The sequence below is a fragment of the Actinomadura soli genome, from assembly GCF_005889715.1.
Lineage (GTDB): Bacteria > Actinomycetota > Actinomycetes > Streptosporangiales > Streptosporangiaceae > Spirillospora > Spirillospora soli.
In genome coordinates, this window is record NZ_VCKW01000011.1 from 1 (window position 1) to 57,671 (window position 57,671).

A 57,671-nucleotide genomic window follows, 5' to 3' on the forward strand; every position below is an offset into this window, starting at 1 on the left:
GCGTTCGACCGCGGCGAAGAACTCGCCCGCCGTGCGCCTGGCGACGCTGCCCAGCATCCGCTGGCCGACGCCGCCGACCATCCCGCCGACGACCGCGTCCGCGTCGTAGTCGATCCGGGTCGAGCCGTCGCCGTCGGTGAGCCGGACGCGGACGGTCGCGTCCACCGTGCCCGGCGCCCCCTGGCCGCGCGCCCGCAGGACGAACGAGCGCGGCGGGTCGGGCTCGGCGAGCTCGACCCGCCCCACGTAGGTGCCCTGGATCGAGGCGACGCCCGCCGTGACGGTCATGCGGTAGGTGTCCGGGCCCGTCTCCTCCAGGGACCGGCATCCGGGGATCGTCCTCGCCAGGACCGCCGGATCCTGGAGCGCGTCCCACACGCGGGCGAGCGGCGCGGCGACGGTGGCACTGCCGTTGAGCTGCATGGACCCGACTTTAGGGAATGGCGCCGCCGGGCCGAACGGCAACATCTGCCGAGTACACGCCGAGGATTGGGCAGATGCGCCCGCGCGAACGTGGGAAATGGTCAGATATGTCCGGCAGGTTCCGCCGGGGTGCGAACTCCCCTCGCCACCGGCGCGTCAACCGATGCGGAAACCCCCGAAGACCGAACGGAGTACGCGGCCGATGCGAGGTACGACGCCCGTGATCACCATGGTTGCCGCAGGCGTGGTCGGTGTGGCCGCGGGCGGCTGGCCCGTCCTGACCGCGCAGGCCGGCGACTCGGGGCCGTCGATGCGGACGCAGCTCGCCGCCGTCCTCGGCGACCAGAAGTGGGCGACGCCGAAGCCCGGCTCCTGGACGCCGCCGCAGCCGTCCCAGGACGGGCTGCCCCCGGTCGTCAGCCGCATCGAGACGCAGGAGCGCGTCGTCTTCCTCACCATCGACGACGGCTACGAGTACGACTCCGAGTTCGTGAACCTCGTCCGCACGCGGAAGGTTCCCATCATGACGTTCCTGACCTCCACCTACATCAAGGGCCAGGGACAGTACTTCTGGGCCATGCGCAACGCCGGATCGCGCATGGAGAACCACACCATCAGCCACCCCAACATGGCGACGCTCCCCGCCGAGGCGCAGAAGAAGCAGATCTGCGGCGCGTCCGACGAGATCCAGAAGCAGTACGGCCGCCGTCCGGAGATCTTCCGCCCGCCGTTCGGGAGCTTCAACGAGACCACCCGGCAGGTCGCCGGGCAGTGCGGCGTCAAGTCGGTGCTGCTGTGGTCGGCGGAGTTCTACAACGGCACCACCGGGCCGGGCGTCGGGTTCAACGGCTTCGCGCGCGGCGACGGCGGCAAGGGGTTCAAGCCCGGCGACATCGTCCTCATGCACTACCGCAAGGGGCTCGCCAAGGACCTCCTGACGATCCTCGGCTGGATCCAGCAGGCCGGGTTCCGGCCCGCCGCCGTCCAGAACTACCTGCCGAAGTCGCTCGGCGGCAACGCCCCCGACAAGCCCGCCCCCGCGGGCGGGTGAAAGCCGACCTTCCCGGAGGAATCCCGGTTACGCCGAGAGCCCGCACCCTCGTTCACTAGGGTCAACACGCTGGCGGGGTTGAGGTCCCCCGCACCCGAGCCGACCCCGCCAGCACTACAAACTCCTGGCGCCTTCCCGGACGCGCAACGACGGGTCGTGCGCCGCCCGTTCGCGCAGCTCGTAGAGGCCGTCCGGGGAGAGCGGCATCGCGTCCACGCGGACGCCCTCCGCGTCCTCCACCGCCGAGGCGATCACCGCCGACACCGGGATGACGCCCGCCTCCCCCGCGCCCTTGATGCCCAGCGGGTTCAGCGGCGACGGCGTCTCCAGATGGCCGGTCTCGATCCGCGGGATCTCCGTCGCGTACGGCATGAGGAAGTCCATGAACGAGGCGTTCAGCAGCTGGCCCGACTCGTCGTACACCATCCGCTCGTACAGCGCGCCGCCGATGCCCTGCGCGACGCCGCCGTGGATCTGCCCCTCCACCACCATCGGGTTGATGAGCCGCCCGCAGTCGTGGACGACCGCGTACCGCAGGATCGCGATCTCCGCCGTGTCCGGGTCGACCTCCACGATCGCGGCGTGCGCCCCGGCGGCGAACGTGGACCGGACGGGCGAGTAGTAGTCGCGCCCCTCCAGGCCCGGCTCGTCCCCGGCCGCGACGGGCGGCTCGGTGACGGGCCGGGCGGCCGCGAACTGCGTCGCCGCCGCGGCCTCCTCGTCGAACGCGTACCGCAGCGGATTCGACAGCACCGCGACCGTCCGCAGCGGCACGCACGCCGACGGGTCGCCCCTGACGTGCACGACCCCGCCCGTGATCTCCAGGTCGCGCGGGTCGGCCTCCAGCGCCTCGCCCGCGATCCGCAGCGCCTTGCCGCGGACCTTCCGGCAGGCCAGCGCGATCGCGTTGCCGCTCATCACGGCAGCGCGGGACGCGAACGTCCCGACCGCGTACCCGAACCGGCGGGTGTCGCCCGTCGTGACGTGCACGTCGCCGATCGGGACGCCCAGCTCCGACGCGGCGATCTGCGCGAACACGGTCTCGTGGCCCTGGCCCTGCGATGTCAGCCCGGTCGAGACGTGCACCCGCCCGGCCGTGTCGATCTCGACGTGGCCGCCCTCGTACGGGCCGACGCCCGTCCCCTCGACGTAGACGCCGAGGCCGATGCCGAGGCGGCGGCCCCGGCCCGCGGCGGCGGCGCGCTCGGCGTCGAAGCCGTCCCAGCCGATCAGCTCCCGCGCCTTGCGGAGCAGCTCCGGGTAGTCGCCCGAGTCGTAGATCAGCGGGCGGCCGTCCTGGAAGATGAGGCCCTGGTCGTAGGGGAACTCGTCCGGCTGGATGAGGTTCGCGGCGCGGACGTCGGCGCGGTCGAGGCCGAGGTGGCGGGCGACGCGGTCCATGGTCCGCTCCATGCAGAACACGCCCTGCGGGCGGCCCGCGCCCCGGTAGGGGGTGACGATCAGCGTGTTGGTGTAGAGGCTCGTCACCTCCGCCCGGTAGGCGCCGATCTTGTACGGGCCGAGGAGCTGCGTGGACGTGACGATCGGGATGATGATCCCGTACGGGGTGTAGGCGCCGTGGTCGTGCCGGATCGTCACGTCCAGGCCGAGGACGCGGCCCGCGTCGTCGAACCCGACGCGGACGTCCTGGAGCTGCCCGCGCTCGTGCGCGGCGGACACGAAGTGCTCGCGGCGGTCCTCGGTCCATTTGAGCTCGCGGTCCAGCAGCCGCGCCGCCCACGGGACGAGGACCTCCTCCGGCCACGGGTGGACGATCTTGACACCGAACCCGCCGCCGACGTCCGGGGCGACGACCTCGACCTTGCCGTTCGGCAGCCCGAGCCGCGCGGCGATCGCGGCGCGCACGCTCGTGGACGCCTGCGTGGACGAGTACACGCGCAGCGACCCGTCGTCGGCGTCCCACCGCGCGTAGACGCCGCGTCCCTCCAGCGGCATCGACGCGCTGCGCTCGATCGCGAGGCTGAACTCCAGCACGTGCGGGGCGGCGTCGATCGCGGCGGCGGCGTCCCCGGTCTCCTGGACGAGCACCGCCCCGACGTTGCCGGGCACGTCGTCGTGGACGAGGTGCTCCGCCCGGGTCGCCGCCTCGATGCCGACGACCGGCGGGAGCGGCTCGTACTCGACGCGGATGCGTTCGGCGGCGTCCTCGGCCAGGTACCGGTCGCGGGCGACGACCATCGCGATGGGCTCGCCCACATGCCGGACGACGTCGCGCGCCAGCGGATACCCGGTGCGGCCATGGGTCAGCGCGGGGTGCGGGATGAGGAGCGGCAGCGGCTCCCCGACCCGGCCGGGAAGGTCCTCCCAGGTGTAGACGGCGACGAGGCCGTCGACGTCCAGGGCCCCGGACACGTCGATGTCGGCGATCCTGGCGTGCGCGTGCGGCGAGCGGACGAACGCCGCCGCCAGCGCGTCCCGGCCCAGGTCGTCGAGGTAGCGGCCGCGGCCGGTGAGGAGCCGCGCGTCCTCGCGGCGCTCGACCGGCTCGCCGAATATCCGCGTCCCCATCTACGACTCCTCAGCCAGAATGTCGGCGGCGCGGTGCACCGATTTGACGATGTTCTGGTAGCCGGTGCAGCGGCACAGGTTCCCGGAGATGCCCTCAAGGACCTGGTCCTCGGTCGGGCGGGGCGTCTCGCGCAGCAGCGCCGTCACCGTGCAGAGGAACCCGGGCGTGCAGAAGCCGCACTGCAGGCCGTGGCATTCGCGGAAGGCGCGCTGCACGGGCGACGGCGTCCCGTCCTCGTCCGCGAGGCCCTCGACGGTGGTGACCTCGTGGCCGGCGGCGGTGACGGCGAACATCAGGCACGACCGCACCGGGTCCCCGTCCAGCAGGACGGTGCAGCAGCCGCAGACGCCGTGCTCGCAGCCGACGTGCGTGCCGGTGAGCCCGAGGTCGTGCCGGAGCAGGTCCGACAGCAGGCGGCGCGCCGGGACGCTGGCGGTGCGGTGCGTCCCGTTCACGGTCAGCCCGACCTCGAAGCTCTCCTCCATCACTCCCCCGCCCTGCGCAGCGCCTCGGCCGCCGCGGACTTGAACGCGCGCTCGGTGAGCACGCCGGTCAGGTGCCGCCGGTAGCCGGCGCCCGCATGGATGTCGGTCTCCGGGTCGATCCGCTCGCGGACGTGCGCCGCCGCGGCCCGCCAGTCGCCGTGCGGCCCGGCGGCGCCGGTCAGGTCGAGGACGAGCGGCGTCGCGGCGATCCCGAGGTACCCGGCGCGGGCCGCGGAGACGCGCAGGTCCTCGTCGAGGGTGACGACGGCGGCGACGCCCGCGAGCGCGTAGTCGCCGTGCCGCCGCGCCGTCTCGGTGAACGCGGTGCCGGTGCGGGGCGGCGAGGCCGGGAAGAACGCGGAGACGGCCAGCTCGCCGGGCTCCAGCGCGGGCTCCATCGGCCCGCGGAAGAACTCGGCGGCCCGGATGGTGCGGCGCCCACGCGCCGACGCCGCCTCGACCGTCCCGCCGAGGACGGCCAGCACGGCGGGCAGCTCGGCGGCCGGGTCGGCGTGCGCGAGGCTCCCGACGACCGTCCCCCGGTTGCGGATGACGGGATGCGCGACGTGCCGGAGCGCCTGCCCGAGCAGCGGCTGGACGGCCGCGGCCTCCGCGGAGCGCTCCACCCGCGCGAGCCGGGCGAGCGCGCCGGCCCGGACGCCCTCGTCCCTCACGTGCAGGGTGTCGAGTTCGGCGACGCGGTTGATGTCGACCAGCTCCGCCGGCGCGGCGAGCCGCATGTTCAGCAGCGGGATGAGGCTCTGCCCGCCCGCGAGGACCTTGCCGGACGGCTCCGCGGCCAGCGCGTCCAGCGCCTCGGTGACGGTGGCCGGGGCGCGGTAGCCGAACGGCGGGGGTTTCATCCCGCCGCCCGGTCGGTGGGCGCGATGACGCCGCCGCCCTGGCCGCTCGGCCCGCGGACGGCGTTCAGGACGTGGTAGCCGACCAGCACGGCGATCGTCCCGAGCGCGATGCCCTGCAGCGGGAAGTCGTCGGTGATGTCCAGTGTCACGTTCCCGATCGCGAGGATGATGCCCGCCGCGACCGGGACGAGGTTCACCGGATCGGCGAAGTCCACCCGGCTCTCGATCCAGATCTTCGCGCCGAGCAGCCCGATCATCCCGTACAGCACGACGGTGATGCCGCCGAGGACGCCGCCGGGCGTCGCGGCGACCAGCGCGCCGAACTTGGGGCACAGCCCGAACAGGATCGCGACGGCCGCGGCGACGTAGTAGGCGGCGGTCGAGTAGATCCGGGTGGCGGCCATGACGCCGATGTTCTCGGCGTAGGTGGTGGTCGGGGAGCCGCCGACCGCGGAGGCGAGCGCGGTGCCGACGCCGTCGGCGGCGATGGCCCGGCCGAGGACGGGGTCGAGGTCGTCGCGGGTCATCGCGGCGACGGCCTTGACGTGCCCGGTGTTCTCCGCGATCAGCGCGATGACCGCCGGTAGCGCCAGCAGGATCGCCGAGGTCTTGAAGTCCGGGCCGTGCAGGCTCGGGAACCCGAACCAGTCGGCCGCCTCCACGCTGGTGAAGTCGATCCGGTCGTGCGGGAACGCGGTCGCGACGCAGTAGGTGCCCTCGGCCGTGCACGGCTTGCCCGACGCGTCCAGGAGGTTCTGGCCGGGGAGAACCGACGTGACCTTCCCGGCGGTGTTGTCGAGAAGCCACGACAGGAGGAACCCGAACACCAGCGCCAGCAGCACCGCGATCCGCGCCCAGAACCCGCGCAGCAGCACCGCGCAGAACACCGCGAAGCCCAGCGTCGCCAGCGCGACCCACTGGTCCTGCGGCCAGTAGACGGTGGCGACCACCGGCGCCAGGTTGAACCCGATCAGCATCACGACGGCGCCGGTCACGACCGGCGGGAACACCCGGTGGATGACGTCGCCGCCGACGAAGTGGATCAGCAGGCCGATCACCGTCAGGACGGCGCCCGCGACGAGGATCGCGCCGGTCACCGTCGCGCTGTCGCCGCCCGCCGCGCGGATCGCGGCGACCGCGCCGACGAACGACGCGCTGGTGCCGAGGTAGCTCGGCACCCGGCCGCCCACGATCAGCAGGAACAGGACCGTCGCGACCCCCGACATCATGATCGCCAGGTTGGGGTCCAGGCCCATCACGACGGGGAACACGAACGTCGCCCCGAACATCGCCACGACGTGCTGGGCGCCGATGCCGGCCGTGCGCGGCCACGACAGCCGCTCGTCCGGTCTGACGACCTCGCCGGGCGGCGGGGTGCGCCCGTCCCCGTGCAGCTTCCAGCCGAACACCATGGAAGGCCCCTCCTGCTCAACCGTCCGCGTTCATGCGGGCACGGTAGATCTACCCCGGTCGGCGGGCATCGGCGACATCTGCCAAAGCCCGCCCGCCGGCTCGGCGCGTCACCGGAAGATCACCGGGGCGGTCGCGCTACCGTCGATTACCCTCAGATTCCGCGCATGCGCAGTACGTGAAGGGCGAGGGTGAGGTTGAGGCGCAGATGGGCGTCCTCCGTGAAGGCTCCGAGCATCCGCTCCAGTTTCCCGATGCGGTAGCGCAGCGTGTTGTAGTGGAAGTGGAGGCGGCGGGCGGTCTCGGCGACGTTGAGGTTGGTCTCCAGCAGCACCTGCAGGGTGCGGCGCAGGTCGACCAGCTCAGGCTCGTCGTCGGTGGCCAGGTCGCCGAGCGTCTCGCGGACGAACGCGTGCAGCTCCTCGGGGTCGGACACGAGGCTCAGCAGCCGGTACACGCCGAGCTGGTCGAAGTGCGCCCGCGCGCCCGCGCCGTTCAGCTGCCGCCCGACCCGCACGGCCTTGACGGCCTGCTCGTACGCCTCGGGCAGCGCGGCCGGGGACGTCACCGTCCGGCTGATGCCGGTGGAGAACGTCCGCCGCACCGGCAGATGCTCGGCGAAGATCGACGACGCCTCCTTGAGCATCGCCTGGACGGGCCCGGCGGTCAGCTCGGCGGGGTCGCCGCCGTCCGCGCCGATGACCGCGACGACCTCGTGCGCGAAGCTCGCGACGGCGGCGCCGCGGTCGTGCCGCCGGACGGCCGTCGTCCACGCGGCGGCGAGCCGCTCCTGCGCGGAGCGCTCTTCGGCGCCGCGCCCGCCGCGCGTGCCGCCCTCGGGCTCGGCGCCCTTGCCGCGGGCCTTCCCGTCCGTCTCGGGGGCGGGCGGGGTGCCGCGCGGGCGGCCGTCGAGCTCGGCGACGACCACCATCACCGGACGGTCGAGGTCCCAGCCGAACCCGGCGCAGTGCGCGATGACCCGGTCGTCGTCGCCCGCGCGCCCCGCGAGGATGTCGCGGAGGAAGTCGGCGCGGTACTTGCTCTCGACGGCGGCGACGGCCTGCTGCTTGGTCACCACCAGCGCGGCGACGGTCGCGGCGCGCTCGAGGATGCCGAGGTCGGTGCCGCGCAGCGTGCCGCCGGGGCTGAACGCGATGATCCGGCCGTGGTCGAAGCCGCCCGCCATCACGGGCACGACCAGGTGGTCGCCGGTGCCGTGCGCGCCGATGATGCCGCAGCCGCCGCGCCCGCAGGCCGCGTGCCGGCCCGCGTCGAACGCCCGCATGGCCTGGACGTGCTCGTCCGGACCGGCGCCGGCGAGGACGCGCTGCTCGCCGTCCACGACGACGACGGCGACGTCCAGCAGCGTCGCGACCTCGTCGACGACCTCCTGGAGGCCGCCGCCGCACAGCACGATCTGCACGAGCGCGCGGTGCACCTCCTCGGTGCGGGCGAGGACGGACGCCTGCCGGTTCAGGATGTCGGTCAGGACCTGGTTCAGGATGTCGTCGAAGCCGACGTCGTTGGGGAGCAGGATCAGGGGGAAGCCGCGGCGGTCGGCCTGCGCGATCATCTCGGCGGGGAGCGAGTCCAGGTAGCGGCCCAGCTTGATGGCGAGGGCCGCGAGTCCGCGCTCGTCCAGGTCGGAGACCAGGTTGTCGAGCGACTGGGGAGTGTTGCGCAGGGGGTAGCCGGTGGTCAGGAGGAGCTCGTTCGGCTTCACCCACGACAGGATGTCGGGGACCTCCATCACGTTGAGACGCTGGACGATGCGCTCGAGACCGGCCCGGCCGGCGATGAGGCGGGCGCCGTTGAGGGTGCTGACGCCGAGGACCTCGCCGACCGACAGGCCGTAGGTCAGTGTGCCGGTGCTCGCGAGCCTCAGAGCCGGTGGGCCCGGGTCCGCTGTGGTGTAACTCATGCCAGGGGTCACCTCGCCTTTTGGTGCGTACATCGCCCATTACGGCGTGATCGCTACCGCTTCCTGATCAACACTGACAACTAAGACGAACGATGACAAGCATCCTTGGCAGCTTTCTCCATACGTCCGCTGCGGGGCCCGTTCTACCGTCTCGGCAGAGGCCGGGCCGTCCACCGTCAGGACGGCGACCGACGCCGGCCTCGGGAGGTTCCGTGACCGCACTCGTCCGCGACCCGATCCCGCTTCCGGCCCGGCCCGGCCGGCGGCCGCCCGCCGCCGGGGCCGCGAGCCTGGCGCTGCGGCCGCTGCTCGACCCGCCGCGCCGCGCGGCGCGGGTCATCGCCGTGTTCCCGGCGGCGCTGTACCTGGAGATGCGGGGCGGTCCCGAGCCGCGGGTCCTCGCGGTCGTCACCTCCGACGCGCACCGGCTGCCGAACGCGGTGGTCGTCGTCGCGGCCCGCCGGGAGCAGCCGTTCCGGTCGATCCGGGAGGGCGCCGAGGCGTGGGTCGGCGACGGACGGGTGGAGACGGGTCCGCTGCACGTGCGGGTCCGCCGCTGGTGGGACCCGTCGCCCGTGCTCGCGCCGGTGCAGCCGTCCGCGCTCGCGTACGGCGTCCGGACCCTGGAGGCCGAGCTGGCCGACGCCGGGATGCTGACCGGCGCCCGGACGGCGGGCGGCGGCCTCGGCGACCATCCGGACCCGGCCGCGCTCGCCGAGTACTGCGCCGCGGGCGACCTCGCGGGCGCGGTGGAGGCGGCGGAGCGGATCGTGGGGCTCGGCCCCGGCCTCACCCCGAGCGGCGACGACATCCTGTGCGGCCTGCTGGTGTCGCTGCGCTGCGTCGGCGACGCGCTCCGGACCGGCCGTGCGCCCCTCCTGCGGGGGGCCGGCCCCCCGCACTCCCCGGGCCGCTCCGCTCCTGACGGAGTCTTCCTCGCGGACTGGCTCGGCGCGGCGGTCACCGCCGACGCCGGCACCCGGACGACCGCGCTGGCCGCGACGCTGCTGCACTGCGCGGCGGCGGGCGGCGCGGGCGCCGACGTCGCCGCGGTGCTGCGCTGCGTCGCGGGCCACGAGCCGGCGGACGCGACGGCGACCGGCCAGGCCGTCCGGCGCCTCCTGGCGGTGGGCCACACCTCCGGCGCCGACCTCGCCCACGGCGTCCTCGCGGGCTGTCGCGCCGCCCTCGCCCTCACGGCCGTCCGCAGCGCTTCGAGGGTCACCGCATGAGCGGAGCGAACCGGGGGGTGTGTGGGGCCGCCCCCCACCGGAGGCCGGCATGAGCGATTGGGTCGAGGTGCGCAGGGGGAGCTACCACGACTCGGTCACGCTGATGCGGATCAGCCGGTCGCTGTCGGAACGGCCGGACGTGGCCGCCGCGATGGTGGCGATGGGCACCGGGCTGAACCGCGAGATGCTGGAGCGGATGGGCTTCGCGGTCCCGCCGGACGCGAGGCCCGATGACCTGGTGGTGGCCGTCCGGGCGGACGGCAAGGCGCTCGACGAGGCGCGCGGCGCCCTGGACGGGCTGCTCCGCGAGGCGTCCCGCCCCGCCGCGGCGGTGGCGCCGGGCGCGATGGCGCCGCCCCGGACGACCGCGTCCGCCGCCGCCCGCGCGGACGCGACGGTCGCGCTCCTGTCGGTGCCGGGGCCGCACGTGTTCCCCGAGGCGATGGACGCGCTGGACGCCGGCCTCAACGTCATGATCTTCAGCGACAACGTGCCGCTCGCCCAGGAGATCCTCCTGAAGGAGGCCGCCGCCCGCCGCGGGCTGATCGTGATGGGGCCCGACTGCGGGACGGCGGTCATCGGCGGCGCGGGGCTCGGGTTCGCCAACGCCGTCCGGCCGGGCCCGGTCGGCATCGTCGCGGCGTCCGGGACGGGCGCGCAGCAGCTGATGTGCCTGCTGGACGAGGCGGGCGTCGGCGTCGGCCACGTCCTCGGCGTCGGCGGGCGGGACCTGTCGCCCGAGGTCAGCGGGCGGTCGGCGCTGGCGGCGCTGGCGGCGCTCGACGCCGACCCCGGCACCGAGCTGATCGTGCTGGTGTCCAAGCCGCCCGCGCCGCGGGTCGCGGACCTGATCCGGGAGGCGGCGCGGCGGCTGGACACCCCGGTCGTGTTCGCGCTGCCGGCGGCGGGCGAGGACGACCTGACGGCGGCGGCGGAGAAGACGCTGAAGGCGCTCCGCCGTCCGGTCCCCGAGTGGCCCCGCTGGAAGGCGATCGCGCGGGACGCGCTCGGCTGGGACCTGGCGGCGCGGGGCGCGGGCGCGGGCGGCGGCCACCGGTTCACCGACTTCGGCGACGACGCCTACACCCGGGGCCGCGCCCACCCGATGATCGACCCGGCGCTGCGGCTGGAGGCCGTCCGGGCGGAGGCGGACGACGCCGGCTGCGGCGTCCTGCTGCTGGACGTGGTGCTCGGCCACGGCGCGGAGCCCGATCCGGCCGCGTCCCTCGCCCCGGTGATCGCGGACGCGGTGCGGGCCCGTCCCGACCTGGGCGTCGTCGTGTCGCTGTGCGGGACGCCCGCCGACCCGCAGGACCGCGACCGGCAGGCGGCGGCGCTGTGCGGGGCGGGCGCGGACGTGTTCGCCTCCAACGCGCAGGCGGCCCGGCACGCTCTGTCGATGATCGAGGGCGCGCCGGCGGAAGGGACGACCACATGACCGAGCAGCGGCACCCGCTCGGCGGGCTCCTCGCCCGCGACCCCAGGACGGTCGCGGCGGGCGTGGAGGTCCTCGCGGACGCGCTCGCGGACCAGGCCGTCCCGGTGGAGAGGGTCGACTGGCGGCCGCCGCCCCCAGGGACGGAGCACGCGCTCGCGGCGGTGCTCGGCGACCCGGGCCACGCGGACGCCAACGCGCGCGCAGTGCAGCGCATGGTCTCGTCCCGTCCGCACCTGGTGGACGTGCGCCCCGCCCGCGAGGTCCTCGGCCTGGACAAGGCGACGTTCCTGCACGCGGGCCCGCCGCTGGAGTGGGAGCGCGCGTCCGGCCCGATGCGCGGCGCGCTCATCGGCGCGATGCTCCTCGAAGGGCTCGCGGAGACGCCGCTCGGCGCCGAGCACGCGCTGGAGCGCGGCGCGGCGGCGCTGGAACCGTGCCACCACCACGCCACGGTCGGGCCGATGGCGGGGGTCGTCAGCCCGTCCATGTGGATGCTGGTCGTGGAGGACGCCGAGCACGGCGGCACCGCCTACTGCTCGCTCAACGAGGGCCTCGGGAAGGTGCTGCGGTACGGGGCGTACGGGCCTGAGGTGATCGACCGGCTGGTCTGGATGGGCGAGGTCCTCGGGCCCGCGCTGCAGGCGGCCGTCCGCCGCCACGGGCCGCTCGACCTGATGTCGGTGATCGCGCAGGCGCTGCAGATGGGCGACGAGCTGCACAACCGGAACCGGGCGGCGACGTCGCTGCTGCTGCGCGAGCTGGCGCCCGGCCTGCTCGCCGCGGAGGACGTCCCGCGCGACCGGGCCGCCGAGGCGCTGCGGTTCGCGGCGGGCAACGACCACTTCTTCCTGAACGCGGGGATGGCGGCGGCGAAGGCGTGCGCGGACGCGGCGCGGAACGTTCCCGGGTCCAGCCTGGTCGTGGCGATGGCCCGCAACGGCACCGACTTCGGCATCCAGGTGTCGGGGACGGGCGACCGCTGGTTCACCGGGCCCGCCGGCGTCCCCGACGGCCTCTACCTGGGCGACTACGGCCCGGACGACGCCAACCCCGACATCGGCGACTCGGCGATCACCGAGACGGCCGGGATGGGCGGGTTCGCGCTCGCCGCCGCGCCCGCGATCGTCCGGTTCGTCGGCGGCGAGGTCCCGGACGCGATCGCCGCGACCCAGCGGATGTACGAGATCACCCTGGCCGAGCATCCGGCGCTGCAGATCCCGCTGCTGTCGTTCCGCGGCACCCCCGTCGGCGTGGACGTCACCCGCGTCGTCCGCACCGGGATCCTGCCGGTCATCGACACCGGCATCGCGGGCCGCGAGGCCGGGACGGGCCAGGTCGGCGCCGGGCTCGTCGAACCGCCCCCCGGCATCTTCACCGACGCCCTGCACGCCCTCGCGGAGACCGCGTAACGCCTGCGTACAGGGGTACCGTCCGGCCATGAGCGAGCTGATCACCGGGGAGCAGTACGCGTTGCGCGCGGGCCCGTACCAGGCCGTCGTCACCGAGGCGGGCGCGGGCCTGCGCGAGCTGACGCGCGAGGGTCGGCCGCTGATCCTGCCGTACGGCGCCGACGAGCCGGCGCCCGCCGCGTTCGGGCAGCTGCTGATCCCGTGGCCGAACCGCGTCGACCGGGGCCGCTACTCCTACGGCGGCGCGGCGCACCAGCTCGACGTGTCCGAGCCGGAGCGGGACTGCGCGATCCACGGGCTCGTCCGGTGGGCGCCGTGGCGGGCCGCCGATCAGCGGCCCGACCGGGTGCGGCTGACGCACCGGCTCCTCGGCACGGCCGGCTACCCGTTCCGCCTCGACCTGGAGGCCGAGTACTCCCTGGACGCGGTGGACGGCCTGTGCGTCCGGGTCACCGCGCGGAACGCGGGCACGGCGACGGCCCCGTACGGCCACGGCACGCACCCGTACCTCACGGCCGGGGAGCCGATCGACTCCTGCGCGGTCACGCTCGGCGCAGACCGCTACCTCCCGGTGGACGACCGGAAGATCCCGTCCGGGCCGTCCCTCGACGTCACCGGCACGCAGTACGACCTGCGCAAGGGCCCGCTCCTCAGCGACCGGCTGATCGACAACGCGTTCACCGACCTGAACCACGACGGCGACGGCCGCGCCTGGGTGACCCTCGCCGGTGCCGCCCACACGGTGCGGCTCTGGGCGGACGAGGCGCACCCCTGGATGGAGATCTACACCGCCGACAACACCCCGAACCCCCGCGAAGGGCTCGGCGTCGAGCCGATGACGTGCCCGCCGAACGCGTTCGCGTCCGGCGAGGGCCTGCGGCATCTCGAACCGGGCGAGGAGTTCACCGGCACGTGGGGAATCCAGGCGGCGAGCTGAGGCGCCCCGGTTCCCTAGGAGGCGCGGGGTGAGGGATCATATCGGAGTGAATCTCAGCGTCTCCTCGTACGACGACCTGTCCGATCGCATCGCCGCCGTCCGCGACGAGCACGGCGAGCGCCGGCCCGGCGGCGCCGACGGCCGGCAGCCGGTGCACACGGTGTACGTGCCGGCCGACCGGTTCTCCCGCTCGACCCCCGCCGACTTCGGCGCCGAGGCGCTGCGGCTGCTGAACACCCACACGCCGGGCGCCGGGTCGTTCGGCGCGGCGTTCGGGCTCGATCCGGAGATCGCCGGGCTGGTCCGCGAGCGGGTCGCGGCGAAGCTGTCCGCCGAGCCGGTCGAGGACGTGCGGATCGACTTCGAGGACGGCTACGGCGTGCGCTCCGACGCCGAAGAGGACGGCCACGTCGAGCAGGTGGTCGAGGCCGTCGCCGCCGCGTACCAGGTCAAGGGCCTCCCCCACTACTGGGGCGTGCGGGTCAAGTCGTTCGCCGACGGCGGGCACGAGCGCTCGATGCGGACGCTCGACGGGTTCCTCACCGCGCTGCGCGACCGGCTCGGCCGGCTGCCCGGTGGGTTCACGATCACGTTCCCGAAGGTGGTCGCGGCCGAGCACGTCGCCCTGTTCGCCGAGTGGCTGGACCGGCTGGAGACCGCGCTCGGGCTGCCGTCCGGCATCCTGCGGTTCGAGGTGCAGGTCGAGACGCCCGACGCGATCCTGGACGGCGACGGCCGCACCGGGCTGCGCGCCATCGCGGACGCCGCCGCGGGCCGCCTCACCGCCGCGCACTTCGGCGTCTACGACTACACGGCCGCGCTGGGGCTGCCGCCGCACGAGCAGCGCCTCGACCATCCCGCCTGCGACTTCGCCCGGCACGTCATGCAGGTGTCGTTCGCGGGCACCGGCGTGCGGCTGTCGGACGGCTCCACCAACGTCATCCCGCGCAACGACGGCCCCGACGAGGTCAACGCGGCCTGGGCGACGCACGCGGCGCACGTCAGGCATTCGCTGCGGCACGGCTTCTACCAGGGCTGGGACCTGCATCCCGCGCACCTGCCGAGCCGGTACGCGGCCGTGTACGCGTTCCATCTGAGCGGCGTCGACGACGTCATCGGACGGGTCAGGGCGTGGCACGAGCAGGCGTCGAGCGAGGCGTCCGGCGTGCTGGACGAGCCCGCCACCATCAAGGCGCTCACGTCCCGGCTCCGCCGCGCCGTCGACTGCGGCGCCCTGGACGAGAGCGTCCTCCCCGCGTCCTGACCCTGCTCGCCTACGAGCGCGCCGTCACCCGGGCTCGTGGCCGCGGCGCCTGAGCGCGGTCAGGTCGTCGGGTGTGTCGATGTCGTCGGGCGCGGCGACATCGTCGCACGGGACGGGCGTGACCAGCTCGGGGTGTGCGCGCAGGAAGCCGCGCGCGCCCGTGTCGCCGACCGCCGCCTCGGCCACCGCGTCGAAGTGCGCCGCGCGCAGCAGGACGGGATTGCGCCGCTCTCCCCCGTAGGTCGCGACGGCGATCTCGGCGCCCTCCTCGTACGCGGCGATCAGCCGTCCGACCGCGGCCGCGGTGATCAGCGGCTGGTCGACGAGGGCGACGACGGCGGCGGGGCAGGCGGGCGGCAGCGCGGCGAGCCCGGCGCGCAGCGACGAGCCCATGCCGTCCCGCCATTGCGGGTTCGGGACGACGACCGCGCCGATGACCTCGACCGGCTCCGCCCCCACCACGACGACGGCGGGTGAGCAGCCCGCGTCCCGCAGCATCCGGACGCCGCGGTCGACGAGCCGTTCGCCGTCGAGTTCGAGCGTCGCCTTGGGCCGTCCGAGCCGGCTTCCCTCCCCGGCCGCGAGCAGCAGGCCCGCCGGCGGTTCCGCACCGTGCAGAGTCATCCCGCGAGGGTAGTGCGGTCAGGGCGCGTCGGCGTGGATCCTGCCGGTGGTGTCGGTGAGCGGGCGTCCCGAGCCGCCCCAACGGAGCTGGACGAGCTCCGCCGCGATCGACACCGCGGTCTCCTCCGGCGTGCGGGCGCCGAGGTCCAGCCCGATCGGCGAGCGCAGCCGCCCCAGCTCGGCGTCGGACAGGCCCGCATCCCGGAGGCGGGCGAGCCGGTCGTCGTGGGTGCGGCGCGACCCCATCGCGCCGATGTAGCCGGCGTCCGTGCGCAGCGCCACCTCCAGCAGCGGCACGTCGAACTTGGGGTCGTGGGTGAGGACGCAGATCGCCGTCCTCCCGTCGACGGCGCCGCCCGTCTCCTGCAGGTACTTGTGCGGCCACTTCACCACGACCTCGTCCGCGTCCGGGAACCGCTTGGGCGTCGCGAACACGGGCCGCGCGTCGCACACGGTCACGTGGTAGCCGAGGAACTTCCCGATCCGGGCCACGGCGGCGGCGAAGTCGATCGCGCCGAACACCAGCAGGCGCGGCGGCGGCGCGAACGAGTGGACGAAGACGGTCAGCTCGTCCAGCCGCCGCTCCCCCTCGCGGCCGTAGTGGCGCTGGCCGGTGAGGCCCTGGGCGAGCATGCCGCGCGCGTCGTCGTCGACGGCGGCGTCGAGGCGGGCGGCGTGCGGGGCGTCCGGCGCGAGCGACCCGGAGGCGCGATCGGCCCAGATCACGCGGCGGGCACCGATCCTCCCGGGCCCGGCGACGACGGTGGCGACGGCGACCGGCTCGCGCGCCGCGATGGACGCGGCCACGCCGGCGAACTCCGGGAACGTCGCCGGGCCGACCGGCTCGACCAGCACGTCCAGGATCCCGCCGCAGGTCAGGCCGACCGCGAACGCGTCGTCGTCGCTCACCCCGTACCGCTGGACGACGGGCTCGCCGCTCTCCATCACCGACTGCGCCAGGTCATAGACGGCGCCCTCGACGCAGCCGCCGGACACGCTGCCCGCCACCTCGCCGCCGGCCGACACCGCCATCGCGGCGCCCGGCGGGCGCGGCGCGCTGCGGAAGGTGTTCACGACGGTCGCGAGCCCGAACGTCTCCCCGGACGCGTACCAGCGGGCGATGTCGTCCAGCACGTCACGCATGTGCGCTCCCTTTCCCTGGGCCCCCGGCGATGAGGCGGGCCAGCCCTTCCAGCGCCGCGAGGCTGTGCCCGGACGTGAAGTCGTCGACGTGCGGCAGCGCGGCCGCCATCCCCGCCGTCAGCGGCTCGTACCCGGGACGCGCCTTGTGCGGGTTCGCCCACACCACCCGGTGCGCCAGCCGGCGCAGCCGCGCCATCTGCTCGCCGAGCAGGGCGGCGTCGCCGCGCTCCCAGCCGTCCGAGGCGATCACCACGACCGCGCCGCGGGCCACGCCGCGCTGGCCGAACCGGTCGAGGAACTCCTTCAGCTCCTCGCCGAGCCGGGTGCCGCCGCTCCAGTCCGGGATCGCCGCGGACGCCGCCGCCATCGCCGTGTCCGCGTCGCGGTGCCGCAGCTCGCGGGTGAGGCGGGTCAGCCGCGTCCCTGCGCTGAACACCTCCACGCCGCGCCCGCCGGAGCGGGTGGCGGCGTGCGCGAACCGGAGCAGGGCATCGGCGTAGGGGCTCATCGAGCCGCTGACGTCGACGATCAGGACGAGGCGGCGGGGGCGGGTGCGGTGCGTCCGGCGCTTCAGCAGGGACGTCTCGCCGCCGCGCCGCAGCGTCTCCCGGACGGTCCGCGCGGGGTCGAGCCGTCCGGTCGGCGCGGGCGCGAACCTGCGCGACCTGCGCCGCTCCGCGCCCGCGTCCAGCACCGCGATGAGGCGGGCGACCTCGGCGCGCTCGGCGTCGGTCAGCCGCGCCACGTCCCGGTCGCGGAGCACCTCGACGGCGCTGGCGGTGGCCGCCTTCAGCCCCTCGCTGCGCTCGCCGCCGTCCCCCGCGCCCGGGTCGGGCATCGTCGTCCGGCGGACGACCACGGGCGGCGGCCTGCGCCCCGGCCGGGCGGTCGCGCCGGAGAAGTACGCGGCGAAGCACCGGTCGTAGCGGGCGAGGTCGTCGGGGTCGGCGCACAGCGTGAGGCGTCCCGCCCAGTACACGTCGGACGGGTCGAGCACGTCGAGATGGTCGAGCGCCGCCAGCATCGCCTGCACCCGCTCGGGATCGGCGGCGCCGCCCGCCGCGCGCAGCGTCCTGGCGAACCCGACCATCGTCTCGGTGACGTCGCGCCCCACGCTCACCCCTTGGGACCGCCGTTGAGCAGGGCCTCCAGGCCGCCGAGCACGCGCTGCTGGTCCTCGCGGTACTTGAGGACGGCGCCGAGCGTCACGGCCGCGGCGCCCGGATCCAGGTCGCGGACGCCGAGCGCGACGAGCGCCTCCGTCCAGTCGAGGGTCTCCGCCACGCCCGGCGGCTTCAGCAGGCCGGTCTCGCGCATCCGCTGCGCGGCCCGCGCGACCTGCCCGGCGAGCCGCTCCGCCGCGCCCGGGAGCCGCCGCCTGATGATCGCGACCTCGCGGTCGAAAGACGGGTGCTCCAGCCAGTGGTACAGGCAGCGCCGCTTCAGCGCGTCGTGGACCTCGCGGGTGCGGTTGGAGGTGACCACGACGACCGGCGGGCGCTCCGCCCTGATCGTGCCCAGCTCCGGGACCGTGATGGTGAAGTCGCTGAGGACCTCCAGGAGGAACGCCTCGAACTCGTCGTCGGCACGGTCCAATTCGTCCACGAGCAGGACGCAGGGCGACAGCTCCAGCGCCTGGAGCAGCGGCCTGGCCAGCAGGAACCGCCGGTCGTACAGCTCGCCCTCCAGCCGCGCCACGTCGCCGACGCCCGCGGCCTCGGCGGCGCGCAGGTGCAGGAGCTGGCGGGGGAAGTCCCAGTCGTAGAGGGCCTGGGACGCGTCCAGGCCCTCGTAGCACTGCAGCCGGATCAGCGGCGCGCCGAGCCCCCGCGCGAGCGTCTTGGCCAGCTCGGTCTTGCCGACGCCGGCCTCGCCCTCCAGGAACAGCGGCCGCCCCATGCGCAGCGCGAGGAAGCACGCGGTCGCGAGCCCGTCGTCGCACAGGTAGGCGTGCCTGTCGAGCAGGCCCGCGAGCTCCGCGGGCGATCCGACCTGGTCCAGGGTCATCGCCGCCGTCTCCCCACGGCTCTCAGGCTACTCAGCCGAAGCGGCGGCGTGCATACCGGGACATCCGCGCATTTATCCAAGTAAGCAAGTATGGAAAGTTGACTTTCCTTCGGGTGCTGAGCAGCATCGAAGCCATGCGATCCGGTGACCGGGACGACCTCGACCTGACCGACGAAGCGACCTACGAACGCCTCCGCTCCCCGTCCAGGCGCGCGCTGCTGCGCCTCTCGGCCGGCGCGGGACTGAGCGCCGGGCTCGGCGGCGGCCTGCTCACCGCGCTCGGCCCGCCGGCGGCGGCCGCCGCCGGCGGGATCGTCAAGCCGCTTCCGCCAGAGCTGTTCATCTCGCACGGCACCAACGCCGAGATGCGCTGGGAGGCCATGCGCCGGCAGGGCTACCTGACGCCCGCCGACCGGTTCTTCGTCCGCAACCACACCGCCACGCCTCTCATCGACGCGCGCACATGGAGCCTCAAGCTGTGGGGCACCGGCCTGCGCGGCCGCCCCACCGAGGACAGTCCCGTCGAGCTCACCTACGAAGACCTCCTCGACCTGCCCTCCGAGACCCTCACGGCGTCCATCGAGTGCACGGGCAACGGGCGCGGCTTCTTCGCGTCCCAGCAGGGGCAGGAGGCTTCGGGCACCCCGTGGAAGCTGGGGGCGGTGGGCGTGGCGCGGTGGCACGGGGTCCGGCTGTCGACGGTGCTGAGGCGCGCAGGTATAACCCGCGAGGCCGTGGACATCATGCCGCGCGGACTGGACGCTGACTACGTGGACAAGGGCGAGAACCTCGGCCGCGTGCGGCGTCCCCTTCCCGTCGCGAAGGCGATGAAGGACGTCCTGCTCGCCTACCGAATGAACGGGGCGCCCCTGCCGGCCGACCACGGCCATCCGGTCCGCCTGGTCGTGCCGTCCTGGGTCGGCATCGCGTCCGTCAAGTGGCTCGGCGACATCCAGGTGGCGGACGAGCCGCTGTTCTCGCCCTGGAACACCCGCTTCTACCGGCTCTTCGGCCCCGCCTACCCGCCGGACGGGTCCGCCCCGCTGACCAGGATGAACGTCAAGTCCGCGTTCGAGCTGCCCTGGGAGGCGGAGCTGCCCGCGGCGCGGCCGCTCGCCCTGCGCGGCCGGTCCTGGTCGGGCGGCGGCCGGATCCTGCGGGTCGAGGTCAGCGCGGACGGCGGCGCGACCTGGCGGCCCGCGCGCCTCCGCGACCGCCACCCGGACCCGCGCGGATGGGCGCGCTGGGAGTTCGGCTGGCAGCCCAGCCGCCCCGGACCGTACGAGCTGCTCGCCCGCGCGACCGACGAGACCGGCGCGACGCAGCCCGCGACCGTCCCCTTCAACAGGCTCGGCTACCTCTTCGGCGCCGTCGTGCGGCACCCGGTCACCGTCATCTGAAAGGACGATCATGGCTTTGTGGACGCCAGACCCGACCTTCTACGCCTCGCCGCGCGACGCCGCGTCCGCGCCCGCCGAGAAGCTCGCCTACGTGGCCGCGTTCGACCGGGCCGCCGAGAAACCGGACGCGATCGCCGTGCTGGACGTCGACCCGGACTCCGCCTCCTACGGCTCCGTCGTCGGCTGGACCGACCTGCCGTTCCTCGGCGACGAGCTGCACCATTTCGGGTGGAACGCGTGCAGCAGCGCCCTGTGCCCCGGGTCGCCGCACCCGCACGTCGAACGCCGCTACCTGATCGTCCCCGGGCTGCGGTCGTCGCGGGTGTACGTCATCGACACCAAGGACGACCCGGCCGCGCCGAAGATCGTCAAGGTCCTTGAGCCGGACGAGCTGGCCAAGCGCGCCGGGTATTCCCGTCCGCACACCGTCCACTGCGGGCCCGAGGGCCTGTACCTGACGGCGCTCGGCGGCGCGAACGGCGAGGACGGCCCCGGCGGCATCGCCCTCCTCGACCACGCCTCCTTCGACGTTCTCGGACGCTGGGAGGTCGACCGCGGCCCGCAGTACTTCGCCTACGACGCCTGGTGGCACATCGCGCACGACGTGCTCGTCACGTCCGAGTGGGGCACGCCGTCCATGGTGGAGGACGGCGTCGTCGCCGAACTCCTCCTCGGCCGCAAGTACGGGCACTCGCTGAACTTCTTCGACCTGCGCAAGCGCAAGCACGTCCAGACCGTGGACCTCGGCGACGAGCACCAGATGGTCCTGGAACTGCGTCCCGCGCACGACCCGACCAAGCTGTACGGGTTCGCGGGAGTGGTCGTCAACGTCGAGGACCTGTCGGCGTCGGTCTGGCTCTGGCACCGCGACGGCGACTCCTGGGCGGCGCAGAAGGTCATCACCATTCCCGCGGAGCCCGCGGACGCCTCGTCCCTTCCCCCGGTCATCCAGCCCTTCGGCGCGGTGCCGCCGCTCGTCACCGACATAGACCTGTCCGTCGACGACCAATGGCTGTACGTGTCGTGCTGGGGCACCGGCGAACTGAAGCGCTACAACGTCAGCGACCCGTTCAACCCGGTCGAAGCGGGCTCGGTGCGCATCGGCGGCATCGTCAACCGCGCACCCCACCCCACCGCCCCTGACCAGCCCCTGGCCGGCGGCCCGCAAATGGTGGAGATCAGCCGCGACGGGAAACGCGTCTACATCACCAACTCCCTCTACGGCTCCTGGGACGACCAGTTCTTCCCCGACGGCGTGGGCGCCTGGATGGCCAAACTCGACTCGACCCCCGACACCTTCACCTTCGACGAGCGCTTCTTCCCGCACGGCGACGCGTTCCGCGGGCTCCGCCCGCACCAGACGCGCCTCCAGGGCGGCGACGCGTCCTCCGATTCCTACTGCTACCCGTGAGCCCGTGACCCCGTGACCGACGGATCCCTCGCCGCGCTCGTGGCCCTCGGCGCCTTCCATGGCGTCAACCCCGCCATGGGCTGGCTGTTCGCCGTGGCCCGCGGCTTTCAGGAGCGCAGCCGCTCCCTCGTGCTGCAGTCGCTCCCGGCCATCGCCGCGGGCCACGCCGCGTCCGTCGGGGCGGTCGCGATCCTCATCGCCCTCACCCGCTCGGTCGTCGCGACGCAGGCGCTCGCGATCGGCGGCGGCGCCGTCCTGGTCGGCTTCGGCCTGTGGCGGCTGCTGTCGCGGCGCCATTTCCGCTGGGTCGGCATGCGGATTTCCTTGCCGCAACTCGCCGGGTGGTCGTTCCTGATGTCGTCGGCGCACGGCGCGGGGCTGATGCTGCTGCCGGTGCTGACCTCGTCCGGGACGGCCCCGGCGGGCCACGACCACGGGCTGGCGGCGTCGTCCGGCAGCGCGGTCTCGACGGGCGTGTTCGTCACCGCCGTGCACACCCTGTCGATGTTCGCCGTCGCGGGCGCGATCGCCCTCGTCGTCTACGAGATCGTCGGCCTGACCGTCCTGCGCCGCGCCTGGTTCAACCTCGACCGCCTCTGGGCCGCCGCCCTCATCACCGCCGGCACCCTGACCCTCCTGACCGCCTTCTAGCGAACGTCCTTGGCCTAGCGGCGCTCGCCGATGACCGTCAGGTCGATCTGGATGTCGAATGGCGCCATCACCTTGAGGTGGTCATGATGGGTGCCCGTCAGAACGTAAGAGGTGCTCGCGGGGTCGAACTCGTAGACGTAGACGACCGTCCTGTCTTCGTCCCTCTCCACGCGCCAGAAATGCTTGATACCCGCGGCCCTGTAGCGGCGTGGCTTTATCTCACGATCCCGTCGATCAACTCGGTATGCCGGGGCAGCAGATCGTCCATACGCAGGAAAACGTCGGCGGTGAATCCACCCGGCGGGGGGATCACCCAGTCTGGCAGCGGCTCGCCGTCCAAGTAGGCACTTTCCGTAATTGCCTCGACACTTTGAGCAGTCATGCACACACTCTCGCACACGAGCGCCCTCCTGTTCCTAGCAATAGCCTAGGACGAGAGACGGTCAGCGGGGGTCGGGGGCTTCGCCTCGGGTGTGGAGGAGGGATTGGAGTTCGGCGAGCTGGCGGGCGGCGAGGGCCTTCTCGGCGCCGTTGATGCCCATCGCGCTGATGGACGTGCCGTCCGCCAGGTCGAGGGTGGGCCAGGGGTCGCCCACGGTCATGGAGACGTCCACGACCTCGGGCCATTCGAGGCGGCGGGTGCGGAACGCGTTGACGACCGTGAGGCCCGACTCGTCGGCCGCCACCCGGCAGCGGGCCAGCATGTGCAGGATCCACGCCATGAAGGCGCCGAACCCGATGATCAGGACGCGGTCGAACGTCTTGAACTGGGGCGCCACCACCACGGCGAGCGCGATCAGGCCGAGCATGATCACGCCCGCCGTGAGGTAGGCGACGATCCGGGTGGTGCGGGGACGCCACACGGTCGGGAGCGCCGGAGGCTCAGTCAACGATCTTCGAGATGGGGATTTCGAGGATGTCGTGGGCGCCGGCGGCCTTGAGCGCCGGGATCAGCGTGTTCACGCCGCGCTTGGCGACCACCGACTCCACCGCGTTCGACTCCCCGCCCGCGAGGGAGGTGACCGTCGGCGACGACATCGACGGCATGATGTCCAGGACGTTCTGCAGGTCGGCCTGCGCGACGTTCAGCTTCAGCAGGACGTTGCCACGCGCGCGGATCGCGCCCTGCAGGAGCAGGGAGATGTCCTCCATCGCGGCGCGCTTCTCCGCGTCCTCGTAGGCGTCGCGGTTGGCGACCAGCTCCGTGTAGCTGGTCAGGAGCGTGTCGAGGATGCGCAGGCCGTTCTTGCGCAGTGACGAGCCGGTCTCGGTGAGGTCGACGATCGCGTCCACGATGTCGGGCACCTTCGCCTCGGTCGCGCCGTATGACGGGACGACCGTCGCCTTGACGCCGTGCTTCTCCAGGAACCGCCGCGTCATCGCCGGGAACTCGGTGGAGATCCGGACGCCCTCCGGCAGGTCGGACACCTTCTGCCAGGGCGCCCCGTCCGGCACCGCCATGATCACGCGGACCGGGTTGGACGTCGCCTTGGAGTACTTCAGCTCGCCGAGGCTGACCACGTCGGAGTCGGTCTCGGTGATCCAGTCGCGGCCGGTGATGCCGAGGTCGAACAGGCCCTGTTCGAGGTAGGTCGGGATCTCCTGCGGCCGCAGGACCCGGACGCGCTCGATCCGCGGGTCGTCGATGGACGCGCGGTAGTCGCGGTCCGACGTGCGCTGGACGGTGAGGTCGGCGGCGTCGAACAGCAGCATGGTCGCCTTCTCCAGCGACCCCTTGGGCAGGACGAGTGACAGCACGGAATAAGCCTTTCAATGGGACGGGAGTGAGAAACCCGGACGATCAAGAGCCGAGATGCGAGTCATTCAGGGACGGAGCCCCTGGGACCCCCCCTACATATGCTCTAGGCCGTGCCCGGCGTGACCGTGATGCCGCAGACCTCGCAGGGTCAGTGCCGTGTCGAGTGCGGCCACAGTCGCCTCCCATCCCTTGTCCTCGGGGCTGCCGGGCAGCCCGCTGCGTTCCATCGCCTGCTCAATGGTGTCACATGTGAGGACCCCGTTGCCCACCGGAGTCGACTCGTCGAGCGCGACGCGGGTCACACCGGCGGTCACGGAGTCGCAGACGTAGTCGAAATGGGCGGTCGCGCCGCGGATGACGGCGCCGAGGCAGACGACGGCGTCGAGGTCGCGGGCGAGCTGCTGCGCGATCACGGGCAGCTCCAGGGCCCCGGCGACGCGGGCGACGACCGGCTGGTCGACGCCGCACGCCTTCGCCGCCGCGAGCGCCCGCTCCAGGAGCCGGTCGGTGATCGGCTCGTGCCAGCGCGTGCAGACGATGCCGAGCGTGACGCCGTCAGCGTCGACCGTGATGTCCTCGGGGCGTCCCTCGCCGCTCATCAGAGTCCCTCGATCTGGTGTCCGAGACGGTCCCGCTTGACCGTCAGGTAGCGCCGGTTGTGCTCGGTGACGACGACGGGCATGGACTCGCGGCCGCGCACGTCCACGCCGAACCCGTCCAGGCCCTTGAGCTTGTCCGGGTTGTTGGTGAGCACCCGGACCGAGCGTACGCCGAGGTCGCGCAGCATGTGCGCGGCGTTGGAATACTCGCGGGCGTCGGCGGGGAGGCCCAGTTCCAGGTTGGCGTCGACGGTGTCGGACCCGTTGTCCTGCAGCGCGTACGCCTGCAGCTTGGCGAGCAGGCCGATGCCGCGTCCCTCGTGCCCGCGCAGGTACAGGACGACGCCGCGCCCCTCTTCCGCGATGCGTTCCATGGCGGCGTCCAGCTGGGTGCCGCAGTCGCAGCGGTCGGAGTGCAGGACGTCGCCGGTCAGGCATTCCGAATGGGCCCTGATCAGGACGTCGTCGCCATCGCCGAGGTCGCCGAGCACCAGCGCGACGTGCTCGCCGCCGTCGATCGCGCTGGAGAACCCGACCGCGCGCCACGTCCCGTACCGGTTGGGCAGGCGCGTCTCGACGACGCGGGTGACCATCGCCTCGTGGCGCTTGCGGTATTCGGCGAGCTGCTCGATGGAGACGAGCTTGAGCCCGTGCTCCTTGGCGAAGATCTGGAGTTCGGGGAGGCGCGCCATGGTGCCGTCCTCGTTCACCACTTCCGCGAGGACGCCCGCCGGGGAGAGCCCGGCCAGCCTGGCGAGGTCGACGGCGGCCTCGGTGTGCCCCCGCCTGCGCAGCACCCCGCCCTCGTGGTAGCGCAGCGGGAAGATGTGCCCGGGACGGACGAGGTCGCGCGGCTCCGACGCCGAGTCGCACAGCGTCTTGATCGTCCGGGCCCGGTCGGCGGCGGAGATGCCCGTGGTGACGCCGAGCCGCGCGTCCACGCTGACCGTGTACGCGGTGCGCATGCGCTCGCTGTTCTGCGCCGTCATCAGCGGGATCTGCAGCCGGTCGAGGTCGGCGCCCTCCATGGGGACGCAGATGACGCCGCTGGTGTAGCGGATCGTGAACGTCAGCAGTTCGGGCGTCGCCTTCGCCGCCGCGAAGATGATGTCGCCCTCGTTCTCGCGGTCCTCGTCGTCGACGACCAGGACGGGACGTCCCGCCGCGATGTCGGCCACCGCCGATTCGATGGAGTCGAAGATCCCATCGCCGTCCTTACCGCTCATACCCGTCTCCTGTGAGGGGACGACCCCCCACGCCCCCCGGTTCGCTTCGCTCATTTCAGGGTCACCGCCTTCTCCCTGGGGGCCCGCGCCCCCTGCACGGCCCGGGACTCCCGGAGCCAGTTCCTGAACCCGACCATCACCGTCACGAAGAAGATCCCGTAGACCGCGCCGGAGACGTACAGCCCGGACTTGAACGCCAGCGGGACCCCGACCAGGTCGACCAGCACCCAGACGACCCAGAAGTCGACGAGCGCGCGGCTCTGCGCGAAGGTCGCGACCGCGCTGCCGACGAAGATGTAGGCGTTCGCCCACGGCGACCAGGCGATCTTCAGCCACTCCAGGTGGACGAACAGTTGCGCGACCACCGCCGTGCCCACCAGGAGCATGCCGACCAGGACCGCGCGCTCCTTGGGCGTCGCCTGCCGGACGATGAGCCCGTGGGCGTCTCGCCGTCCACGAGTCCACATGGCCCATCCGTAGAGGGCGAGCCCGCAGAAGAGCACCTGCTTGAGAGCGTTCCCAGGGACGTGCGCGTGCAGCGACGCGGCGAGTAGCAGTAGGGCACCGGTGAGCTGCACCGGCCACGTCCAGAGGGTCTTGCGCATGGCGAGCCACACCAGGGCGAGCGAGAGGACGTTGCCGGTGAGGTCGGTCCAGAGGATGTGCTCGCCGAACACCTCGAAGCCGGCGCCGAGCCAGTTCATCGCCGGTCGCCCAGCATGCGTTCGACGTACTTGGCGACGACGTCCACTTCGAGGTTCACCGGGTCGCCCGGCTTCTTATGGCCGAGCGTGGTGAGCGCGAGCGTCGTCGGGATGAGCGCGACGCTGAACCGATCGGCTTTGGCCTCGACGACCGTGAGGCTGATGCCGTCGACGGTGATCGAGCCCTTGTCCACCACGTACCGTGCCAGGTCGGACGGCAGGGACACGGTGACGACGTCCCACCGCTCCCCCGGCTCGCGGGAGATGATCTCGCCGACGCCGTCCACGTGGCCCTGGACGAGGTGCCCGCCGAGCCGGTCGGAGAGCCGGACGGGCCGTTCCAGGTTGACCTTGGAGCCGGGCGCGAGCGCCCCCAGGCCCGACTTGTCGAGGGTCTCCTTGATGACGTCGGCGGTGAAGGTCTCGTCCTTGGCGTCCACGACGGTGAGACAGACGCCGTTGACGGCGATCGACGCACCGTGCACGGCGTCCTGCGTGACGAGCGGGCCGCGGACCGTGAGCGTGACCGAGCCGTCCGAGGGCTCGACCCCCACGATCTCGCCGAGTTCCTCGACGATGCCAGTGAACATCTCCCGGGCCTCCTAGTTCAGGCTCCGGGGGACGTCGATACGTCGGCGCACACCCCTGGACAGGGGCGTGCCGCGCGCTGCCTCCCATCCGGACTCTCACCGTCGGTCCCGGAGTCCCACCGGGTCAACCGGCCGATGGCTTCGGCCGGGTCGCGGACTGTCACCGCCGGTTCGGAATTTCACCGACCCCGGAGCACGCGTTCATGCTTGGCAACCAGTGTGCCACGCCGCGCATTCCCGCCCGGTGTGAGCATCGCCACGAGCGGGAGCGGCGGGGGTTGCCGGGAACCCGCGGCGGGACGAAACTCGTTGACGGAACCTGCTGCGGATCCGGGGGAAGCCCATGGGCAAAGTGACTTTGTCGCCGAAAATTCTGGACGTCCTCGACTTCGGCACTCCGTCGGCCGAACGGGACATCTCCCGGGGATTGGAGAAGTACTTCGTCGAGTCCGACGCCTACCAGCGGGTCCGGTCCGGGGCGAAGACGATCCTGATGGGGAACCGCGGGGCCGGGAAGAGCGCGATCTTCCAGGTGCTGGCCAAGCGGGAGCGGGCGGCGGGCAGCCATGTCATCGAGCTGAGCCCGGAGGACTACTCGTACGAGCTGCTCAGCTCGACGATGGAGGCCGAGGACGCCGGGTCGTGGGCGAAGCAGGGCGCCTACGCCGCGGCTTGGAAGTACCTGATCTACGTGCTGGTGATGAAGGCGCTGGCGCGGAAGGGGATGCGGCTGACCAAGGGCGGCGGCCGGGAGATCCACAACTACATCCGGGACAATCACGGCGCTCATCAGCTCGGGCCATTGTCGCTGCTGGTGTCGTATCTGAAGCGCCTTGAGGCCATCAAGCTCGGGCCGATCGAGGCCGGGCTGCGGACGCGGGAACTGGACCGGCTCTACAAGCTCGAAGAGATCCACAATCTGCAGCCCGCGCTGAAGAAGGTGCTGGACGGGCAGCGGGTCATCGTGCTCGTCGACGAGCTCGACCGCGGGTGGGACTCGTCCGAGGACGCCAAGGCGTTCGTCTCGGGACTGTTCCAGGCATGCGTGTCGATCAACGGGCTGCACGAGAACCTGCGCGTGTACGTGTCGCTGCGGCAGGAGCTGTACGACGACATCCCGGCCCTTTACGACGACGCGCAGAAGCACCGGGATCTGCTGGAGAAGATCTACTGGTCGGAGGAGTCGCTGCTGGAGCTCATCGCCAAGCGGATCCGGTACTCCGCGCACGAGAAGGGCTTCGACGTGGAGGCGCTGGAACGCGCCGGTGACCGGGCCTGCTGGTCGGCGGTGTTCGCCTCGCCGCCGGGCCAGGGACGGGACGCCGCGTTCCGCTACATGGTCGACCGGACGCTGTACCGGCCGAGGGAGATCATCCAGTTCTGCTCCGAGGCCCTGGCGCAAGCCAGAAGGCGCGCCTCCAAGCTGCCGGTGCCCTACTCCGCGATCGAGCGGTGCGAGTACGGCTATTCCGCCGAGCGGACCAGGGACATCGCCGCCGAATACCGCTCCCAGTATCCCGGCCTGCTGAGCATTTTCGAGGTCTTCCGCAGCCGTCCGCACACGTTCGACCGCGAGGAGCTGGAACTGCTGTGCCTTGAGCTGGCGGTCGGGGAGATCCCCACGCGCGGGACGGAGTCATGGCTGCCGAACTGCTACCCGAACGACCTCATCGAGGTCCTGTGGCGGTCGGGCCTGCTCACCGCCCAGGCCAACGGGGACGGCACCTTCCTGGGGAGCCACCAGGTCCAGCATCTCAACATCGCGGCCGTCAAGCGCTTCCGGATCCACGAGATGTTCCGCTCGTCCCTGGGCATCGCCACCCCGGAGGGAGCCGCGCCGGGAGGATGAGCGCCGCCGGGCGTGAAACCGGTCGTCTGCTCTGAGCGTCGGTCAGTCGTCTGGGAGAAGCAGGCCAGTCGGTGTCGCGCTGACGCGCGTGAGGTCGTGAATGATCCGGTGCGCTCCGGTCAGCACCGCGGGGTCGTGGCTGGTGGTCACGGCCAGGACGGTCGCGCCCGCGGCACGGCCCGCTGCTATGCCCGCGGGGGCGTCCTCGATGACGATGCAGGCGGGCGGGTCCACCTCCAGGCTCCGGGCGGCCAAGAGGTAGCCGGACGGGTCCGGTTTTCCGGTCGGGACGTCCTCGGCGGTCACCACCACCTGCGGGATGGGCACACCGGCCACTTCCGTGCGGGTTTTCAGCTGCGCTCTGTCCATTGAGGTGACGAACGCGTAGGGCAGGCCGTTCATGTTCGCCAGGAGGTCGACGGCACCGGGCAGGGCGGTGATGCCGTCACTGCGGACGGCCTCCAGGGCGTCCAGGCGGGCCGTGGCGTCGTGGACCTCCTCGGGCGGGAGGAAGTCGGCCACGCGGTCCACGGTGCGGCGGCCGTGCGCGTCGGAGAGGAACTCGTCCGGGTCGATGCCGTACTCGGCGGCCCATTCGCGGGCGGCCCGTTCGACGAGGGGGGTCGAGTCGACGAGGGTGCCGTCCACGTCGAACAGGACGGCCGTGCAGGGCAGGATCACCAGTTCGCCTTCGCCGTCGCTTCTTCGGCCTGGCCGCGCAGCCTGCGGACCGCCTCGGCGGGGTCGTCCGCCCCGTAGACGGCGCTGCCCGCGACGAACACGTCCGCTCCCGCTTCCGCGCAGCGTTCGATGGTCTCCGCGCTGACGCCGCCGTCCACCTGGAGCCAGATGGGAAGGTCGCGGCCCTTGATGAGCTCGCGGGCGCGGCGGACCTTCGGCAGGACGACGTCAAGGAACTTCTGCCCGCCGAACCCGGGCTCGACGGTCATCAAGAGGAGCGTGTCGATTTCGCCGAGGAGGTCTTCGAATCCGTCCACGGGGGTGGCCGGATTGACGCCGAGGCCCGCGCGCGCGCCCGCGGCGCGGATGGTGCGCAGGGTGCGGATCGGCGCCTTGGCGGCCTCGGCGTGGATGGTGACGCTCTTCGCCCCTGCCTCGGCGTACTCCGGGGCCCAGCGGTCGGGGTCCTCGATCATCAGGTGGCAGTCGAGCGGCAGGGCGCTGTGCTTGAGCAGTGCCTGGACGACGGGCAGCCCCAGGGTGAGGTTCGGCACGAAGTGGTTGTCCATGACGTCGACGTGGACCCAGTCGGCGGAGCCGGCGATGAGCGCGACGTCCTCGGCCAGGCGGGCGAAGTCGGCGGACAGGATGCTGGGTGCGATCTGAGGAGACATGATGCCGCGAGTCTATTGGCGCTGTCCTATTGGCGCAGTTCCGCCCTGTTGTCACCCGGCCGGGTGACAGAGCATGTGGAGCGTCGGGCCAAGCGGAGTCGGACGAACGCCTCCGGCGCGCCTGCGGTGACCCAGAGGCCGAGCACCGCCTGCGCAACGAATGCCTGGACCAGGTTCGATCCGTCGAGGAGGAAGAGGGCGAAACCGCCCGCGATGCCCACGGGAAGGCGTGCCAGGCGCTGCCAGAGTTTCCCGCCCGCATCGAACCAGCCGCGGGCCGCCAGCAGGGACAGCCCGGCCAGGACTCCGCAGAATCCGCCTGTGGCCCTGGCCGATTCGATGAGGGTGACGGGTTCGGTCCGTCCGCCTGCCGCTTGGACGGCACGGGCCCAGGTGTCCGGCCACTGCCAGTCTTGGAGCGGCTGCACCGCGCCCCAGGCGGCTGCCAGCAGCAGCAGGGAACCGACGAGGGCGAGGGTCATCTGGACGGCCAGGTGACGGCGGGCCCACCAGGGGACGATGACGGGTTCCAGCCCAAGCGCCGCCACCAGTAGGGCCAGGCCGATGGCCCAGCCGCCCAGCACCTGCCCGATCGAGTGAACGCCGAGGTAGACGCGGGACACCCCGATCAGGATGATGACCACGGTCGCGCCTGCCCACAGCGGCCACCGCCTGGTCTGGGCTGCGAAGAACCCCCAGGCGACCGGGGCGTTCTGGGCGTGGCCGGACGGCATGCCGAACGACGTATGGGACGCCTTGCCCTCGACGGTCGGGTCCGTCCAGTAGGGGCGGGGGTCGTGGAAGACCAGCTTGAGGAGCGTGTTGAGGAACGCGCTGAACAGCAGGATGACCGTGGCCCGCGCCACCAGGCGCGGAGCCGCGCACCAGAAGAGCACCGCGAGCAGAGGGACGTAGAACGCCGCGCTCCCCAGGAACGACACGACATGCATGAAGTCCGTCAGCACGGGGTCCCCCGGCTCAGGTACGGCGCAGCAGGGCCAGGAACATCGCGTCCGTCCCGTGGCGGTGCGGCCAGAACTGCGCGTAGGAGCCGGTCCGGGGGGTGTCGGGGGTCGTCCCCACACGAGAAGCCGGACCGTCATCCAGACCGGTGAGATCCGGGGCGACGGTCGTCAGGACGGCGGGCGCGTCGAGCCGTTCGACGTCGTCGCGTTCGCGCAGGACGTCGTCCACGACCACCCGGGTCTCGGCCAGGTGCGGGGAGCACGTGACGTAGGCGACCACACCGCCGGGCCGGACGGAGTCCAACGCCGTGGCGAGCAGTCTCCGCTGCAGGGAGCCGAGTTCCGCGACCGATTCGGGGCCGCGTCGCCAGCGTGCCTCCGGGCGGCGGCGGAGCGCGCCCAGGCCGGTGCACGGCGCGTCCACCATGACCCGGTCGAAGGACGCGGGGCGCCACGCGGGTGCGGTGCCGTCGGCGGCTACCACGCCGGTACGGTCGTCGACCGCGTCCCGGACGAGCCCGGCGCGGCGGGGCTGGACGTCGGCGGCCAGAAGCCGTGCATCCCGCTGGGCGGCGAGGGCGGAGAGGAGGCCCGCCTTGCCTCCGGGGCCGGCGCAGAGGTCCGCCCAGAGGGAGTCCGGGCCGTCCAAGGGAGCCTCGATCAGAGCCAAGGCGACCATCTGGCTCGCCTCGTCCTGGACGGCGGCGCGCCCTTCGCGGACAGCCGCGATGCTCGCCGGGTCGCCCTCGGGCAACAGGGCTCCGTAGGGCGAGTACGGAGCGGGTTCAGCGCCCGCGTCGCAAAGCTCCTGCACGGTGGCTCGGCCGGGACGGGCGACCAGGGTGACGCGAGGGCGGGCGTTGTCGGCGGCGAGCAGCTCATCGATCTCGCTGTTGCCGACGGCGTCCCGCAACGCGGACACGATCCACTTGGGGTGGCTGTGCCGGACTGAGAGACGCGTGGTGGTGTCGGCGTCGGCGGGCGCCACGATTTCCAGCCAGGCGTCCATGTCGCGTGTGGCGACCTTGCGGAGCACCGCGTTGGCGAACTTGGCCTGTCCAGGGCCGGAGACCGAGCGCGCCAGCTCGACCGCGGTGCCCACGGCCGCGTGCGGCGGGATCCGCGTCGCGAGGATCTGGTGCGTGCCGAGGCGCAGGACGTCCAGGAGCGGCGCGTCGATGCGGCGAAGTTCGCGGTCGCTGCACAGCGCGAGCACCGCGTCGTAGGTGCCGCGGCCGCGGAGCGTGCCGTAGGTGAGCTCGGTGGCCAGGGCGGCGTCGCGTCCGGTGAGGCCGCGGTCGCGCAGGCGGCTCGGCAGCAGGAGGTTGGCGTAGGCGTCGCGCGTCTCGACGGCGCGGATCACGTCGAACGCGGTGCGGCGGACGAGGTCCTGCGGGCGGCCGGTCTTGCGCGGCCCGCCCGGCCTGCGGTTCTCGGTACGTCGACGGTTGCGGGCGGGAGGCATCAGTGCAGCGCGTCCTTGCCGATGAGATTGAGGCCGCGGGCCCAGTCGGCCGCGGCCATGCCGCGCTTGCCCTGCGGTTGGACGTCGCCCAAGGCGACCGGGTGAGTGGCCGTCCCCACCAGGACCTCGTTCTTTCCCGCACGCAGTTCCCCGGGCGAGAGCTTGTCGGCGTCAGGGACAGGACGGACCGGCCCCAGCTTGACGCGCGTGTCGCGGAAGTTCGTCCACGCGCCGGGGGCGGGCGTGCAGGCGCGCACGAGCCGGTCGATGTGCAAGGCAGGGGACTTCCAGTCGACGTGACCGTCCTCGGGATTCAGCTTGGCCGCGTGGGACACGCCCTCCGTCGGCTGGGGCCGTGGCTCCAGGACGCCCGCCTCGATGCCGTTCATCGTGTCGAGCAGGAGGCTCGCTCCGGCGACGGCGAGGCGGCCCAGCAGGTCACCGGTCGTGTCGGTCGGCAGGATCGGCTCGGTGAGGACGCCGTAGACCGGGCCCGTGTCCAGCCCTTCCTCGATCTCGAAGGTGGCCGCGCCGGTCACGTCATCGCCGTGCAGGATCGCGCGCTGGACGGGCGCGGCGCCGCGCCAGGCGGGCAGCAGCGAGAAGTGCAGGTTCACCCAGCCGCGCCGGGGGATGTCGAGGGCCTCCCTGGGCAGCAGCGCCCCGTAGGCGACGACGGGGCAGCAGTCGGGCGCGATCTCGCGGAGCCGGTCCAGGAACTCCGGATCGCGGGCCTTCGCGGGCTTGAGCACCTCGACGCCCGCCTCCGCGGCGAGCGACGCCACCGGGCTGGCGCTGAGATGGCGCCCACGGCCCGAACGCCCGTCCGGACGGGTCACGACCGCGGCCACCTCGTGCGAGGACCCCAGAAGCGCTCTGAGGGCCGGAAGCGCGGTCTCCGGCGTCCCCGCGAAGACCAGCCTCATCTAGATCGCCTTCCCGAGGGTGCGGTGCGGCGACTCCTTGACGACCGGGGCCGGGTCGCCGAACCACTCGGCCTCCCTGATCGCCTTCATCGCGGCCTTGCGCTGCTCGGGGTCCATCCGGTCGATGAAGAGGACGCCGTCGAGGTGGTCGGTCTCGTGCTGGACGCAGCGGGCCAGCAGATGCGTGCCCTCCAGCGTGATCGGCTCGCCGTGCATGTTGAAGCCCTTCGCCACGGCCCGGACGGCGCGCGCCGTGGGGAACGCCAGGCCGGGCAGGGACAGGCAGCCCTCGTCGTCGGTCTCCTGCTCGTCCGAGAGGTCCAGGGTCGGGTTGACCACGTGCCCCAACCGGTCGTCGACGTAGTAGGTGAACACCCGCAGGCCAACGCCGAGCTGAGGCGCGGCCAGGCCCGCCCCAGGAGCGTCGATCATCGTGTCGGTGAGGTCCTTGACGAGCTGGCGCAGCTCCTTGTCGAAGTCCTTCACCGGCTCCGCGGGCGTGCGCAGCACGGGGTCACCGAAAAGGCGGATGGGCTTGACGGCCAACGGGGACTCCGTTTCGTGCGAGGCGGGGTTGCTCCGTCCAGTCTACGGAGCGACGCAGGGACGTTTCACAGGCCGCGGTGCGCGCCCTAGTGCGTGGATCGGGCCTTGTAGGCGGCGGTCCGGGCGGCCTTGGCGGTCGCCTTGTCGGGGTGGTGCGCGCCGAGCGCCTCCAGGACGTCGGCCACGCCGGGATGGTCGGTGCGCCACAGGTCCTCGACCATGGCTTTCATCTCCGCTCCCGGCGGCGCGTCGATGAGGGCCGCCTCGACCGCCTCCTCGGGTTCGGCGGTCTCCAGCATCCCGGCGACGGTGTCGACGAACACCCAGAGGTACTCCTCGCGGGCCAGTTCCCGTCCGGACGGGTCTCCCGCGGCGTTCAGCCAGAGCGCGGCGTAGGGCGAGACCAGCGGATGCTCCTGCGCGGCGCGGACCACGGCCGCCGCCTCGGGGCCGATGCGGTGCAGGACGGCGGCGGCGAGGTTGCGCGCGCCGGGACCGCCCGTCCGCATGACGTCCAGGAGGTCGGCGGCGGCGTCCTTGGGGTCGTGGCGGGCCAGCCAGCCGTCGATCTCCTCGTCGGCGGCGTCGGGCCGATACCAGGTGAGCCCGTCGATGAGCTCGGACGCGCGGGCCCCGGCCAGCTCGCCGACGACGGGCGCGCTGAACCCGTCCGCCAGGAGCAGTTCCCGGACGGCCCACACGCCGAGCGGCGTCAGCTCGCGTGCCTTGCCCGACGTCTCTACGACGCCCCACTCCTCGAAGGTGGCCAGTTCGAGGAAGAACGCGTCCGACACGAGCGCGGGCATGGTCTCGCCGTCGGTGAGGTCGTAGGCCTCTGCCACGTGGTCGAGCAGGGCACCGACGAGCGTCTCGGGCTCGGTGGGCTCCTCCTGCTCGTACAGGTGGATGAGGACGCCCGTCATCTCGTTCTGGACGAGTTCCACCGCGTCCAGGCCGTCCGCGTAGTCGTGCTCTGGGACGACCATCGCCTCGAACAACGGGAGCCAGGTGGCGAGGAGCGTCGAGTCATCCTCGGACTGGAGACCTTCCAGGGAAGGCCCTGGCTTGGCCGCGCCGTCCTCTGCGGTGATGACCTTCGCCTCTACGGCCGCCCACCAGAGTCGTTCCAGTTCGCCCGCGTCCTCCATCTGCCCGTGGCTGCGCGGGGCCTCCAGGCCGAGCGCGTGGGCCGCGGCCTCCGCGTCGGAGTCGGTGAGGGTGTCGTGCTCGGTGAGGGGACGTTCGCCCGTCCAGCGGGCCAGGGCGAGGACGCTCTCGGTCAGGCGGGAGCGGCGCACGGCGTCCGCCACGTCCGCCTCGGAGGCGAGCCGCACAGGCGGGACGACCAGATCCTCCACCTGCTGCAGATAGCCCTCGGTGCGTGCGTACCGCTCGTCCTCCGGCAGGGCCTCGAAGTCGCGGATCCACGCCTCGACGGCCTCCTGGTCGTCCAGGGACACACCGTCGGCCCGCATCAGCCCGCCGATGACCTCCGCGGCCGCCTGCCGCTCCTCGGTGTCCATCTCGGCGACGAGGTCGGCGAACGCGGGGCCGGTCCGGTCGATCTCCGCGTCCAGGTCGGCGGCGGCGGGCGCGGGCACGGCACCGGTGTCGCGCAGGTAGGCGACGATGCGGCGGAGCGCGTCCAGGACGGTGGGGACGTCGTCGCCGCCCGCGACCACGGACTCCGGGAACACGCTCAGGAGCAGTTCGCGGAGCGCCTCGGGGGTCAGCGCCGTGGGGCCCGCCAGGCCCATCTCGTCCTGCAGGAGTTCGAGCAGGATGCGCGCGCCCTGCTCGTCCAGCGCCTCGCCGCGCTCGTCCGCCCACCGCCGCAGGTCGTCCGCGGTGCTCTCCACCCAGTTCTCGGCCACCCGAGAACCCTATTGGTCAGATCAGCTCCAGTGGGTCGATCTGGACCCGTACGGTTTCCGTCGCCTTGCGCGCGCTGCGCACACCCTGAGCTTCCTTCAGCGCGCGCGCCAGGGCGTGCCCGGCGGCCCTGGGCACACGTACCAGCGCGCGTTCCTTCTCCTGCGCGTCGGCTCCCGGGACGGGCGTGGAAGGGACGGGCACAGGACCGAGCACCTCGGCCCCATCGGGCAGCCGGGCGCCGTCCAGCAGTTCCCGTATGGCGGCAGGAGTCGAGGTCAGCGATGCCATCCGCGCGGCGGGCGGGAAACCCACCTCCTTGCGCTCCGCCAGTTCCCGCTCCGCGTAGGTGACCGGGTCCCATCGGACGAGCGCCTGGACGGCCGGCAGCGATCCCTCAGCGGCCACCACGACGGGACCCTGCGGCCGGACGAGCGACGCCGCGTTCATCCAGCGTCGCAGCGTCTCCTCCCCCGCGCGCAGATCAGGGCGTCCGAGCAGCACCCAGCCGTCCAGCAGCAGCGCGGCGCTGTACCCGCCTTCCGCAGGCGGTTCGGCCCCTGGGGTGGACACCACCAGCGCGCGTTCCGGGCCGTGCCGTTCGAGAATCGAGTCGCGCCCAGAGGTGCGTACCGGCACGCCGGGGAACGCCCTGCCCAGTTCCTCCGCCGTCCGCTTGGCGCCGACCACCACGGCGCGCAGATGGACGAACCCGCATTCGGGGCACCGCCAGTCCCCCGCGATACGCCCGCACCAGCGGCAGTAGGGCGCGGCATGGGACGACGGCAGCGACAAAGGGCCCTGACAGGCCACGCACTGCGCGGGCGTACGGCACCGCCCGCACGCGATGGCCGGGACGTAACCGCGCCTGGGAACCTGCACCAGGACAGGCCCCTCCTCCAGCGCCTGCCGGGCGGCTTCGAACGCGACGTTCGGGAGGCGCGCGCTACGGGCGGCGGCGTCGCGGGCGAGCTGCGCGTCCTCACCCACGTACCGGACGCGGGGCATCGCCGTCCGGACACGCCCCCGATCGGAGGTGAGCGTGTGCGCCCAGCCGGACTCGACGAGCTGGGTGGCGTCGGTGGTCCTGGTGAACCCTCCGATAAGCGCCCCCGCCTTCGCCCTATGCGCGCGCAGGGCGAGGACGTCCCGCGCATGCGGGTACGGGGCGTGCGGCTCGGCGTGGACGTCGTCGCCGTCGTCCCACAGCACGACCAAGCCAAGGTCGGCGACAGGAGCGAACATGGCGGCGCGCGTGCCGACGACCGCCCGCGCGGTACCGCGCAGGACGGCCAGCCACCTCCGGTAGCGCTCCGCAGGGCCCAGTTCCGCCGTCAACGCGACATGGACGCCCTCCCCCAGTTCGGCCTGGAGCGCGGTGTCCACCCGTGCCACGTCGCGGCCATCGGCCACGACGACCAGCGCGCCCCGCCCGCCGCGGAGGGTCACCGCGACGGCCTGCGCTATGGCCGCCGTCCAGCCGGGGCCGGGCAGCGCCGTCCAGACCGCCCGCGGTGCCCTGCCGTCGGCCAGCGCGCTTAGGAACGACTCCCCGGCCGGGTAGTCGCGCCACGCACCAGAGCCGTCCGTGCAGGCGTCCTCGGACGGTTCGCCCCCAGCGTCACCGGACGCGGCCACAGGTTCCGCTTCCACACGCGCATGGCGTGGCGGGACGGCCAGCCGGAGCACATCCGCGAACGTACCGGCGTAGCGGTCGGCCACCTCCCGGATCAGCGCGGCGACCTCCGGTGTGAGGACCGGCTCGGGTGACGTGACCCGCTCCACGAAGAGCAGCTTCCCCTCGTGGTCGCTCTCGGCGACCCGCTCCAGGACGAACCCGTCGACGAGCTGGCCCGCGAACCGCACCCTCACCCGGCACCCGGGCACCGTCTTGGCGTCCAGCTCGGCGGGCACCAGGTAGTCGAACGGACGATCCAGGTGCGGCAGGGACATGTCGACCGCGATCCGCGCGACGGGCAGCTCCTCGGCGGGACGGCGCACCCCCTTCTTCCGCGCCTTTCCCGGCTTATCCGGCTTATCCGCCTTCTCGGGGGACGTCCGCGGCAGCTCGTCCAGGCCCGGGATCAGGTCAGTTCCACCGCCGTCCTTGGTCACGCCCCCGTCCTACCAGATCAACCCGACAGCCGACCGCGCACGCTAGGGTTGACCCATTCGTTATCGGGGTGCGCACCCGTTGGCCCATTGCCCGATCCCTTCTGCGCCCTCGCCGTCCGACGAGCCCGTGCAGGCGATGACCACAGCGCATACTCGAGAGCGGGCGGACGCCCATGCCCCGCATGGGCCGTCGCGCCGGTCCCCAGGCCCCACGTCCCCCGCCTCCTGGAGGAAGTGGGCGAACCCGCGCCACCCGGTGGTCGCGGCCACGGTCGCGGCGGCCGTGCTCCACCTGGTGTGGGCGCTGTTCCTGGCGACCGAGGGAGGCGACCTCGCCGCCCAGGCCGCCTGGACGGACTTCGCCTGGAAGCACCCGACCTCGGCCTACAGCTTCGCCTGGTACGGCGGGATGCACCCCGCCTCCTACAGCGTCATGTCGCCGTACCTGATGGCCCTCTTCGGCATCCGCACGGTCGCCGTCGTGTCCGGCACGCTCTCCGCCGCCCTGGCGGCGTACCTGCTGCGGCGCTTCAAGGCGCCCGTGGCCCTGCCCGCGTCCCTCTGGGCCGCGTTCGCCATCTCGTGCAACTCCGCGTCCGGGCGGGTCACGTTCGGCCTCGGCTTCACGTTCGCGCTCATGGCGACGATCGTGGCGTTCACGCCTCGCGGCACGCCCGCCCTGCGCGCGGCGGGGATGGTGGGCCTCGGCCTGCTGTCCACGCTCGCGAGCCCCGTCGCGGGCCTTTTCCTCATGGTGCTGGCCGCCGCGCTGTTCCTCACCGGTCGCCGCCGCGCCGGGCTCTGCATCGCCGCCGGCCCTCCCGTCGTGGTCGGGACGACGAGCCTGCTGTTCCCGTTCAGCGGCGTCCAGCCGATCTCGGTCAGCGCCATCGTGCTGCCCACCCTGGCCAGCGTCATCGCCATCCTGCTGTGCGCGCCGCGCGGCTGGCGGCTCGTCCGCGTCGGCGCCGGCGTGTACCTGGCGGGGATCCTGCTGACCTGGCTGATCCCGTCGCCGGTCGGCAGCAACGTCGAACGCCTCGCGCTTCTGTTCGGCGGGATGTTCCTGCTGTCCGCCGTGGCGCGCGCGCACGGCCGCGTCCGCATCGCCGTGCTGTCCGCCGCGTTCATCGTCACCGCGTCCTGGCAGGTCGTGAAGCCCGTCGACGACCTGATCCACACCGAGCCCGCGGCGACCGCCGCCGGGAACGCCAGCGGCCTCATCGCCGAGCTGAAGGCCGTCGGCGCGGAGGACGCCCGCATCGAGGTCGTCCCGCTGCGGTCCCACTGGGAGTCGTCCGGGCTGAGCCGTCATTTCGTCCTCGCGCGCGGCTGGAACCGCCAGGTCGACGCGGAACGCCATGAGCTCTTCTACAAGGAGGGCGCCCTGACGGCCGGCTCCTACCGCGACTGGCTGCACGAGTGGGCGGTGCAGTACGTCGTCCTGCCCAAGCAGGAGACGGACTGGTCCGCCCGGGACGAGGCCGCCCTCGTCGATGGCGGCCAGCCGTACCTGACGGAGATCTGGCGCGACGAGCACTGGCGCCTGTTCCGCGTGCTGCGTTCGACGCCTCTGGTCGACCGCCCGGCGTCCGTCAGCGAGCTGGACTCCGGGCGGCTCGTCATCGACATGCCGTCCAGCGGGACCGTCCTCGTGCGCGTCTCCTGGTCGCCGTGGCTCAGGGTGTCGGGCGGGAACGCCTGCCTGGCGCGCGCGGGCGACTTCGTCCGGATGAAGGCGGACAGGCCCGGCCGCTACACCATCGCGGCCCGCTACAGCGTCCGCCGCGGCGGGCACTGCGAATCCTGACGCTCCCGTAGACCGCACAAAGAAGGCCCTGGGGACGCAGGGTCCCCAGGGCCTTCCGTCGTCGTACGGGTTACAGACCGGCGGCGGAGGCGAGGGCCTTGGCGCGGTCGGTCGACTCCCAGGAGAAGTCGGGCTCCTCGCGGCCGAAGTGCCCGTAGGCGGCCGTCTGCTGGTAGATCGGGCGGAGCAGGTCGAGGTCGCGGACGATCGCGGCCGGACGCAGGTCGAACACGTCCGCGATCGCCTTCTCGATCGCCTCGGGGGCGACCTTCTCGGTGCCGAACGTCTCCACGAACACGCCGACCGGGTGCGCCTTGCCGATCGCGTAGGCGACCTGGACCTCGGCGCGGTCGGCGAGCTGCGCCGCGACGATGTTCTTGGCGACCCACCGCATCGCGTACGCGGCGGACCGGTCGACCTTGGACGGGTCCTTGCCGGAGAACGCGCCGCCGCCGTGCCGGGCCATCCCGCCGTAGGTGTCCACGATGATCTTGCGGCCGGTGAGGCCGGCGTCGCCCATCGGGCCGCCGATCTCGAAGCGGCCGGTGGGGTTGACCAGCAGCCGGTACCCGTCGGTGTCGAGGTCGAACCCGGCCAGCACCGGGTCGACGACGTGCTCCTTGACGTCCGGGGTCAGCAGCTCCTTCAGGTCGATGTCCGGGGCGTGCTGGCTGGACACGACGACGGTGTCGAGGCGGACGCCGCGGTCGCCGTCGTACTCGATGGTGACCTGCGTCTTGCCGTCGGGGCGCAGGTAGGGGACGTCGCCGTTCTTGCGGACCGCCGACAGCCGCTGCGCCAGCCGGTGCGCCAGCGTGATCGGCAGCGGCATCAGCTCGGGCGTCTCGTTGGTGGCGTAGCCGAACATCAGGCCCTGGTCGCCGGCGCCCTGCCGGTCCAGGTCGTCGCCCCGCTTGTCGCGGTCGTCGCCGTCGCGGGTCTCGTAGGCGTCGTCGACGCCCTGCGCGATGTCGGGCGACTGCGCGCCGATGGACACCGACACGCCGCAGGAGTGGCCGTCGAAGCCCTTCTTGGACGAGTCGTAGCCGATCTCCAGGATCTTCTCCCGGATCACGCCCGGGATGTCCACATAGGTCTCGGTGGTGACCTCACCGGCCACATGCACCTGACCGGTCGTGATCATCGTCTCGACGGCGACCCGGCTCTTCGGGTCGTCCTTCAGCATCGAGTCGAGGATCGCGTCGCTGATCTGGTCCGCGATCTTGTCCGGATGTCCTTCGGTGACGGACTCCGAGGTGAACAGGCGGCGAGACACGTACGTGCACTCCTTGCAGCGGCTGCTGACTGACGTCGCAGAACGGATATGTCTTCAGATTCGATGGGGAAGGCCCCCTACCCCACAGGTACTAGGGCCGAAGTCTAGCGGGATCGTCGCCCGGCGGATCTCGAAACGTGCTCGTTAACGGCTGGATCGCCTGGTCCGACCGGGCTGGACGCCCTAGGCGGGCGCCCTGGCCGGGCGGGCGCCGTCAATCGGGCGACAGGGGTTCGAGGCGGGCCGCGACGAGATCCCAGACGATCTCGGCGAGTGCCTCCTTGGGGCCGCGGGGCACCTCGGTCGCGGAGCCGTCCGCGCCGAGGACGACGGCCGCGTTGTCGGGCCGTCCGAAGGTCATCTCCTCGCCGACCTGGTTGACGACGAGCAGATCGCTGCGCTTGCGGGCGAGCTTGGCGCGGCCGTTCGCGAGCACGTCGTCGGTCTCGGCCGCGAAACCGACGATCACCTGGCCGGGACGGCGGGTCTCGCCGAGCTCGGCCAGGATGTCGGGGTTCTTGACGAGGCGGATCGGCTCGGGCTCCGCCCCGTCCGCCTTCTTGATCTTCGAGCCGTGGTAGCCGGCGGGGCGGAAGTCGGCGACGGCGGCGGCCATGACGACCGCGTCGGCGTCGCCCGCGGCCGACAGGACGGCCTTGCGCATCTCCTCGGCCGACCCGGTGGCGACGACGTCGGCGCCCGCCGGGTCGGGCAGGGCGACGTTGGCGGCCACGAGCGTCACCCGCGCGCCGCGGGCCACGGCCGTCCTGGCGAGCGCGTAGCCCTGCAGGCCGGACGAGCGGTTCCCGATGAAGCGGACGGGGTCGATCGCCTCCCGGGTGCCGCCCGCGGAGACGACGACGTGCCGTCCGGCGAGGTCGCGGCCGGCGGCGCCGCGGGCCAGGACGTGCCGGGCGACCTCGAACAGCTCGGCCGGGTCGGGCAGCCGGCCGGGGCCGGTGTCCGTGCCGGTGAGCCGCCCGGACGCCGGCTCGATCACGACGGCGCCGCGGGCCCGCAGCGTCGCGACGTTCGCGCGGGTCGCCGGGTGCTCCCACATCTCGGTGTGCATCGCGGGCGCGAACACGACCGGGCACCGCGCGGTGAGCAGGGTGGTGGTGAGCAGGTCGTCCGCCAGCCCCTGCGCGGCCCGGGCGAGCAGGTCGGCGGTGGCGGGCGCGACGAAGACCAGGTCGGCGGACTGCCCGAGCCGGACGTGCGGCACGCCCGCGACGCCGTCCCACACGCTGGAGGAGACCGGGCGGCCGGACAGGGCGGCCCAGGTCGGCTCGCCGACGAAGCGGAGCGCGTCCTCGGTCGGGACCACGGTGACGTCGTGGCCCGACTCGGTGAGCCGCCGGAGCAGCTCGCACGCCTTGTAGGCGGCGATGCCGGCGCTCACGCCCAGGACGACGCGCGGCTTTGGGGAGGTCATGCGGTCACTGTCGCATCAGGCGCCGGACGCGGGCGCACCGGGGTCGCCGGGGGCGGGGCCGGTGGGCCCGTTCGCGGGCGCTCAGCCCTCGATGGGCTCGGCGTTCAGGAGTCCTTCGCGCGTCTCCCGCAGGGCGATCGACAGCGGCTTCTCCTGGACCTGCGTCTCGACGAGCGGGCCGACGTACTCCAGCAGGCCCTCGCCCAGCTGGGCGTAGTAGGCGTTGATCTGCCGTGCGCGCTTGGCCGCGATGCTCACGAGACCGTACTTGGTGTCGACGACCTCGAGGAGCTCGTCGATCGACGGGTTGGTGATGCCCTCACTGCTGGCTGCCACTCGGTGGCCTTCCGATAGGTCGCGACTAGTGAACAGCCATCAAGACTAGCAGCTCCTCGCACACGTCCTGGACGGACGTGTTGACGAGCGTGAGGTCGAACTCCTTCTCGGCGGCGAGCTCGACGCGGGCGGCGTCGAGGCGACGCTGGATCACCTCGGGCGGCTCGGTGCCGCGTCCGGTGAGCCGGCGGACGAGCTCCTCCCAGCTGGGCGGAGCGAGGAACACCAGGCGGGCCTCGGGCATGGACCGGCGGACCTGCCGGGCGCCCTGCAGGTCGATCTCCAGGAGCACCGGCTCGCCGCGGGCGAGCCGCTCCTCGACGGGCCGGCGCGGGGTCCCATAGCGGTTTCCCGCGAACTCGGCCCATTCGAGGAGCTCCCCTTCGGCGACGAGCCGGTCGAAACCGGCGTCGTCGACGAAGAAGTACTGCACACCGTGGGTTTCACCCGGCCGGGGGGACCGGGTGGTCACCGAGACCGACAGCCACACCTGGGGGTGCGATCGCCGGATCTCGGCGACGACCGTGCTCTTGCCGACGCCCGACGGCCCCGACAGGACCGTCAGCCGCCGCGCGAGCGGGTCATGCGATTCATGCGATTCGGAGCCTTCCGGCGCCTGGCCGACCGTTCTCATCCGGCCTGCCCGCGGAGGCGTGGCCTGCGCGGGCCTGCCGAGGACGGGAAGCGGTCGGCGGGGGCACCGGGGTCGGACGGGATGGAGCCGGATCCGGGTAGCCCCGGCCCGGCCGCGGCGGTCAGACCGCCGCGCCCGCCCGTGAGTCGTGCGTCAGCGGTTCGCACTTCCGCCGAACTCACGCTCCAGGGACGCGCGCTGGTTGGCACCGAGGCCCCGCACACGGCGGGACTCGGCGATTCCCAGACGCTCCATGATCTGCTTCGCACGGACCTTGCCCACACCGGGCAGCGATTCCAAGAGGGCCGACACCTTCATCTTTCCGATGACGTCGTCGGACTGACCCTCTTTGAGAACCTCGGCGAGCGAGGTTCCCCCGTGCTTGAGCCGATTCTTAACCTCGGCCCGCTCCTTGCGAGCCTTGGCAGCCTTCTCCAAGGCTGCGGCGCGCTGTTCGGGGGTTAGGGGCGGAAGAGCCACGCCGGGTCACCTCAGGTTTCCACTCGACGGAGTCGGACGGGTTGGGAAACTAGCGAGTTCACCGCCCATTAGGCAACGTGAAGTGCCGTTTAGCCCGCCATAAATTCACGAAAATCACTCATCGGAGTGTCCTGAATACAGAGTGTACACAACTCGGGCCCCTTGGCGGCACATCCCCCCGCCTTGCTGGGACTTTCGCATGATCGTGAAAATCCCCCCTTTCTGACCCCATATGCGGCATCCGGTACCGATTTTCCGGGGCCGTCCGGGCCCCGCCGGGGCGTCCCGGGGCGCGCCGCCCGGCCGTCCGGAGGCCCGGCCGGGCCGGGCGCGGGCGCCTCCTGTGAGGTCCCCCACAACCGATCCCGACCGAGTGACGCTCGTCACGCCGCGTCGTTCCGCACGTCGCGGCGGCCCCGCAACTGCCATCCTCGACAACGCGCCACCCGCCAAGATCGTCCTCTTCTCCCGGAGGCACCACCGCCGCACAGCTCCCCCGCCCGCCGCCAGAGCACCCCGCGTCGACGCCGAACTCCGCCCGTCACACCACAGGGCCCCGTCACATCACCGGCGTCCGCGGGCGTGAATCATCGCTCCGCGTGAACGAAGTTGATCGTTCGGTGCGCTCGGCAATGCCGAATCGCCCGCCCCCGCATTCTTAATTGCAGTGGTCTCCCTCATTGGTTGTTGCGGGGTTGCGGTGATGGCTGATGTTGTCGTGAACCAAGCTGACGCCATTTGTGGTCATAGTGGTCATACGCGTCCGGACGGCTCCCGGCTCATACGCGTCTTAGGGCGGCGGCTATGGCGGCGGCCGCGGCGCCGGGGTCGGGGGCGCCGGTGATGGGGCGGCCGATCACCAGGAGGTCGGCGCCGGCCGCCAGGGCGTCCTCGGGGGTGGCGACGCGGGCCTGGTCCTGGTTGGCCGCGCCCGCGGGCCGGACGCCCGGCGTGATCAGCGTGATGCCGGGGCCGACCTCGGCGCGGACGGCGGCGGCCTCCTGCGGCGAGCACACGAGGGCCTGGGCGCCCGCCTCGACGGCCAGGACGGCCAGGCGGCGGACGGCGTCCGGGGCGGGGCCCGCGAGGCCGAGCGCGGTGAGATCGGCCTCGGAGAGCGACGTCAGCACCGTCACGGCGGCGATCCTGGTGGCGGGGGCGGCCTCGACGGCGGCGCGGATCATGGCGGGGCCGCCGGCGGCGTGCACGGTCAGGTAGGACGGCTTGAGGCGGGCGACGGCGCGGGCGGCGCCGCGCACGGTGGCGGGGATGTCGTGCAGCTTGAGGTCCAGGAAGACCTGGACGCGGCTGGCGCCCCGGACGCTGGCGACGACGTCCGGCCCGTACCGCAGGTAGAGCTCCAGGCCCACCTTGACGGTGGAGACGTGCGGGGTGACCAGGGTGGCCCAGCGCGCGGCCGTCTCCAGGTCGGGCGCGTCCAGCGCGACGGCGATGGGGGCGGCGGTCACAGCTTCTCCTTCTCGGGCTCCTCGGGGCGCACCTGCGGCGGGACGTACCCGGCGGGCTTGTGCGCGAGGCCGACGGCGTCGGCGAGACGGCCGACACGGCGGGCCACCAGGGCCTCTTCCAGCTCGCGCAGGATGCGCGGGGCCGCCGTGGGGTCGTGGAAGACGGCGCTGCCGACGGCGACGGCGGAGGCGCCGGCGAGGATGAACTCCAGCGCGTCCAGGCCGGTGGCGACGCCGCCGACGCCGATGATCGGCGTGCCGGGCAGCGCGGCGTGCACCTGGTAGACGCAGCGGACCGCGACGGGCCGGACGGCGGGCCCGGACAGGCCGCCCGACACGCCGGTGAGGGCGGGCCGGAGGGTGCCGGTGTCGATCGCCATGGCCTCCATGGTGTTGATCAGGGTGAGGCCGTCGGCGCCCGCGTCGACGCAGGCCAGCGCGATGGTGACGATGTCGGTCACGTCGGGGGCGAGCTTGGCGAAGACGGGCGTGCCGGGCCGGGCATGGGCCCGGACGGCGCGGACGACGGACGCCGCGGCGGACGGGTGCCAGCCGAACATGCGGCCGCGGTCCTCGACGTTCGGGCAGGCGATGTTGACCTCGATGGCGGCGACGCCCGGGACGTCGCGGAGGCGGCGCGCGAGATCGCCGTACTCGTCGACGCTGTTGCCGGCGACGGACACGATCGTGCGGACGTCCTGCTCGATGAGCCACGGAAGCTCGTGTTCCAGGAAAGTCTCCACACCGGGCCCCGGTAGGCCCATTGCGGTCAGCAAACCGGAGGGGGTTTCGGTCACGCGAGGAGTGGGGCGTCCTGCGCGCGCTTGGGGCATCACGGAGGTGGTGACGAACGCTCCCAGACGGGCGAGATCGAAGAACTGGGCGAGTTCGCGTCCCGTCCCACCGCACCCTGAGGCCGTCAGGACGGGGTTGGGCAGTTCCAGGGGCCCGAGCGTGGTCTTGACCCGGTCGCTCACTGGGAGCCCCCCTCGGAGACGCTCAGGACGCGCGGTGCGCCGAGCGCGTCGAACGGAATCGTGCCGAGGTCGCCCCAGCGGACGAGGTCGCCGCGCAGGACGGGCCCGTCCGCGCATGCGCGGACCATCCGGGTCACGCCGTCCTCGCCGTGGACGGGGAGGATGCACGTCATGCACACGCCGATGCCGCACGCGCCCGTCCGCTGGAGGAACTCCTCGACCGACACCTGGGACGGCAGCCCGAAGTCGGTGGCGACCTGCGTGACCGAGCGGAGCAGGGCGGTGGGGCCGCAGCCGTAGACGACGTCCGCGCCCGTCTCCTCGATGACGCGGGGCAGGACGTCGCGGACGGTGCCCTTCTCCCCCATCGATCCGTCGTCGGTGGCGACGGTCGCGGAGTCGCCGATGCGCTGCGCCATGCGGGAGCCGAACACCTGCTTGGCGGACGGCCCGCCCAGCACGAAGTGCACCTGGCAGCCGCGCCGCAGCAGCGTGTCGGCGAGCGCGAACACGGCCGCGCCGCCGGGACCGCCGCCGACGAGCAGGCAGCTGACGGGATCGCGGGGCAGGCGGAACGGGCGTCCGAGCGGTCCGACGAGGTCGATCTGGTCGCGGGAGCGGCGTCCGGCGAGCCAGGCGGTGCCGGGCTCGGTGTCGGCGAACACCAGCTCGACGGTGCCGCCGTAGTCGGACTTGACCTCGTGCACCCCGAAGCAGCGGCGGATCAGCCGGGACGTGTGCTCGCCGCCGACGGCGAGGGCCACGAACTGGCCGGGCCTGAACCGCTCGGCGATGGCGGGGGCCACCAGCGTCATCGCGTGGTAGTCCTGCACCTGGCGGACCGTCAGGACCGTCGCCGACGTCTGCACCGGCGTGTCGGACACCCGTCTCCCTCTCCTCGTCGCGTGCGGGGGGCGGGCGGCGGGCCCTCGTGCGCGCCCGCCGCCCCGCCCGCCCGGTTCTGTCACCCGGGTCCCGGGGCTCCGTCAGCGGCCCTGGCGCCCGTGCCCGGGACGTCGTCCGCGGCCCCCGTGCCCGTGCGCCCGTGGGCGCCGCTGAGCCGCTCGGCGTGCTCCTGGAGGGAGCGGACGCCGACCTGCCCCCCGGCGACGGCCTCGATGCCCTGCACGGCCGCGGCCAGGCCCTGGACGGTCGTCACGCACGGTACGCCCCGCAGCACGGCCGCGGTACGGATCTCGTATCCGTCGAGCCGGGGCCCGGACTGGCCGGGGCTGCCGAAGGGAGTGTTGACGATGAGGTCGACCTCGCCGTCCAGGACGCGCCGCACGATCGTGGGCTCGCCGGACGGTCCCGGACCCGCGCTGTGCTTGCGCACGATCTTGGCACGCACGCCGTTGCGGCGCAGGATCTCCGCGGTCCCTTCCGTGGCAAGAATCTCAAAGCCCAGGTCAGCGAGGCGCTTCACGGGGAAGACCATGTGCCGTTTGTCGCGGTTGGCCACGGACACGAAGACGCGCCCCTTGGTCGGCAGCGAGCCCCCGTAGGCGGCCTGCTGCGACTTGGCGAACGCGGTGCCGAACACCTCGTCGATGCCCATGACCTCGCCGGTGGAGCGCATCTCGGGGCCGAGGACGATGTCGACGCCCTGGCCGCTCTCGTTGCGGAACCGGTCGAACGGCAGGACGGCCTCCTTCACCGCGATGGGCGCGTCCAGCGGCAGGCTCCCGCCGTCGCCCGTCTCGGGCAGCATCCCCTCGGCGCGCAGTTGCGCGATGGTGGCGCCCATCATGACGCGAGCGGCGGCCTTGGCGAGCGGCACGGCCGTGGCCTTGGACACGAACGGGACGGTGCGGGACGCCCGCGGGTTGGCCTCCAGGACGTACAGGACGCCCGCGGACAGCGCGTACTGGACGTTCATCAGCCCGCGCACCCCGACGCCGCGAGCGAGCGCCTCCGTCGCCTCCCGGATGCGGCGGATGTCGTCGTGCCCCAGGGTTATGGGCGGCAGGGCGCACGCCGAGTCACCGGAGTGGATGCCGGCCTCCTCGATGTGCTCCATGACGCCTCCGAGGTACAGGTCATCGCCGTCGAACAGGGCGTCCACGTCGATCTCGATGGCCTCGTCCAGGAAGCGGTCGACGAGGACAGGATGTTCTGGGCTCGCCTCGGTGGCGCGGGCCATGTACGACTCAAGCGTGACGTCGTCGTACACGATCTCCATGCCGCGCCCGCCGAGCACGTACGAGGGGCGCACGAGAACCGGGTAACCGATCTCGGCGGCTATTTCGCGGGCGTCCTCGTAGGACATGGCGGTCCCGTGCTTGGGCGCGAGCAGCCCGGCCCGGTGCAGGACGCGTCCGAACGCGCCCCGCTCCTCTGCGAGATGGATGCTCTCCGGCGACGTGCCCACGATCGGGACACCGGCGTCTTTGAGCTTCTGCGCGAGCCCTAGGGGCGTCTGGCCGCCGAGCTGGACGATGACGCCCGCGACCTCACCGGACTGCTGTTCCGCGTGGACGACCTCTAGGACGTCCTCCAGCGTGAGGGGCTCGAAGTAGAGCCGGTCTGAGGTGTCGTAGTCCGTGGAGACCGTCTCGGGGTTGCAGTTGACCATCACGGTCTCGTAGCCCGCCTCGGCCAGCGTGAACGAGGCGTGGACGCACGAGTAGTCGAACTCGACGCCCTGGCCGATGCGGTTGGGTCCGCTGCCGAGGATGAGCACCTTGGGCTTGGTGCCCGGCGGTACTTCCGTCTCCTCGTCGTAGGCCGAGTACAGGTACGGGGTCTGCGCCTCGAATTCCGCGGCGCAGGTGTCAACGGTCAGGTAGACGGGACGGACGCCGAGCGCGCGGCGCAGTTCCCTGACGACCTCCTCCGACAGGCCGCGCAGCTCGCCGATCTGCGCGTCCGAGAAGCCGTGCCGCTTGGCGCGCAGCAGCTTCTCCTTGGTGAGCGCGTCGTCGGCGGTGCGGATCTCTTCGGCGATCTCGTTGATGGCGGCGATCTGGTCCAGGAACCAGGGATCGATGCCTGTCGCCTTGTACAGCTCCTCGATACCGGCCCCGGCCCAGAGCGCGCGCTGGACGGCCTTGAGCCGTCCGTCGTGCGGGCGCTTGGCCGCCTCTACCAGCTCGGCGGCGTCGGGCTCACCCGTCCAGCTGAACGACGAGCCCTTCTGCTCGAGCGACCGCAGGGCCTTCTGGAGCGCCTCGGTGAAGCAGCGTCCGATGGCCATGGCCTCGCCCACGGACTTCATGTGCGTGGTGAGCGTGCCGTCAGCCCCGGGGAACTTCTCGAACGCGAACCGCGGCACCTTCACCACGACGTAGTCGAGCGTGGGCTCGAACGACGCGGGCGTCTCGCGGGTGATGTCGTTCGGGATCTCGTCCAGCGTGTAGCCGATCGCCAGCTTCGCCGCGATCTTGGCGATCGGGAAGCCGGTGGCCTTGGACGCCAGCGCCGACGACCGCGACACCCGCGGGTTCATCTCGATGACGATCATCCGGCCGGTGCCGGGGTGCACGGCGAATTGGATGTTGCAGCCGCCGGTGTCGACGCCGACCTCGCGGATCACGGCGATCGCGACGTCGCGCATGTTCTGGTACTCGCGGTCGGTCAGCGTCAGCGCGGGCGCGACGGTGATCGAGTCGCCGGTGTGCACGCCCATCGGGTCAAGGTTCTCGATCGAGCACACGATCACCACGTTGTCGTGGCGGTCGCGCATGACCTCCAGCTCGTACTCCTTCCAGCCGAGGATCGACTCCTCCAGGAGCACCTCGCTGGTCGGGGACGCGTCGAGCCCGGCGCCGGCGATGCGGCGCAGGTCGTCCTCATCGTGCGCGAACCCGGAGCCGGCGCCGCCCATGGTGAACGAGGGCCGCACGACGACCGGGTAGCCGAGGCGGCGGGCGGCGCCGAGGCAGTCGTCCATCGAGTGGCAGATGACCGACCGGGCGGACTCGGCGTTCAGGCCCCGCTCGCGCGCGACCTTCGCGACGACCTCCTTGAACCTCTCCCGGTTCTCCCCGGCCTGGATCGCGTCCACGTCGGCGCCGATCAGCTCGACCCCGTACTCGGCCAGGACCCCGGTCTCGTAGAGCGCTATGGACGTGTTCAGGGCCGTCTGGCCGCCAAGGGTGGGCAGCAGGGCGTCCGGCCGCTCCTTCGCGATGATCTTCTCGACCACCTCGGGGGTGATCGGCTCGACGTAGGTGGCGTCGGCGAACTCGGGGTCGGTCATGATCGTCGCCGGGTTGCTGTTGACGAGCGTCACCCGCAGCCCCTCGGCCTTGAGCACGCGGCACGCCTGGGTGCCGGAGTAGTCGAACTCGCACGCCTGCCCGATGACGATCGGCCCCGAGCCGATGACCAGCACGGACCTCAGGTCTTCACGACGCGGCATCAGCGGTCTCCTCCCGACGGCCTCGGCCTCTCCATCAGCTCGCAGAAGCGGTCGAAGAGCCCGGACGCGTCGTGCGGGCCCGCCGCGGCCTCCGGGTGGTACTGGACGCTGAACGCGGGGCGCTCCAGGAGCCTCAGCCCCTCCACGCACCCGTCGTTCAGGTTGACGTGGCTGACCTCACCGGGACCGTAGGGCGTGTCGAACGGGCCGTCCGTGGGGGCGTCCACGGCGAAGCCGTGATTGTGGGCCGACACGTCGACCTTGCCCGTCGTCCTGTCCTGGACGGGCTGGTTGATGCCCCGGTGGCCGAACCTCAGCTTGTACGTCCCGAGGCCGAGCGCACGGCCGAATATCTGGTTGCCGAAGCAGATCCCGAAGAACGGCGTGCCCGCGTCGAGGACGCCTTTGAGCGCGTCCACGGCGTAGCCGGCCGCGGCGGGGTCGCCTGGGCCGTTGGAGAAGAACACACCGTCCGGGTTGAGGGCGAGGATGTCCTCGGTGGTGCTGGTGGCGGGCAGGACGTGCACCTCGCAGCCCCGCTCGGACATCCGGTACGGCGTCATCGACTTGATGCCGAGGTCGACGGCGGCGACGGTGTAGCGCTTCTCACCCCTCGCCTGGACGACGTACGGCTCCTTGGTCGAAACGTCGCGTGCGAGGTCGGCGCCCTCCATCGAAGGGCTCTGCCGCACACGCTCCAGCAGTGCGTTCTCGCCCGGGGCGACGGCGTCCGTCCCGCTGAAGATGGCGGCGCGCATCGCGCCCCTGTCGCGCAGGTGCCGTGTCAGCGCACGCGTGCCGTGAACGGCGATGCCCACCACTCCCTGGTCGCGCAGAGCCGAACCCAGCGAACCGGTGGCCCGCCAGTTGGACGCCACCCGCGCGGGCTCACGCACCACATACCCGGCGACCTGGATGCGGCGCGATTCCGGGTCTTCGCCGTTGACGCCGGTGTTGCCGATGTGAGGGGACGTCATGGCCACGATCTGGCGCGCGTAGGAGGGGTCGGTGAGGGTCTCCTGGTAGCCGGTCATCCCGGTGTTGAAGACCATCTCCCCGAACGTCTCCCCCTCGGCCCCGTAGGCGACCCCGTGGAAGACCCTGCCGTCTTCCAGTACGAGCAGAGCAGGGCTCACTGAAGCTTCCCTTCCAGGACGGTCGGCTTGCCGCGCAGGAACGTGGCGACGACCCGTCCGGGCAGCTCCAGCCCCGCGAACGGGGTGTTGCGGCTCTTGGACGTCAGGGCCGACGGGTCCACGGCGCGGCGCGGCGACGGGTCGTACAGCGTGATGTTGGCGGGCGAGCCCGCCTCCAGCGGACGACCCTGTCCGCTCAGGCGGCCGATGCGCGCGGGGCGGGCGGCCATGCGGTCGGCGACCCCGGCCCAGTCGAGCAGCCCGGTCTCGACCATGGCCTCCTGCACGACGGGCAGCGCCGTCTCCAGGCCGACCATGCCCATCGCGGCGACGGCCCACTCGGTCTCCTTGGCCTCGACCGGGTGCGGGGCGTGGTCGGTGGCGACGCAGTCGATCGTCCCGTCCGCGAGGGCGTCCCGCAGCGCGGCGACGTCGTCGGCGGTGCGCAGCGGCGGGTTGACCTTGAAGATCGGGTCGTAGGACCCGGCCTTGGCGTCGTTCAGCAGCAGGTGGTGCGGGGTGACCTCGGCGGTGACCGGGCAGCCCTTGCTCTTCGCCCACCGGATGATCTCCACGGACCCGGCCGTGGACACGTGGCAGACGTGCAGCCGCGACCCGACGTGCTGGGCGAGCAGCACGTCCCGGGCGATGATCGCCTCCTCGGCGACGGCGGGCCAGCCGCGCAGGCCGAGCGCGGCCGACATCTCGCCCTCGTTCATCTGCGCGCCCTCGGTGAGCCTCGGCTCCTGCGCGTGCTGGGCGACGACGCCGTCGAACGCCTTCACGTACTCCAGCGCCCGGCGCATGATGACCGCGTCGGACACGCAGTGCCCGTCGTCTGAGAAGACCCGTACCCGCGCGGCGGAATCGGCCATCGCGCCCAGCTCCGCGAGCTGTTCACCGGCGATACTGCGCGTGACCGCCCCGACGGGCTGGACGTCGCAGTATCCGGCCTCGCGCCCTAGGCGCCATACCTGTTCGACCACACCGGCGGTGTCCGCCACTGGGTCGGTGTTGGCCATCGCGTGGACGGCGGTGTATCCGCCCATGGCGGCGGCCTTCGTCCCGGACTCGACGGTCTCGGCGTCCTCACGTCCCGGCTCGCGCAGATGGGTGTGCAGGTCGACGAGACCGGGGAGCGCAATGAGGCCATCGGCGTCGATGGCCTGCGCGTCGGCGGCGTCCAGGCGGGAACCCACCGCGGCGATGGCGCCGTCGCGGATCAGGATGTCGGTGGCGTCCCCACCGAGAATCCGCACGCCCTTGATAAGGAAACTCACTGGGACACCTCCTGGCCGATGGCCGGCTCGGAGCCCCCGAGCAGCAGGTACAGGACGGCCATGCGGGCGCTGACGCCGTTGGCGACCTGTTCGACGATGGTGGAGCGGACCGAGTCGGCGACCTCGGCGGCGATCTCGACGCCGCGGTTCATCGGGCCCGGATGCATGACGATGGCGTGGTCGGGCAGGGCCGCCATGCGCTCGGCGTCCAGCCCGTAGCGGCGGCTGTACTCGCGGACGGTCGGGAAGTAGGCGGCGTTCATCCGCTCCTGCTGGACGCGCAGCATCATGATGACGTCGCTCTTGGGCAGCACGCCGTCCAGGTCGTAGGACACCGAGCACGGCCACGTGCCGATGGCGACCGGCAGCAGCGTCGGCGGCGCGACCACGGTCACGTCCGCGCCGAGCGTGTTGAGCAGCAGGACGTTGGATCGTGCCACCCGGCTGTGCAGGACGTCGCCGACGATCGTCACCCTGCGGCCGTCCAGGTCACCGAGCCGCTTACGCATGGTGAACGCGTCCAGGAGGGCCTGGGTGGGGTGCTCGTGGGTGCCGTCACCGGCGTTGACGACGCTGCCCTGCACCCAGCCGGCCAGCCGGTGCGGTGCGCCCGACGCGCCGTGCCGGATGACGACACCGTCCGCGCCCATCGCCTCCAGCGTGAGGGCCGTGTCCTTCAGGCTCTCGCCCTTCGACACGCTCGACCCCTTGGCGGAGAAGTTGATGACGTCGGCCGACAGCCGCTTGGCCGCGGCCTCGAACGAGATGCGGGTGCGGGTGGAGTCCTCGAAGAAGAGGTTGACGACCGTCCGGCCGCGCAGCGTCGGCAGCTTCTTGATGGACCGGCCCGCGATGTGCGCGAGCTCCTCGGCCGTGTCGAGGACGAGCAGCGCGTCGTCGCGGCTCAGGTCGGCGGCGGAGATCAGATGGCGGTTCATTCGGCACCCCCCGTCGGGGTCGGCAGGGTCGGGCCGAGCAGCACGGCGTCGCGCCCGTCGTTCTCGTCCAGCAGGACCTTCACGGTCTCGCGCATCGAGGTGGGCAGGTTCTTGCCCACGTAGTCCGGGCGGATCGGCAGCTGCCGGTGCCCGCGGTCGACCAGCACGGCGAGCTGGACGGCGCGCGGCCGCCCGAGGTCGTTGAGCGCGTCGAGCGCGGCGCGCACCGTCCGGCCGGAGAACAGCACGTCGTCGACCAGGACGACGACCCGGTCGTCGATGCCCTCCGGGGGCAGCTCGGTGCGGCCGAGGGCGCGGGCGGGCCGCAGCCGCAGGTCGTCCCGGTACATGGTCACGTCGAGCGAGCCCCAGGGCACCGGGCGGCCCTCGACCTCGCGCAGCGCCCCGGCGAGCCGCTCGGCCAGGGTGACGCCGCGGGTCTGGATGCCGAGCAGGAGGACGTCATGGCCGCCCTTGGTCCGCTCGAGGATCTCGTGTGCGATCCGGGTCAGCGCGCGCCTGATGTCGGGACCCTCGAGAACGGCCTTGGGCCGGGGATCACCGTCCGCCACGCGCCCCTCCACGGGCCGTTCCGGCCTGGAGGCAGCATTCATCACGGAAACTCCTTTCCCGCCTCACGGGACGGGCCTTAAAGGACGTCTTGCGTCCCCCACGGTAGCAGCCGCGCCGCGCCGCACCGCTCCCGGACCGGTGCACATATTCGCAGGTGAGAGGCGTCACATTCGACGCGCCGCCGACGCGCGGAACGAGCCCGCCGAGGGCCCGCCGCGCCGTGCCCGCAGGGCTTGCGGACGATCCGGGCCGCCCACATCGAGTCCTGCGGATTCGACCGCTTTTTTCCAATCAGCTTGACCTAGGGGCTTCTCCGTTTTACCGTCACTGTCCGTAACCATCCCCGGGGGCGGACTCCTGAGGCCCAATGGCTTCGCGAATCGGTCCCCCTCCGGCGAGAGCCGGAGTCCGACGACGATGAAAGTGAGCCTGGGGGGCCAGAATGCCGTCTGAATACGCAAAGGCTCTCGGCGCGCGCCTGCGCGCCATCCGCACCCAGCAGGGCCTGTCCCTGCACGGCGTGGAGGAGAAGTCCCGTGGCCGCTGGAAGGCCGTCGTCGTGGGTTCGTACGAGCGGGGCGACCGCGCCGTCACCGTTCAGAAGCTGGCCGAGCTCGCCGATTTCTACGGCGTGCCGGTTTCCGAGTTGCTGCCCGGCGGAGCCGCGCCGAGCCCGCTCGGGCCTACACCCAAGCTCGTGATCGATCTAGAGCGGTTGCAGCAGCTTCCGAAAGACAAGGCCGGTCCACTCGCCCGCTACGCCGCGACGATTCAAAGCCAGCGTGGCGACTACAACGGAAAGGTCCTGTCCATCCGCCAAGAAGACCTGCGTTCACTCGCGGTCATCTATGACAAGTCCCCGACCGAGCTCACCGAAGAGCTCATCGGCTGGGGCGTCCTCGACCCGGAGGCGCGCCGCGCCGTCGAGTCGTTCTGACGCATCCGCACCACCGTGACGGGGCCCGGCGCTGCGCCGGGCCCCGTCACGTGTGTTCTTCGTCACACGCCCCGATCAGCCGCCGACCAGCCGTCGAGCGCGCAGTTCCCCGATCCGTTCCGGCGGCAGGGACAGGACGTCCCGGAGAACCTCCTCCGTGTCCCCGCCCAAGGCCGGGGCCGGGCTGGGCGGCAGGGACGCCTCACCGAGCCGTAGCGGAGAGCCCGGGGCCAGATGTGGTCCTATGCCCGGCTGGTCGAGAAGCGCCATGAGCGGCTCGGTGTGCAGGTCCCGGGTGAGCTCCGCGAAGCCGCGGTAGCGGGACCACAGGACCGACGTTCCCTTCAACCCGTCCTCGACCTGCTCGCACGTGCGGGACGCGAACCAGGGCGCGAGGACGCCGCCGAGCGCGTCCCGGTAGGCGTAGCGGTCTCCGGCGCGGCGGAAGTCTGCGTCCAGAGCGCGCTCCAACGCGGCGGTCACCTCGCCTAGGCCGGTCGCCCCCACCAGGTCGCGCCAATGACGGGGCGTGAGGGTGACGACCATGACGCGTCCGTCGGCGGTGGCGAAGTCACGTCCGAAGTCCCCGAAGACGCTGTTGCCCAGGCGTGGACGTGCCTTGCCCAGCTGCGCCTCAGCGAGATAGCCGAGGTTCCCGGCCGTGGCCAAGGCGACGTCTTGCAGCGCGATGCGGATCCTCTGGCCCTCGCCCGTGCGCAGACGGTGCCGTTCGGCGGCCAGCAGGCCGATGGCCAGGTAGAGGCCGCATGCGATGTCCCAGGCGGGAAGCGCGTGGTTCACCGGCGCCGCCTGGTCGGACGGGCCCGTGATGGACGGGAACCCCACGGCGGCGTTCACCGTGTAGTCGACCGCATTGCCCCCGTCCCGGCGGCCCTGTAGCTGGACGTGGATCAGGTCTGGACGCGCCTGCCGCAGGCTCTCGTACGCAAGCCCTTCGCGTGGCGGCGCGTTGGTCAGGACCACGCCGCTCTCCCTGACGAGACCGGCGACCAGTTCCCGTCCCTCCGACGAGCGGAGGTCGACCGTGACCGATCTCTTGCCCTTGTTCAGCCCCGCCCAGTACAGGCTGTGGCCGGACGGGGCGAGCGGCCAGCGGTCGATGTCGGGGCCGCCGCCCACCGGGTCGACGCGGATCACGTCCGCGCCGAGCTGGGCGAGCGTCATCCCGCCCAGCGGCGCGGCGACGAAGCTGGACAGCTCGACCACGCGCAGACCGTCGAGCGGCCCTCCGGTCAGCGGCTCTTCAGCCGGTGGCTCTCCGGTCGGTGGCCGTTCGGTCACGGGGCGATCTCGATGAGGGAGCGCACGCCCTGCCCGGCCCGCATCCGGTCGAACGCGGCGGCGACGCCGTCCAGGCCGATGCGGTGGGTGACCAGCGTCGACAGGTCGAGCCGCCCCGCCTCGATCTCCGCGGCGAGCGGCGGGACGTCCCGGTCGGGGTCGGACGACCCGTACACCGAGCTGGTCAGCCGCCGGTTGAAGTGGAACAGCTCCAGCGCGTTGAACGTGACGGCGTCGTCGCGGGCCCCCACGCCGACGACCGTGCACTGCCCGCCGCGGCGCACCGACTGCCAGGCCGTCCGGATCAGGTCCGCCTTGCCGACGCACTCGAAGGCGTGGTCGGCGCCGCGTCCGCCCGTCAGGGCGCGGACCTGCTTGGCCAGCTTGGGGTCGCCTTCCAGGTAGTGCGTCGCACCCGCCGCCCTGGCGAGCGCCTCCTTCTCCGTGCCCCGGTCGACGGCGATGACGTTTCCGGCTCCGGCGAGGCGGGCGCCCATGACGGCCGACAGCCCGATGCCGCCGAGGCCGATGACCAGCACCGACTGCCCCTCACGG

At 72.5% G+C, this 57,671-nt stretch carries 52 protein-coding genes and 1 riboswitch (1 of these 53 running past the window's edge); of the genes, 12 read left to right on the forward strand and 40 right to left on the reverse strand.

The window, feature by feature from the left end:
• Positions 1-423 (reverse strand): SRPBCC family protein (locus ETD83_RS03530; protein WP_138643582.1); only part of this gene is annotated, 423 nt, incomplete at its 3' end.
• A 229-nt stretch (positions 424-652) separates the two neighbouring features.
• Here ETD83_RS03530 and ETD83_RS03535 point away from each other — a divergent pair.
• A complete protein-coding gene (locus tag ETD83_RS03535) occupies positions 653-1,474 on the forward strand; it encodes a polysaccharide deacetylase family protein (RefSeq protein ID WP_230420655.1) in 822 nt (273 codons plus the stop codon).
• A 114-nt stretch (positions 1,475-1,588) separates the two neighbouring features.
• Here ETD83_RS03535 and cutA read toward each other — a convergent pair whose 3' ends face one another.
• From cutA to ETD83_RS03560, 5 genes are all read right to left on the reverse strand, one after another.
• Positions 1,589-4,003, reverse strand: a complete 2,415-nt coding sequence (gene cutA / locus ETD83_RS03540; protein WP_138643584.1) for an aerobic carbon-monoxide dehydrogenase large subunit — start codon at positions 4,001-4,003, stop codon at positions 1,589-1,591.
• Positions 4,004-4,489, reverse strand: coding sequence for a (2Fe-2S)-binding protein (locus tag ETD83_RS03545; RefSeq protein WP_138643585.1), 486 nt, complete (start codon positions 4,487-4,489; stop codon positions 4,004-4,006).
• Complete coding sequence (locus tag ETD83_RS03550; protein ID WP_138643586.1) at positions 4,489-5,352, reverse strand: FAD binding domain-containing protein; 864 nt, start codon at positions 5,350-5,352, stop codon at positions 4,489-4,491. Before ETD83_RS03550 ends, ETD83_RS03545 begins: the two co-directional genes overlap by 1 nt.
• Positions 5,349-6,764, reverse strand: a complete 1,416-nt coding sequence (locus tag ETD83_RS03555) for a uracil-xanthine permease family protein (RefSeq protein ID WP_138643587.1) — start codon at positions 6,762-6,764, stop codon at positions 5,349-5,351. Before ETD83_RS03555 ends, ETD83_RS03550 begins: the two co-directional genes overlap by 4 nt.
• A 152-nt stretch (positions 6,765-6,916) precedes the next feature.
• Entirely contained in the window at positions 6,917-8,683 is a 1,767-nt protein-coding gene (locus ETD83_RS03560; RefSeq protein WP_138643588.1) for a PucR family transcriptional regulator, read from the reverse strand.
• Positions 8,684-8,895: 212 nt separating this feature from the next.
• Between ETD83_RS03560 and ETD83_RS03565 the strand changes: the two genes are divergently transcribed.
• The 5 genes from ETD83_RS03565 to ETD83_RS03585 are packed head-to-tail and all read left to right on the forward strand — an operon-like array spanning position 8,896 to position 14,963.
• Entirely contained in the window at positions 8,896-9,915 is a 1,020-nt protein-coding gene (locus ETD83_RS03565; protein ID WP_230420650.1) for an oxamate carbamoyltransferase subunit AllH family protein, read from the forward strand.
• Positions 9,916-9,964: 49 nt separating this feature from the next.
• Positions 9,965-11,353, forward strand: a complete 1,389-nt coding sequence (locus tag ETD83_RS03570) for an FdrA family protein (RefSeq protein WP_138643590.1) — start codon at positions 9,965-9,967, stop codon at positions 11,351-11,353.
• Complete coding sequence (locus tag ETD83_RS03575; RefSeq protein WP_138643591.1) at positions 11,350-12,762, forward strand: YlbE family protein; 1,413 nt, start codon at positions 11,350-11,352, stop codon at positions 12,760-12,762. The genes ETD83_RS03570 and ETD83_RS03575 overlap by 4 nt, the downstream gene beginning before the upstream one ends.
• A gap of 28 nt (positions 12,763-12,790) precedes the next feature.
• Positions 12,791-13,699, forward strand: a complete 909-nt coding sequence (locus ETD83_RS03580) for an aldose 1-epimerase family protein (RefSeq protein ID WP_138643592.1) — start codon at positions 12,791-12,793, stop codon at positions 13,697-13,699.
• Positions 13,700-13,745: 46 nt separating this feature from the next.
• The gene (locus ETD83_RS03585; protein WP_138643593.1) at positions 13,746-14,963 is read left to right on the forward strand and encodes a DUF6986 family protein; all 1,218 of its coding nucleotides are present in this window, start codon (positions 13,746-13,748) and stop codon (positions 14,961-14,963) included.
• Positions 14,964-14,987: 24 nt separating this feature from the next.
• Here ETD83_RS03585 and ETD83_RS03590 read toward each other — a convergent pair whose 3' ends face one another.
• From ETD83_RS03590 to ETD83_RS03605, 4 genes are read right to left on the reverse strand one after another with little or no spacing between them, the layout of a single operon-like run.
• Complete coding sequence (locus ETD83_RS03590) at positions 14,988-15,587, reverse strand: nucleotidyltransferase family protein (RefSeq protein WP_138643594.1); 600 nt, start codon at positions 15,585-15,587, stop codon at positions 14,988-14,990.
• A gap of 18 nt (positions 15,588-15,605) precedes the next feature.
• Entirely contained in the window at positions 15,606-16,730 is a 1,125-nt protein-coding gene (locus ETD83_RS03595) for an XdhC family protein (RefSeq protein WP_138643595.1), read from the reverse strand.
• Complete coding sequence (locus ETD83_RS03600) at positions 16,723-17,844, reverse strand: vWA domain-containing protein (RefSeq protein ID WP_329602674.1); 1,122 nt, start codon at positions 17,842-17,844, stop codon at positions 16,723-16,725. The genes ETD83_RS03595 and ETD83_RS03600 overlap by 8 nt, the downstream gene beginning before the upstream one ends.
• A gap of 2 nt (positions 17,845-17,846) precedes the next feature.
• The gene (locus tag ETD83_RS03605) at positions 17,847-18,737 is read right to left on the reverse strand and encodes an AAA family ATPase (RefSeq protein ID WP_138643596.1); all 891 of its coding nucleotides are present in this window, start codon (positions 18,735-18,737) and stop codon (positions 17,847-17,849) included.
• Positions 18,738-18,871: 134 nt separating this feature from the next.
• Here ETD83_RS03605 and ETD83_RS03610 point away from each other — a divergent pair, with 134 nt between their 5' ends.
• Genes ETD83_RS03610 through ETD83_RS03620 form a run of 3 tightly spaced genes read left to right on the forward strand, consistent with a single transcriptional unit; the run spans position 18,872 to position 22,199 of the window.
• On the forward strand, positions 18,872-20,137 hold the full coding sequence (locus ETD83_RS03610; protein ID WP_138643597.1) for a sulfite oxidase: 1,266 nt from the start codon (positions 18,872-18,874) through the stop codon (positions 20,135-20,137).
• Between the two features lie 10 nt (positions 20,138-20,147).
• Complete coding sequence (locus ETD83_RS03615) at positions 20,148-21,548, forward strand: selenium-binding family protein (RefSeq protein WP_138643598.1); 1,401 nt, start codon at positions 20,148-20,150, stop codon at positions 21,546-21,548.
• 12 nt (positions 21,549-21,560) lie between these two features.
• Positions 21,561-22,199 carry a hypothetical protein gene (locus ETD83_RS03620; protein ID WP_138643599.1) on the forward strand — a complete coding sequence of 213 codons (639 nt, stop codon included), beginning with the start codon at positions 21,561-21,563 and terminating at the stop codon, positions 22,197-22,199.
• A 14-nt stretch (positions 22,200-22,213) separates the two neighbouring features.
• On the opposite strand, the gene ETD83_RS44200 is transcribed toward ETD83_RS03620, so the two are convergent.
• The 7 genes from ETD83_RS44200 to ETD83_RS03655 form a co-directional block, all read right to left on the reverse strand.
• The gene (locus tag ETD83_RS44200) at positions 22,214-22,369 is read right to left on the reverse strand and encodes a hypothetical protein (RefSeq protein WP_230420651.1); all 156 of its coding nucleotides are present in this window, start codon (positions 22,367-22,369) and stop codon (positions 22,214-22,216) included.
• A 273-nt stretch (positions 22,370-22,642) separates the two neighbouring features.
• Positions 22,643-23,089 carry a PH domain-containing protein gene (locus ETD83_RS03630; RefSeq protein ID WP_230420652.1) on the reverse strand — a complete coding sequence of 149 codons (447 nt, stop codon included), beginning with the start codon at positions 23,087-23,089 and terminating at the stop codon, positions 22,643-22,645.
• Entirely contained in the window at positions 23,082-23,957 is an 876-nt protein-coding gene (gene hisG, locus ETD83_RS03635) for an ATP phosphoribosyltransferase (protein WP_138643600.1), read from the reverse strand. Before hisG ends, ETD83_RS03630 begins: the two co-directional genes overlap by 8 nt.
• 93 nt (positions 23,958-24,050) lie before the next feature.
• Positions 24,051-24,557: a 6,7-dimethyl-8-ribityllumazine synthase gene (gene ribH / locus ETD83_RS03640; protein WP_138643601.1), complete on the reverse strand. Its 507-nt coding sequence runs from the start codon at positions 24,555-24,557 to the stop codon at positions 24,051-24,053.
• Positions 24,557-25,783: a bifunctional 3,4-dihydroxy-2-butanone-4-phosphate synthase/GTP cyclohydrolase II gene (locus ETD83_RS03645; RefSeq protein ID WP_138643602.1), complete on the reverse strand. Its 1,227-nt coding sequence runs from the start codon at positions 25,781-25,783 to the stop codon at positions 24,557-24,559. The genes ribH and ETD83_RS03645 overlap by 1 nt, the downstream gene beginning before the upstream one ends.
• Positions 25,784-25,833: 50 nt before the next feature.
• Positions 25,834-26,487: a nicotinamide riboside transporter PnuC gene (gene pnuC, locus ETD83_RS03650; RefSeq protein WP_138643603.1), complete on the reverse strand. Its 654-nt coding sequence runs from the start codon at positions 26,485-26,487 to the stop codon at positions 25,834-25,836.
• On the reverse strand, positions 26,484-27,077 hold the full coding sequence (locus tag ETD83_RS03655) for a riboflavin synthase (RefSeq protein ID WP_138643604.1): 594 nt from the start codon (positions 27,075-27,077) through the stop codon (positions 26,484-26,486). The genes pnuC and ETD83_RS03655 overlap by 4 nt, the downstream gene beginning before the upstream one ends.
• Positions 27,078-27,149: 72 nt before the next feature.
• A riboswitch (FMN riboswitch) is annotated at positions 27,150-27,278 on the reverse strand.
• 142 nt (positions 27,279-27,420) lie between these two features.
• On the opposite strand from ETD83_RS03655, the gene ETD83_RS03660 reads away from it, so the two are divergent.
• Complete coding sequence (locus ETD83_RS03660; protein WP_138643605.1) at positions 27,421-28,926, forward strand: P-loop ATPase, Sll1717 family; 1,506 nt, start codon at positions 27,421-27,423, stop codon at positions 28,924-28,926.
• 42 nt (positions 28,927-28,968) lie between these two features.
• Here the strand turns inward: ETD83_RS03660 and ETD83_RS03665 are convergent, their stop codons facing one another.
• From ETD83_RS03665 to ETD83_RS03700, 8 genes are all read right to left on the reverse strand, one after another.
• Positions 28,969-29,607, reverse strand: a complete 639-nt coding sequence (locus ETD83_RS03665; RefSeq protein WP_138643606.1) for an HAD-IA family hydrolase — start codon at positions 29,605-29,607, stop codon at positions 28,969-28,971.
• Entirely contained in the window at positions 29,604-30,281 is a 678-nt protein-coding gene (rpe, locus tag ETD83_RS03670) for a ribulose-phosphate 3-epimerase (protein ID WP_138643607.1), read from the reverse strand. The genes ETD83_RS03665 and rpe overlap by 4 nt, the downstream gene beginning before the upstream one ends.
• 26 nt (positions 30,282-30,307) lie before the next feature.
• Positions 30,308-31,246, reverse strand: a complete 939-nt coding sequence (locus tag ETD83_RS03675; protein ID WP_138643608.1) for a phosphatase PAP2 family protein — start codon at positions 31,244-31,246, stop codon at positions 30,308-30,310.
• 13 nt (positions 31,247-31,259) lie between these two features.
• Positions 31,260-32,711, reverse strand: a complete 1,452-nt coding sequence (locus ETD83_RS03680) for an RsmB/NOP family class I SAM-dependent RNA methyltransferase (RefSeq protein ID WP_138643609.1) — start codon at positions 32,709-32,711, stop codon at positions 31,260-31,262.
• Complete coding sequence (fmt, locus tag ETD83_RS03685) at positions 32,711-33,637, reverse strand: methionyl-tRNA formyltransferase (RefSeq protein WP_138643610.1); 927 nt, start codon at positions 33,635-33,637, stop codon at positions 32,711-32,713. The genes ETD83_RS03680 and fmt overlap by 1 nt, the downstream gene beginning before the upstream one ends.
• Positions 33,638-34,183 (reverse strand): peptide deformylase, encoded by a 546-nt coding sequence (gene def / locus ETD83_RS03690; protein ID WP_138643611.1) that lies wholly within the window; start codon positions 34,181-34,183, stop codon positions 33,638-33,640.
• Positions 34,184-34,269: 86 nt separating this feature from the next.
• Complete coding sequence (locus tag ETD83_RS03695) at positions 34,270-36,057, reverse strand: hypothetical protein (RefSeq protein ID WP_138643612.1); 1,788 nt, start codon at positions 36,055-36,057, stop codon at positions 34,270-34,272.
• A 16-nt stretch (positions 36,058-36,073) separates the two neighbouring features.
• A complete protein-coding gene (locus ETD83_RS03700; protein ID WP_138643613.1) occupies positions 36,074-38,170 on the reverse strand; it encodes a primosomal protein N' in 2,097 nt (698 codons plus the stop codon).
• 256 nt (positions 38,171-38,426) lie between these two features.
• Between ETD83_RS03700 and ETD83_RS03705 the strand changes: the two genes are divergently transcribed.
• A complete protein-coding gene (locus ETD83_RS03705) occupies positions 38,427-39,980 on the forward strand; it encodes an MFS transporter (RefSeq protein WP_171064002.1) in 1,554 nt (517 codons plus the stop codon).
• A gap of 70 nt (positions 39,981-40,050) precedes the next feature.
• Here ETD83_RS03705 and metK read toward each other — a convergent pair whose 3' ends face one another.
• The 13 genes from metK to pyrR form a co-directional block, all read right to left on the reverse strand.
• Positions 40,051-41,256 (reverse strand): methionine adenosyltransferase, encoded by a 1,206-nt coding sequence (gene metK / locus ETD83_RS03710; protein WP_138643615.1) that lies wholly within the window; start codon positions 41,254-41,256, stop codon positions 40,051-40,053.
• A 214-nt stretch (positions 41,257-41,470) separates the two neighbouring features.
• Complete coding sequence (coaBC, locus tag ETD83_RS03715; protein ID WP_138643616.1) at positions 41,471-42,691, reverse strand: bifunctional phosphopantothenoylcysteine decarboxylase/phosphopantothenate--cysteine ligase CoaBC; 1,221 nt, start codon at positions 42,689-42,691, stop codon at positions 41,471-41,473.
• Positions 42,692-42,772: 81 nt separating this feature from the next.
• Complete coding sequence (gene rpoZ, locus ETD83_RS03720; RefSeq protein ID WP_026405772.1) at positions 42,773-43,027, reverse strand: DNA-directed RNA polymerase subunit omega; 255 nt, start codon at positions 43,025-43,027, stop codon at positions 42,773-42,775.
• A gap of 25 nt (positions 43,028-43,052) precedes the next feature.
• Positions 43,053-43,661 carry a guanylate kinase gene (gmk, locus tag ETD83_RS03725; RefSeq protein ID WP_138643617.1) on the reverse strand — a complete coding sequence of 203 codons (609 nt, stop codon included), beginning with the start codon at positions 43,659-43,661 and terminating at the stop codon, positions 43,053-43,055.
• Positions 43,662-43,814: 153 nt separating this feature from the next.
• Complete coding sequence (gene mihF, locus ETD83_RS03730) at positions 43,815-44,141, reverse strand: integration host factor, actinobacterial type (protein ID WP_026405770.1); 327 nt, start codon at positions 44,139-44,141, stop codon at positions 43,815-43,817.
• A gap of 779 nt (positions 44,142-44,920) precedes the next feature.
• The gene (gene pyrF, locus ETD83_RS03735; protein WP_138643618.1) at positions 44,921-45,610 is read right to left on the reverse strand and encodes an orotidine-5'-phosphate decarboxylase; all 690 of its coding nucleotides are present in this window, start codon (positions 45,608-45,610) and stop codon (positions 44,921-44,923) included.
• Positions 45,607-46,587, reverse strand: a complete 981-nt coding sequence (locus ETD83_RS03740) for a dihydroorotate dehydrogenase (RefSeq protein ID WP_138643619.1) — start codon at positions 46,585-46,587, stop codon at positions 45,607-45,609. The genes pyrF and ETD83_RS03740 overlap by 4 nt, the downstream gene beginning before the upstream one ends.
• Positions 46,584-47,471, reverse strand: a complete 888-nt coding sequence (locus ETD83_RS03745; RefSeq protein WP_138643620.1) for an iron-sulfur cluster-binding protein — start codon at positions 47,469-47,471, stop codon at positions 46,584-46,586. The genes ETD83_RS03740 and ETD83_RS03745 overlap by 4 nt, the downstream gene beginning before the upstream one ends.
• A gap of 80 nt (positions 47,472-47,551) precedes the next feature.
• A complete protein-coding gene (gene carB, locus ETD83_RS03750) occupies positions 47,552-50,950 on the reverse strand; it encodes a carbamoyl-phosphate synthase large subunit (RefSeq protein WP_230420653.1) in 3,399 nt (1,132 codons plus the stop codon).
• A complete protein-coding gene (gene carA / locus ETD83_RS03755; RefSeq protein ID WP_138643621.1) occupies positions 50,950-52,086 on the reverse strand; it encodes a glutamine-hydrolyzing carbamoyl-phosphate synthase small subunit in 1,137 nt (378 codons plus the stop codon). Before carA ends, carB begins: the two co-directional genes overlap by 1 nt.
• On the reverse strand, positions 52,083-53,366 hold the full coding sequence (locus tag ETD83_RS03760; RefSeq protein ID WP_138643622.1) for a dihydroorotase: 1,284 nt from the start codon (positions 53,364-53,366) through the stop codon (positions 52,083-52,085). Before ETD83_RS03760 ends, carA begins: the two co-directional genes overlap by 4 nt.
• A complete protein-coding gene (locus ETD83_RS03765) occupies positions 53,363-54,304 on the reverse strand; it encodes an aspartate carbamoyltransferase catalytic subunit (RefSeq protein ID WP_138643623.1) in 942 nt (313 codons plus the stop codon). The genes ETD83_RS03760 and ETD83_RS03765 overlap by 4 nt, the downstream gene beginning before the upstream one ends.
• Positions 54,301-54,918: a bifunctional pyr operon transcriptional regulator/uracil phosphoribosyltransferase PyrR gene (pyrR, locus tag ETD83_RS03770; protein ID WP_138643624.1), complete on the reverse strand. Its 618-nt coding sequence runs from the start codon at positions 54,916-54,918 to the stop codon at positions 54,301-54,303. The genes ETD83_RS03765 and pyrR overlap by 4 nt, the downstream gene beginning before the upstream one ends.
• Positions 54,919-55,319: 401 nt before the next feature.
• Here pyrR and bldD point away from each other — a divergent pair, with 401 nt between their 5' ends.
• Positions 55,320-55,814 (forward strand): transcriptional regulator BldD, encoded by a 495-nt coding sequence (bldD, locus tag ETD83_RS03775; protein ID WP_021597992.1) that lies wholly within the window; start codon positions 55,320-55,322, stop codon positions 55,812-55,814.
• A 75-nt stretch (positions 55,815-55,889) separates the two neighbouring features.
• On the opposite strand, the gene ETD83_RS03780 is transcribed toward bldD, so the two are convergent.
• The gene (locus tag ETD83_RS03780) at positions 55,890-57,116 is read right to left on the reverse strand and encodes a CoA transferase (protein WP_230420654.1); all 1,227 of its coding nucleotides are present in this window, start codon (positions 57,114-57,116) and stop codon (positions 55,890-55,892) included.
• Positions 57,113-57,671 carry the 3' portion of a Zn-dependent alcohol dehydrogenase gene (locus ETD83_RS03785; protein WP_138643625.1) on the reverse strand. It continues 527 nt past the right edge of the window, so the window shows 559 of its 1,086 coding nt (coding positions 528-1,086); its start codon lies off the right edge, out of view; the stop codon is at positions 57,113-57,115. The genes ETD83_RS03780 and ETD83_RS03785 overlap by 4 nt, the downstream gene beginning before the upstream one ends.

Excerpts from the sequence above, each read along its gene's own strand:
- ETD83_RS03560 (WP_138643588.1), bottom strand. The coding sequence starts at position 8,683 with ATGAGTTACACCACAGCGGACCCGGGCCCACCGGCTCTGAGGCTCGCG.
- ETD83_RS03610 (WP_138643597.1), top strand. The coding sequence starts at position 18,872 with ATGCGATCCGGTGACCGGGACGACCTCGACCTGACCGACGAAGCGACC.
- ETD83_RS03535 (WP_230420655.1), top strand. The coding sequence starts at position 653 with ATGGTTGCCGCAGGCGTGGTCGGTGTGGCCGCGGGCGGCTGGCCCGTC.
- ETD83_RS03555 (WP_138643587.1), bottom strand. The coding sequence starts at position 6,764 with ATGGTGTTCGGCTGGAAGCTGCACGGGGACGGGCGCACCCCGCCGCCC.
- ETD83_RS03645 (WP_138643602.1), bottom strand. The coding sequence starts at position 25,783 with ATGAGCGGTAAGGACGGCGATGGGATCTTCGACTCCATCGAATCGGCG.
- carB (WP_230420653.1), bottom strand. The coding sequence starts at position 50,950 with ATGCCGCGTCGTGAAGACCTGAGGTCCGTGCTGGTCATCGGCTCGGGG.
- ETD83_RS03550 (WP_138643586.1), bottom strand. The coding sequence starts at position 5,352 with ATGAAACCCCCGCCGTTCGGCTACCGCGCCCCGGCCACCGTCACCGAG.
- coaBC (WP_138643616.1), bottom strand. The coding sequence starts at position 42,691 with ATGACCTCCCCAAAGCCGCGCGTCGTCCTGGGCGTGAGCGCCGGCATC.
- ETD83_RS03655 (WP_138643604.1), bottom strand. The coding sequence starts at position 27,077 with ATGTTCACTGGCATCGTCGAGGAACTCGGCGAGATCGTGGGGGTCGAG.
- pnuC (WP_138643603.1), bottom strand. The coding sequence starts at position 26,487 with ATGAACTGGCTCGGCGCCGGCTTCGAGGTGTTCGGCGAGCACATCCTC.
- cutA (WP_138643584.1), bottom strand. The coding sequence starts at position 4,003 with ATGGGGACGCGGATATTCGGCGAGCCGGTCGAGCGCCGCGAGGACGCG.
- gmk (WP_138643617.1), bottom strand. The coding sequence starts at position 43,661 with ATGAGAACGGTCGGCCAGGCGCCGGAAGGCTCCGAATCGCATGAATCG.
- bldD (WP_021597992.1), top strand. The coding sequence starts at position 55,320 with ATGCCGTCTGAATACGCAAAGGCTCTCGGCGCGCGCCTGCGCGCCATC.
- rpe (WP_138643607.1), bottom strand. The coding sequence starts at position 30,281 with ATGTCTCCTCAGATCGCACCCAGCATCCTGTCCGCCGACTTCGCCCGC.
- ETD83_RS03570 (WP_138643590.1), top strand. The coding sequence starts at position 9,965 with ATGAGCGATTGGGTCGAGGTGCGCAGGGGGAGCTACCACGACTCGGTC.
- ETD83_RS03590 (WP_138643594.1), bottom strand. The coding sequence starts at position 15,587 with ATGACTCTGCACGGTGCGGAACCGCCGGCGGGCCTGCTGCTCGCGGCC.
- ETD83_RS03545 (WP_138643585.1), bottom strand. The coding sequence starts at position 4,489 with ATGGAGGAGAGCTTCGAGGTCGGGCTGACCGTGAACGGGACGCACCGC.
- ETD83_RS03595 (WP_138643595.1), bottom strand. The coding sequence starts at position 16,730 with ATGCGTGACGTGCTGGACGACATCGCCCGCTGGTACGCGTCCGGGGAG.
- ETD83_RS03660 (WP_138643605.1), top strand. The coding sequence starts at position 27,421 with ATGGGCAAAGTGACTTTGTCGCCGAAAATTCTGGACGTCCTCGACTTC.
- ETD83_RS03575 (WP_138643591.1), top strand. The coding sequence starts at position 11,350 with ATGACCGAGCAGCGGCACCCGCTCGGCGGGCTCCTCGCCCGCGACCCC.
- pyrR (WP_138643624.1), bottom strand. The coding sequence starts at position 54,918 with ATGAATGCTGCCTCCAGGCCGGAACGGCCCGTGGAGGGGCGCGTGGCG.
- ETD83_RS03680 (WP_138643609.1), bottom strand. The coding sequence starts at position 32,711 with ATGCCTCCCGCCCGCAACCGTCGACGTACCGAGAACCGCAGGCCGGGC.
- ribH (WP_138643601.1), bottom strand. The coding sequence starts at position 24,557 with ATGAGCGGCGAGGGACGCCCCGAGGACATCACGGTCGACGCTGACGGC.
- ETD83_RS03580 (WP_138643592.1), top strand. The coding sequence starts at position 12,791 with ATGAGCGAGCTGATCACCGGGGAGCAGTACGCGTTGCGCGCGGGCCCG.
- fmt (WP_138643610.1), bottom strand. The coding sequence starts at position 33,637 with ATGAGGCTGGTCTTCGCGGGGACGCCGGAGACCGCGCTTCCGGCCCTC.
- ETD83_RS03615 (WP_138643598.1), top strand. The coding sequence starts at position 20,148 with ATGGCTTTGTGGACGCCAGACCCGACCTTCTACGCCTCGCCGCGCGAC.
- ETD83_RS03605 (WP_138643596.1), bottom strand. The coding sequence starts at position 18,737 with ATGACCCTGGACCAGGTCGGATCGCCCGCGGAGCTCGCGGGCCTGCTC.
- ETD83_RS03765 (WP_138643623.1), bottom strand. The coding sequence starts at position 54,304 with ATGAACCGCCATCTGATCTCCGCCGCCGACCTGAGCCGCGACGACGCG.